Origin of the sequence: Parasphingorhabdus sp. (assembly GCF_036964675.1) — a bacterium.
Lineage (GTDB): Bacteria > Pseudomonadota > Alphaproteobacteria > Sphingomonadales > Sphingomonadaceae > Parasphingorhabdus.
In genome coordinates this window covers 1-40,887 of record NZ_JBALTF010000016.1, presented here as the reverse complement: position 1 = coordinate 40,887, position 40,887 = coordinate 1, and the positions used below count along the sequence as shown (strand labels likewise).

Annotated in this window: 31 protein-coding genes and 2 pseudogenes; 23 read left to right on the top strand and 10 right to left on the bottom strand. The window is 54.0% G+C overall.

The genetic code is table 11. The features are described 5' to 3' along the window. Together V7665_RS04805 and V7665_RS04800 are read left to right on the top strand one after the other, a co-directional pair. A partial coding sequence (locus tag V7665_RS04805) for an SDR family oxidoreductase (RefSeq protein ID WP_335663404.1) occupies positions 1 to 747 on the top strand: 747 nt, incomplete at its 5' end. A 188-nt stretch (positions 748 to 935) separates the two neighbouring features. Continuing rightward, positions 936 to 2,477 carry a nitrilase-related carbon-nitrogen hydrolase gene (locus V7665_RS04800; RefSeq protein WP_335663403.1) on the top strand — a complete coding sequence of 514 codons (1,542 nt, stop codon included), beginning with the start codon at positions 936 to 938 and terminating at the stop codon, positions 2,475 to 2,477. 83 nt (positions 2,478 to 2,560) lie between these two features. Here the strand turns inward: V7665_RS04800 and V7665_RS04795 are convergent, their stop codons facing one another. After that, the gene (locus tag V7665_RS04795) at positions 2,561 to 4,297 is read right to left on the bottom strand and encodes an ABC transporter ATP-binding protein (RefSeq protein ID WP_335663402.1); all 1,737 of its coding nucleotides are present in this window, start codon (positions 4,295 to 4,297) and stop codon (positions 2,561 to 2,563) included. Between the two features lie 346 nt (positions 4,298 to 4,643). Here V7665_RS04795 and V7665_RS13905 point away from each other — a divergent pair, with 346 nt between their 5' ends. Next, entirely contained in the window at positions 4,644 to 4,763 is a 120-nt protein-coding gene (locus V7665_RS13905) for a hypothetical protein (protein WP_442955176.1), read from the top strand. A 39-nt stretch (positions 4,764 to 4,802) separates the two neighbouring features. Continuing rightward, positions 4,803 to 5,648 (top strand): carbamoyltransferase C-terminal domain-containing protein, encoded by an 846-nt coding sequence (locus V7665_RS04790; RefSeq protein ID WP_335663401.1) that lies wholly within the window; start codon positions 4,803 to 4,805, stop codon positions 5,646 to 5,648. A gap of 24 nt (positions 5,649 to 5,672) precedes the next feature. Here V7665_RS04790 and V7665_RS04785 read toward each other — a convergent pair whose 3' ends face one another. Then, on the bottom strand, positions 5,673 to 6,569 hold the full coding sequence (locus V7665_RS04785; protein ID WP_335663400.1) for a LysR family transcriptional regulator: 897 nt from the start codon (positions 6,567 to 6,569) through the stop codon (positions 5,673 to 5,675). 102 nt (positions 6,570 to 6,671) lie between these two features. On the opposite strand from V7665_RS04785, the gene V7665_RS04780 reads away from it, so the two are divergent. The 4 genes from V7665_RS04780 (at position 6,672) to putA (ending at position 12,211) form a co-directional block, all read left to right on the top strand. Continuing rightward, positions 6,672 to 7,169: a lactoylglutathione lyase family protein gene (locus V7665_RS04780; RefSeq protein WP_335663399.1), complete on the top strand. Its 498-nt coding sequence runs from the start codon at positions 6,672 to 6,674 to the stop codon at positions 7,167 to 7,169. A gap of 128 nt (positions 7,170 to 7,297) precedes the next feature. Next, a complete protein-coding gene (locus tag V7665_RS04775; RefSeq protein WP_335663398.1) occupies positions 7,298 to 7,972 on the top strand; it encodes a type 1 glutamine amidotransferase domain-containing protein in 675 nt (224 codons plus the stop codon). Between the two features lie 280 nt (positions 7,973 to 8,252). Next, a complete protein-coding gene (locus V7665_RS04770) occupies positions 8,253 to 8,402 on the top strand; it encodes a zinc-binding dehydrogenase (protein WP_335663397.1) in 150 nt (49 codons plus the stop codon). Between the two features lie 161 nt (positions 8,403 to 8,563). Beyond that, positions 8,564 to 12,211 carry a trifunctional transcriptional regulator/proline dehydrogenase/L-glutamate gamma-semialdehyde dehydrogenase gene (gene putA / locus V7665_RS04765; protein ID WP_335663396.1) on the top strand — a complete coding sequence of 1,216 codons (3,648 nt, stop codon included), beginning with the start codon at positions 8,564 to 8,566 and terminating at the stop codon, positions 12,209 to 12,211. Between the two features lie 44 nt (positions 12,212 to 12,255). Here putA and V7665_RS13900 read toward each other — a convergent pair. Next, a pseudogene (locus tag V7665_RS13900) lies at positions 12,256 to 12,351 on the bottom strand (IS6 family transposase); the annotation flags it as partial. A 228-nt stretch (positions 12,352 to 12,579) separates the two neighbouring features. On the opposite strand from V7665_RS13900, the gene V7665_RS04760 reads away from it, so the two are divergent. From V7665_RS04760 to V7665_RS04710, 11 genes and pseudogenes are all read left to right on the top strand, one after another. Continuing rightward, entirely contained in the window at positions 12,580 to 13,416 is an 837-nt protein-coding gene (locus V7665_RS04760) for a class I SAM-dependent methyltransferase (RefSeq protein WP_335663395.1), read from the top strand. Between the two features lie 180 nt (positions 13,417 to 13,596). After that, complete coding sequence (locus tag V7665_RS04755; protein ID WP_335663394.1) at positions 13,597 to 13,821, top strand: hypothetical protein; 225 nt, start codon at positions 13,597 to 13,599, stop codon at positions 13,819 to 13,821. A 288-nt stretch (positions 13,822 to 14,109) separates the two neighbouring features. Continuing rightward, entirely contained in the window at positions 14,110 to 15,717 is a 1,608-nt protein-coding gene (locus V7665_RS04750) for an amidohydrolase (protein WP_335663393.1), read from the top strand. Between the two features lie 234 nt (positions 15,718 to 15,951). Next, positions 15,952 to 16,044, top strand: a pseudogene (locus tag V7665_RS04745) (IS3 family transposase); the annotation flags it as partial. A gap of 389 nt (positions 16,045 to 16,433) precedes the next feature. Then, positions 16,434 to 17,672: an MFS transporter gene (locus V7665_RS04740; RefSeq protein ID WP_335663392.1), complete on the top strand. Its 1,239-nt coding sequence runs from the start codon at positions 16,434 to 16,436 to the stop codon at positions 17,670 to 17,672. A gap of 401 nt (positions 17,673 to 18,073) precedes the next feature. Further along, positions 18,074 to 20,701, top strand: a complete 2,628-nt coding sequence (locus V7665_RS04735; protein WP_335663391.1) for a TonB-dependent receptor — start codon at positions 18,074 to 18,076, stop codon at positions 20,699 to 20,701. Positions 20,702 to 20,778: 77 nt separating this feature from the next. Further along, the gene (locus V7665_RS04730) at positions 20,779 to 22,776 is read left to right on the top strand and encodes a tetratricopeptide repeat-containing sulfotransferase family protein (protein ID WP_335663390.1); all 1,998 of its coding nucleotides are present in this window, start codon (positions 20,779 to 20,781) and stop codon (positions 22,774 to 22,776) included. Then, positions 22,773 to 24,383 carry a BCCT family transporter gene (locus tag V7665_RS04725; protein ID WP_335663389.1) on the top strand — a complete coding sequence of 537 codons (1,611 nt, stop codon included), beginning with the start codon at positions 22,773 to 22,775 and terminating at the stop codon, positions 24,381 to 24,383. Before V7665_RS04730 ends, V7665_RS04725 begins: the two co-directional genes overlap by 4 nt. Before the next feature lie 390 nt (positions 24,384 to 24,773). Beyond that, positions 24,774 to 26,231, top strand: a complete 1,458-nt coding sequence (locus tag V7665_RS04720; protein WP_335663388.1) for a hypothetical protein — start codon at positions 24,774 to 24,776, stop codon at positions 26,229 to 26,231. Between the two features lie 275 nt (positions 26,232 to 26,506). Further along, a complete protein-coding gene (locus V7665_RS04715) occupies positions 26,507 to 27,133 on the top strand; it encodes a hypothetical protein (RefSeq protein ID WP_335663387.1) in 627 nt (208 codons plus the stop codon). Positions 27,134 to 27,175: 42 nt separating this feature from the next. Beyond that, positions 27,176 to 28,048, top strand: coding sequence for a hypothetical protein (locus tag V7665_RS04710; RefSeq protein WP_335663386.1), 873 nt, complete (start codon positions 27,176 to 27,178; stop codon positions 28,046 to 28,048). Between the two features lie 395 nt (positions 28,049 to 28,443). On the opposite strand, the gene V7665_RS04705 is transcribed toward V7665_RS04710, so the two are convergent. Continuing rightward, positions 28,444 to 28,896, bottom strand: a complete 453-nt coding sequence (locus tag V7665_RS04705) for a hypothetical protein (protein ID WP_335663385.1) — start codon at positions 28,894 to 28,896, stop codon at positions 28,444 to 28,446. A gap of 795 nt (positions 28,897 to 29,691) precedes the next feature. Then, positions 29,692 to 30,435, bottom strand: a complete 744-nt coding sequence (locus tag V7665_RS04700) for an IclR family transcriptional regulator (protein WP_335663384.1) — start codon at positions 30,433 to 30,435, stop codon at positions 29,692 to 29,694. Between the two features lie 169 nt (positions 30,436 to 30,604). On the opposite strand from V7665_RS04700, the gene V7665_RS04695 reads away from it, so the two are divergent. The 3 genes from V7665_RS04695 (at position 30,605) to V7665_RS04685 (ending at position 33,900) form a co-directional block, all read left to right on the top strand. Continuing rightward, positions 30,605 to 31,549 carry a TauD/TfdA dioxygenase family protein gene (locus tag V7665_RS04695; RefSeq protein WP_335663383.1) on the top strand — a complete coding sequence of 315 codons (945 nt, stop codon included), beginning with the start codon at positions 30,605 to 30,607 and terminating at the stop codon, positions 31,547 to 31,549. Further along, complete coding sequence (gene mdlC, locus V7665_RS04690) at positions 31,546 to 33,102, top strand: benzoylformate decarboxylase (RefSeq protein WP_335663382.1); 1,557 nt, start codon at positions 31,546 to 31,548, stop codon at positions 33,100 to 33,102. Before V7665_RS04695 ends, mdlC begins: the two co-directional genes overlap by 4 nt. A gap of 120 nt (positions 33,103 to 33,222) precedes the next feature. Continuing rightward, on the top strand, positions 33,223 to 33,900 hold the full coding sequence (locus tag V7665_RS04685; protein WP_335663381.1) for an alpha/beta fold hydrolase: 678 nt from the start codon (positions 33,223 to 33,225) through the stop codon (positions 33,898 to 33,900). A 45-nt stretch (positions 33,901 to 33,945) separates the two neighbouring features. Here the strand turns inward: V7665_RS04685 and V7665_RS04680 are convergent, their stop codons facing one another. Together V7665_RS04680 and V7665_RS04675 are read right to left on the bottom strand one after the other, a co-directional pair. After that, positions 33,946 to 35,274 carry an MFS transporter gene (locus tag V7665_RS04680; RefSeq protein ID WP_335663380.1) on the bottom strand — a complete coding sequence of 443 codons (1,329 nt, stop codon included), beginning with the start codon at positions 35,272 to 35,274 and terminating at the stop codon, positions 33,946 to 33,948. Positions 35,275 to 35,415: 141 nt separating this feature from the next. Further along, the gene (locus tag V7665_RS04675) at positions 35,416 to 36,984 is read right to left on the bottom strand and encodes an AMP-binding protein (RefSeq protein WP_335663379.1); all 1,569 of its coding nucleotides are present in this window, start codon (positions 36,982 to 36,984) and stop codon (positions 35,416 to 35,418) included. A 155-nt stretch (positions 36,985 to 37,139) separates the two neighbouring features. On the opposite strand from V7665_RS04675, the gene V7665_RS04670 reads away from it, so the two are divergent. Continuing rightward, positions 37,140 to 37,985 (top strand): class I SAM-dependent methyltransferase, encoded by an 846-nt coding sequence (locus V7665_RS04670; protein ID WP_335663378.1) that lies wholly within the window; start codon positions 37,140 to 37,142, stop codon positions 37,983 to 37,985. Between the two features lie 36 nt (positions 37,986 to 38,021). Here the strand turns inward: V7665_RS04670 and V7665_RS04665 are convergent, their stop codons facing one another. The 3 genes from V7665_RS04665 to V7665_RS04655 all read right to left on the bottom strand — a co-directional run. After that, entirely contained in the window at positions 38,022 to 39,140 is a 1,119-nt protein-coding gene (locus tag V7665_RS04665; protein WP_335663377.1) for an aromatic ring-hydroxylating dioxygenase subunit alpha, read from the bottom strand. Positions 39,141 to 39,155: 15 nt separating this feature from the next. Further along, positions 39,156 to 39,695 (bottom strand): 2,4'-dihydroxyacetophenone dioxygenase family protein, encoded by a 540-nt coding sequence (locus V7665_RS04660; RefSeq protein ID WP_335663376.1) that lies wholly within the window; start codon positions 39,693 to 39,695, stop codon positions 39,156 to 39,158. A 123-nt stretch (positions 39,696 to 39,818) separates the two neighbouring features. Continuing rightward, a partial coding sequence (locus V7665_RS04655; protein WP_335663375.1) for a TonB-dependent receptor occupies positions 39,819 to 40,887 on the bottom strand: 1,069 nt, incomplete at its 5' end.

Sequence of the window (40,887 nt, the reverse complement as noted above, 5' to 3'; positions counted from 1 at the left end):
GTGCTGGTGACAGCCGGCAGCAAGGGTATCGGACTGGCAACCGCAATGGGATTTCATGTCTGCGGTGCGAAAGTGGCAATTTGCGGGAGATCGCAGGACAAGCTGGATGCCGCCGCTGCGCAGATGCCGGGATGCCTGGCGCTGACCGGAGATGTTTCCAAGTCACAGGATATCGAACGGGTCATCGAAGCGGTGACGCAAAAATTTGGTGCTATCGACATATTGGTGAACAATGCGGGCGGACCGCCGCCGGGCCTTTTTGTCGATCTGACGGACGAAGACTGGGACAAGGCGATAGAGTTGACGCTAAAATCCGTCATTCGCGCAACCCGGCTGGTGCTGCCGCATATGCGGGCCCAGAAATGGGGCCGGATCATCAATATTTCGTCATCCGGCGTGAAGCAGCCGGTACCCGGCCTTACCCTGTCCAACAGTATCCGGATGGCCGTATTGGGCTGGGCCAAGACGCTCGCCAATCAGGTGGCAGCCGATAATGTGCTGGTGAATACGGTGTGCCCCGGATTTACCCAGACCGATCGCGTCGCGCAGATTCTGGAGCAGCAATCTGCAGCGTCCGGCAAGAGCATCGAAGAGATTGCCGCTGCGCTCGCGGCACAAATTCCGATGCAGCGGATCGGCCAGCCCGAAGAAGTCGCAAATCTTGCGGTGTTTCTGGGGTCCGATGCGGCAAGCTATATCACCGGAACCGCGATTCAGGTGGACGGCGGATCGGTCCAGGGTTTCTAAGAGCGCCATATTCTCCCGACAGCCGATTGATCATCCACCAAGGCGACAGTGTCGGCCGGTCTAAATTGGGCAGGCTTTGCCAGCCAAAGAAGTTCCAGGATCGCCGGACAAGCGAACAAAAGCGCGATTAACAGGCGGCCTTCACAACAATTCTTTCCCACGGGCCAAAAGCCCGCTAATGGGCGCGGATGACCGCAGAAAAAGCAAAGCTCATCATCCGCATGGCGGAACTGGAAGATGCCAGAAAAATCTCCGCCTTGTCGCGCAAAGTCTATGGCAAGGGCGAAGGCTATTCGACCGAGGAAGTCCGCGGGCAGATCAATAATTTCGCCGATGGCCAGCTGGTGGCGGAATATGAGGGCAAGATTGTCGGCCATTGTGCGACCTTCCAGATATCCGAGAAAACCGCTCGCGCGGCGCATAGCTGGTCAGAAATCACCGGCGGCGGCTTTGCCGCCCGGCATGATCCGGCTGGCGAAATTCTCTATGGCATGGAAGTCAGTGTGGACCCGGATTACCGGCGACTGCGCATCGGGCTGCGCTTCTACAAAGTCCGCCGCGAACTTTGCCAGCATCTCGGCCTGAAGGGGATTATCTTTGGCGGCAGACTGCCCGGCTATGCCCGGCGCAAGCGCAAATATCCTGACCCGGCCGATTATCTGGCGGCGGTCGTTGACAAGCAATTTCGTGACCCGGTGATCAACTTTCAGTTGAATCAGGGCTTTGTGCCGCTGGGGATCTTGAAGGACTATATGCCGACCGACAAGCCGTCGGGCGGCCACGCTGTGCATATGTTCTGGGAAAATCCGCTGGCGGTCGAAGCCAAGATTGTGACGCAAACACCGCATGACCGCCTGCCCCAATCGGTACGCGTGGCGACCGTGCAGTTCCAGATGCGCAAGATTGCATCGCAAACCGAATTTGAAGAACAGGTGGAATATTTTGTCGATGTTGCGGCCGATTATGGTGCCGACTTCGTAACATTTCCGGAATTGTTCACACTCCAATTATTGTCTGTGGAAGGCGAAAAGCTGGATCCGGCACAGGCGATTGAAAAAATCGCCGAATATACCGACCGGTTCAAGGAAGTGATGGAGAAGCTGGCGGTTTCCTATCATATCAACATCATCGGTGGCTCCCACCCCACGCGCATGGAAAATGGCGACATTCGCAATGTCTCCTATGTCTTTCTGCGCAATGGCGCGATTTACACGCAGGACAAGCTGCACCCGACGCCGAGCGAAGTGCGCTGGTGGAACATCAAGGGCGGCTTTGGCGCAGAAGCCATTCCAACCGATTGCGGACCAATCGGGGTGATGATTTGCTATGACAGCGAATTTCCGGAAATGGCACGGCATCTGGTCGATCAGGGCGCGATGATCCTGTTTGTACCCTTCTGCACGGATGAACGCCGCGGCTATTTGCGCGTGCGCTACTGCTGCCAGGCGCGCGCCGTGGAGAACCAGTGCTATGTGGTAATGTCGGGCGTGGTCGGCAACTTGCCGAATGTCGAAAATATGGACATTCACTATGCCGAGAGCGCAATATTGACGCCATCCGATTTCCCGTTCGCGCGGGACGGTGTCGCGGCAGATACAGCGCCCAACACCGAAACGATCGCGATTGCCGATCTGTCGATGACAAGCCTGCTGACCAGCCGGCAATCCGGTGCGGCGCAGAATTTGAAAGACCGCCGCTTTGATCTCTATCGCGTGCTGTGGAAAGGCTAGGCTATTCCACCAGCCAGTTGAGGGGGCCAAAACCAAATTGGCAAAAACGGGCAAAAATCTGTCGCGCAGCTTTTGTCCGATTTTTAGTCGTTGGTTTCGATGATATCCGCCCACTTGCCAGCGGCCTTGACGCGCCCGCTTTCCAATATGATCAACTGGTCCGCATTTTCCAGCGTGGGTAGCCGGTGACCGATCACGATGACGGTGATTGCATCGTGCAGCTTGTCAATAGTGTCGCGGATGCGGGCTTCATTTTCCAGATCGAGCGCACTGGTAGCTTCGTCTAGGATGATTAATTCGGGTTTCTGGATCATCGCCCGTGCCAGCGCAATTCGCTGTTTTTCGCCGCCAGACAGACGTTGCCCGGCATCGCCAACAACGGTTTCAAGCTGATCTGGAAGCTTGAAAACGAAATCCGCGGATGCAAATTTCAGCGCCCTCTTCAGCTCGTCATCAGTTGCATTCGCGTCCGCCCACAGAAGATTGTTGCGGATCGTGTCATGAAACAGGAAAACATCCTGCGGCATATAAGCGATGGATTTACGCCAGTTCAGCCGATTTTCATCGGTGAGCAGAATACCGTCAATCTCGATAGTGCCCGCGTCCGGGGTCAGCAGGCCCATGATCAGGTCGGCAAGGGTGGACTTCCCCGAACCCGATGTCCCCATTATTGCCGTGGTTTGCCGACTTGGGATCTCGATATTGATGTCACAGAGCGATGGTATGCCGCGGGTGCTATAACTGAATGAGACGCCTGACAATTTGATCGACTGGTTGAACTGAATTTTGGCGCCCAGAATCGGCGTGAGCGTTTCTTCCCGTGCCGCACCGGCCGCGCGCATCAGGTTTTGATAATTTGTCAGGACGGAATCTGAATGGAGAATATTGTTGATCTGCGACTGGACCTCCCGAATTTGCGGCGAAAGACGAGAGAATATTAGAACCAGAATCAGCAGAGTGGGCAATGAGAGTTCGAATGACGTAACCCCGATATAGAGAAGCATCACCATGAACAGAGCTACCAAGATCTGGAAAATGACGGTCATTGCCGCATTCAAATGGGTGAATTGCAATGACCGTTTGCGCAACAAGCTGCGTATCTCAAGCATCAACTGACTCTGGCGGGCTTCGCTTCTGAGAATCTTGATCAACTTGATCCCGGTCAATCCTTCCTCAACCGTCTGTTGCACCTGCCGGTTCGCATCGCTCAACAGCTTTCCCTGTTCATGGGCAAGGGAATGCTGTCGCCGCATGGCAAAGAAAAGGCCGCCCCCGAGAACCATTGCAGCAAGCGTCAGCGGAAAGGAGAGGCTGAAGGCGACTATGATATAGGCCGCTATCGAAAAGGCTGACACGATGAACCGGACGGAAAACAGCAAAGCGCTTCCCAATCGACCGATTTCGGTTACCAGCAAATTGGACATGTCGGATTTTTTCTGGGTCGTCAGCCATTCCCAGCGCGCTTCGAGCATCGCATCGAAACTTTTCGTGCGAAGGTCGTCCAGCAATTCCAATCGGAAACGTTCGGATACGATTGTTTGGCTATAGCTTATAAGAGCACGAAAAACATTGAGGGCCAGAAAAGTGCTCAACAGCCCGATGAGGGTGATGGGAATACCAACAAAGGACAGCCCGTTTACGATCAGTCCGACGACACCGCCAGCTTCCGCCTGGGATTCCTGCAAGGCTCCAAGAAGCGGGACGAGCAGGACTAGTCCAATTCCTTCGGTAACGCTGGACAGGAACAAAAGGGCAGCGAAAATCAACGAACGCGCTCGCGAAAATCGCCACATCATTTTCAAATAGGTCAAAATCAACATGCTGCTCGTTTAGTGCAAGATCAAATATAGGCAATAGAAGCTGTTTGGTAGAGATGGGTTCGCACTGAATTGAACGGAATTGTTAAAAATCAGCTGTCCGGCTATCGGGCTCGAATTTGAACAGTCTATGATACAATTCGATGGGCACCGACAAAAATAGCATCCAGAAGCGTCAAGTCTTTAAAAGGGCTGAATGGCCTTATCTTGACGAGCCAGCTCAAGCATTTTTTCCCTACTGCGTGAGACTGATAAATATATCCCTTACCATTCAAGACCTGAATGACTTTACTGGATTGATCCGGCGAGACCAGGATATCGGCATCCTTGGATTGCCGCGCATTTTGGATTGGGCAAGGCACGGAAAGTGTCATTGATTGAAATTGTCTGGCGGGATGGAGAGATTACAAAGGTCATGCCTGAAAACCTGCTCGGAGGAGAGGTTATTATTTCCAGGCAAGCACTCTAAACGGGCTTCATGGATCGAAAAGACTGTTGGATATTAAGCTTGCTATGCGGCGACGCTGGCGGCGCGCTTGGTGCGGCGCTGGTCTGTCACCATATGCACTTGCAAAACCCGCGGACGGTCACACCGGGGCAGGACAGCATGTTCGGGGCATATCTTGGCCCTGCCTTCGGCGATCAGGATGCGGCCGCAAGACTGGAAGTCATAGGTGCGAAATTTGAGATCCTGTCGCCGGAAGAGCGGATCGCGCGCACGGCGCAGGCGCTTTCAGAGGGCCAATGCATCGGTTGGATGAATGGCCGCATGGAATTTGGCCCGAGAGCATTGGGCGCCCGCAGCATTTTGGCCGACCCGCGCCGTCCCGAGATGCAGAAACAGCTCAATCTGAAAGTCAAATTCCGTGAATCCTTCCGCCCCATTGCTCCCGCTGTGCTGGCTGAACAGGCTCAGGATTATTTCGATCTGGACGGCGCCAGCCCCTATATGCTGTTTACCGCAGATATTGCCGAAGCCAGACGGCTTCCGCCAGAGGCGCAGAGCGAGAGCGAGAGCGACTTTGGCCTGGAAAAACTATACGCCACACGCTCGGATATCCCAGCGGTGACTCATATTGACTATAGCGCCCGCGTCCAGACCGTAGACGCACAATCCAGTCCGGATTTCCACGCCCTGTTGTCAGCCTTCGATGATTTGACCGGCTGTCCGGTCCTGATTAACACCTCTTTCAATGTGCGCGGCGAGCCGATCGTCTGCACTCCCGAAGATGCCTTCTACTGCTTCATCGGCACGGGTCTGGACATGCTGGTCATCGGCAATCTTGTCCTAACCAAAGATCAGCAGAACAAGTCGCTGTTTAGCGAATATAAAAACAAATTCGGACCTGACTGAAAAGACTAGGCGGGCCGCAGCCATTCATTCTTTCTCGAGATTTTCGGAGACGGATTGAATGAGATTGGCGATGCGCGTGACCCGAGCGGGCAGCGTCCGACCGCGTCGAAATATCATCCACAGATCATGGCGGAGCCTATGGGGGAGCGGAGCGACGTGAAGTTTGTCGTTATCGGGATAGCTGTTCACGCCGCTGCGTGGCAGCAGAGTATAGCCGATGCCATGAGCGACGGGGGAAGGGATCTGGCTGATCTGGTTTACAAAACTGCGGATGCGCAGACGATCCGAGCCGCGGAACTCCTCCGGAAAATTCATCGAAAACAGATCATCGGCATAGGCAAATCCGTCAGGATGCGCGACGAAGCCGAGATTTTCGAGCGCCTGAAAGCTGATCGGCGACGTCATCGCACCATCAGGAACCACAAGGCACAGTTCCTCTTGCCCCAAATGCTCCGCATCGAGCCGCGGATGGCGCGGGTCATGGTCCGCAATACCAAGATCGAAGCGCCCCTCCAGCACACCGGCCAACACTCTGTCCTGTGGCGTTGCCTCAAGCCTTATGGTCAGGTCCGGGGAATCCTGCATCACCGACAGGATTTGGGGGAATATCAGCATGGCGAAGCTGCCGGAACAGGCGATGGTCACCTCGCCAACTGCCGGATCATCGCGCAGAACCGTCTCTTGCAGGCCCCGCTCCTCAGCGCGCCTTGCCCGACCGACGGCAAGAACGGCTTCGCCTGCCGGCGTAGGGCTAAAACTCTTGCCCTGGCGCGAAATCAGCGATTGACCGACTTGCGCCTCTAGCTTCCGCAGATGCTGCGAAACGCCCGGCTGAGTCATGTTCAGCAGTGTCGCGGCCCTGGTAAAGTGACCGGTTTCGCATAGCACGACGAAGCTTTCCAACCATTGAGCATTCAACATATTTCATTACTATATGTTATGACAAAGCATTGAAATGATTATTTCACATAATGACATGATCCGCTTACTTTCATCACCACTGGAAATAAAGGAAATCTCATCATGCTGCCAACACCTCGCGCTTTTTCGCATATCGGCCTATCCGGCCCGGACCTTGATGCTGCGGTAAAATTCTACACCGAGATACTCGGGCTCTACACGATCATGCAACCGACCGATGTCATCGAAGACGAAAGTCCGGTTGGAATCATGTGTACCGATGTTTTCGGTCCGGGATGGAGTAGCTTGCGCATTGCCCACCTCGCGACCGCCGATCGCGTCGGAATCGAGATATTCGAATTTCCGGAAAATTACGCGCCTGACGATAATCTGGATCACAAGCGCCATGGAACCTTCCATTTTTGCATCCAGGATCCCGACGTGGAAGGGCTGATTGAGAAAATTGTCGCTGCTGGCGGAAAGCAACGCATGCCGGTTCGCGAATATTTTCCCGGCAAGAAACCCTACCGGATGTGCTATGTGGAGGATCCGTTTGGCATCGTGTTCGAAATTTATAGCCATAGCTATGAGCTGACCTATTCCGACGGCGCCTATTCCTGACAAATCGGTGCGGTGCGATGTGTGGTCTTGAGCCCGGATACGGACGATATAGAGACCCGACCGCGATCGAACCGCTATAAGTGCGTTGTTTCTAAAAATATGATCACGAAAAAGAAAAGGCAAAAATCATGAATATTCTAATGGTTCTGACATCACACGACCAGCTCGGCGACACCGGCAAGAAGACCGGCTTCTGGCTCGAGGAATTTGCTGCGCCTTATTATGTTTTCAAGGATGCTGGCGCAGATATCACGCTTGCTTCGCCCAAGGGCGGTCAGCCACCGCTCGATCCCTCGAGCGACGCCGACGACGCCCAGACAGACGACACGAGACGTTTCAAGTCCGATGAAGCAGCCCAGAAAATACTCGCCAATACGGCTGTCCTTTCAACCATTTCCGCTGACGGATTTGACGCGATCTTCTATCCCGGCGGCCACGGCCCGCTCTGGGATTTGGCAGAAGATGGCGACAGCACCGCATTGATCGAAACATTTGCCGCAAGTGATCGCCCGGTCGGTGCCGTCTGCCATGCGCCAGCAGTGTTCAAACATCCCAAGAATGCGGACGGCAAACCCCTGGTGTCGGGCAAGCAGGTGACCGGCTTTACCAACACCGAAGAAGAGGGTGTTGGCCTGACCGACGTCGTGCCTTTTCTGGTCGAGGACATGCTGATCAAAAATGGCGGCGAATATCACAAGGGCGACGACTGGGCATCTTTCGTCATTGTCGATGGCAAGCTGGTCACCGGCCAGAACCCCGCGTCATCGGCAGAAGCTGCGCGCAAATTACTCGGCCTGCTGTGAGCCAATAGAAGCGGAGCAATTTGACCGCCTGCGGGCATAGCGACGAAGCGGCTTGGAAACTGCAACCCCTTGTGGGAATTGAATGGGAACGGCTGTGTGGAGAGGGAATGGTCATCCAAGCCACCCGAACGGATAGCTTTCGGTCGTCGAATAGATATGCAAGATAATATGAACGTGCGTCTGCATAAGCGTTCGCCGCGGAAGAGTGGGAGATGCAAAATCGTGGATAGAGAATCACATGAATTGATCAGGCAAGTCGAGTTCCAGGTTGGAGCGGGGAATGGCCTATATTCTTGAGCGGTTGAAAGACGGTCGGTTCAAGCCTCGGATCGACGATCATGTGTTCTCTATGGAAAATGCAGTCGATGCTTATCGGTACATGCTGACGGGCGAACAGGTCGGCAAGATCGTGGTGCAGGTAAGCAAGTGAGCCGGATGCCCGCTTTGCTGTCGACAACGACAAATCGACAATGACCTATTAGGCCTATTAGGGAAGTGCCGCGTCCATCGCTGCTGTTGTGACCTCGTCGCTAATATTGTAGCTCCAGCCAAGAATCACCCCAACAGCCTTTGTTTTTGATCGGACCCGCCGTGCACCAAGTACACCAAAAGACTCCCTTCCGGGATTTCGCGCCAGCCATTTCACCCGTGACGCCTTTGCGCAGTGCGATTACCGCTGCCTATCGGCGTCCCGAGGCCGATTGCGTCCTGCCGCTGCTCGAGAAAGCGCGCGTTTCCGATGCTGAGCGCAAGCTGATTGCGCAGACAGCCCATGATCTGGTTGCAAGCATGCGCAAAAAAGGCCGTGGCGGCGGCATCGAGGGGCTGGTCAAGGAATATTCGCTCTCCAGCCAGGAGGGCATTGCGCTGATGTGCCTGGCGGAAGCTTTGCTGCGGATACCCGACAACGCGACCCGCGATGCCCTGATCAGTGATAAAATAGCAACCGGTGACTGGCGCTCGCACCTTGGTGACGGGCGCTCGGTCTTCGTGAACGCTGCGACATGGGGACTGGTCGTCTCTGGCAAATTTGTCTCGCCCATCAACGAACGCGGGCTTGGCTCGTCGCTGTCGGCTCTGCTGAAACGTTCCGGTGAGCCGGTGATTCGTAGCGGCGTCAACATGGCCATGCAGATGATGGGCGAACAGTTCGTTACCGGCGAATCGATCAACGAAGCGCTCAAACGGGCCGGCAAAAAGGAAGCGGCGGGCTTCACCTACAGCTATGACATGTTGGGCGAAGCGGCGATGACGATGGCCGATGCTGATCATTATTATGATGACTATGAGCATGCCGTTCACGCCATTGGCAAGGCATCCAATGGTCGCGGAGTCTATTCCGGCCCGGGCATTTCCATCAAGCTGTCGGCGCTCCATCCGCGTTATGTCCGTGCGCAAGCCGATCGGGTGATGGAGGAACTGCTGCCACGCGTTCGCTCTCTGGCCCTTCTCGCAAAGCGCTATGACATTGGCTTGAATATCGATGCCGAAGAGGCTGATCGGCTGGAGCTGTCGCTTGATATCGTTGAATCCCTGGCCCTTGATGAAGAACTCGCTGGTTGGCACGGGCTCGGCATTGTCGTTCAAGCCTATGGCAAGCGTTGTCCCTACGTGCTTGACTGGATCATCGATCTGGCGAAGCGGTCCGGCCACCGGATCATGATTCGCCTGGTCAAGGGCGCCTATTGGGACAGCGAGATCAAACGCGCGCAGGTTGACGGCCTTGCCGGCTTCCCGGTATTCACACGCAAGGTGCATACGGATGTCAGTTATATCGCCTGTGCCCGAAAATTGCTCGCGGCGCGCGACGTCGTCTTCCCGCAATTTGCAACGCATAATGCGCAAACGCTTTCGACGATTTATCACTTGGCTGGGGATGAATTCAGCAACGGCGATTATGAGTTTCAATGCCTGCACGGCATGGGTGAAGAGCTTTATGATGAGGTGGTCGGACCGAACAGGCTGAACCGGCCCTGCCGCATTTATGCGCCAGTCGGAACGCATGAGACTTTGCTCGCCTATCTCGTTCGCCGCCTGCTCGAGAACGGCGCCAATTCGTCGTTCGTTAACCGAATCTGGGACGAGCATGTCCCGATCAGCGATCTGGTAGTCGACCCGGTTGAAGAGGTGGAGGAAATTGATCCCGTCGGGTCTCAGCATCCGCTGATCTCGCTGCCGGGAAATCTTTATCCAGACCGGAAAAACTCGCGCGGACTCGATCTCAGCGATGAGACGGTTCTGGCCCAAATTTCGCAACGCCTCCGTGATAGCGCTTCGGTGGAATGGCGTGCGGAACCGATGATTGCCGGGCTCACCATTGCCCGCGAGGCAGAGGATGTGCTCAATCCCGGCGACGAACGAGACGTTGTCGGAAAGGTTATATGGGCAACCCCCGAGGAAGCCGCAGACGCCGTGCGCATGGCAGCCGATGCATTTCCCGACTGGGCGCAATCCGATGTCGAACAACGCGCGCTTGCTCTGGAGAAGGCGGCTGATTTGCTCGACGAGCGCATGGAATCTTTGCTGGGCCTGATCATGCGAGAAGCTGGCAAGTCCTTGCCGAACGCCATTGCTGAAGTGCGCGAGGCCGTCGATTTTCTTCGCTATTATGCGGATCAGGCCCGTGCGACCTTCGATGAGAATGTCGAGCCGCTCGGCCCGGTCGTCTGCATCAGTCCATGGAACTTCCCGCTTGCGATCTTCACTGGTGAAGTTGCGGCTGCCCTTGTTGCCGGCAATACCGTGCTCGCGAAACCTGCCGAAGAAACGCCGCTGATCGCTGCGCAGCTGGTGAGCATATTATATGAGGCGGGTATCCCGGAAGTTGTCCTGCAACTGGTACCAGGCGACGGCTCAATCGGAGCCGCTCTGGTCAGTGCGCCGCAGGTCTGTGGCGTTATTTTCACCGGATCAACCGAAGTTGCCAAACTGATCCAGGCGCAATTGGCGGAACGCACATTGTCGGATGGCTCGCCGCTCAGGTTAATAGCGGAAACCGGCGGACAAAACGCGATGGTGGTCGATTCATCGGCGCTGCCGGAGCAAGTTGTGCGTGATGTCATTGCTTCTGCCTTTGACAGTGCCGGACAGCGCTGTTCGGCTTTGCGCATCCTGTGCGTACAGGAAGATATCGCCGACGAACTCATGTCCATGCTCAAGGGCGCCCTGACCGAACTCAAGATCGGCCCGACGGACGAATTGTGCGTTGATGTCGGCCCCGTCATCACCCCGTCGGCGTGCGAGACGATCACTGCCCATATCGAACATATGCGGGATGCCGGGCGCAAGATAGAGCAGTCACTGCTGGGCGAAGCCACGCAGAACGGAACCTTTGTTGCCCCGACGATCATCGAGATCGACAATATCGGCCAGCTCGGCCGGGAAGTCTTCGGCCCGGTCCTGCATGTGATGCGCTATGCCCGCAAGCAAGTCGGCGAGGTCATGGAGCAGATCAATTCAACCGGCTATGGCCTCACCTTCGGCCTGCACAGCCGTATCGACAAAACCATCGCGGATATCACTGCGCTAGCCCAAGCTGGCAACATCTATGTCAATCGCAATGTCATTGGCGCGATTGTTGGCGTGCAGCCCTTTGGCGGGCGCGACCTTTCGGGCACTGGTCCAAAGGCGGGAGGGCCGCTCTATATCGGTCGCTTGGTCAAAAATGCGCCGCGCAGCACCACCATCGAGCGCGGACCGGTTCTCGATCCCGATTATGAGGAACTTGCCCGGTTCGTGAGGGTGATCGAGGATGCGCCCGCGCCCTATGGCCACAAGGCACCGCGGCTTGATAGCTTCGTCGAACTCCCCGGCCCGGTGGGCGAGAAGAATCTTTATGGCGTCCATCCGCGCGGCCGCATTCTATTGCTTCCAGCGACTGCGGAAGGACTTCGCGACCAATTGCTCGCCATCTTCGCGACCGGCAATTTGCCGTTCCTGCCCGATAATGACGCGACGCATGCGCTTGCTGCCGATCTTCCCGCATCGGTTGCCCAGCGTCTGCAATGGACGGCGAACTGGGAGTTAGAGCACCGTTTTGCGCAAGTTTTGATCGAGGATACGGGCAAGGATATTCGCCCCTGGCTAAAGGCAGTGGCGGCACAAAAAGGTTCGGTCCCGATCGTTCAGCTTGGCATTGGCAAGGGCGGATATCGGACCGACTGGCTGCTCGAGGAGATTGCCATTTCCATCGACACCACCGCTGCGGGGGGCAATGCCAGCCTGATGGCGGTGGTCTAGCGAAGCGCCGTTGGGATGAGAGTTCCGCGGAGAGCTTGCAGCGGGACATTGCGGAAGCGTTGAGCAGATCCTGGAGATTTGAACCGCTGCATCTTTCGCTCCCGCCTTCGTTCCGGTTCGTGCGAATTTTCTGTCCGATTGGCTGCGCGTCTATTGTCGATATGTTGAGCCGTAGGGCCCAGTTCTCGAAATGCTGCGTCACAGGATCGATCCGATATCAATCGGCGGTGTTTCTGCACCGACAGCGGATTGCCTGCTTTCGAAGAGACGACAGATAATAGCTGCTGTCGCCCTGTGAACATCAACTTGCCAAGCTGGTGGTCTCCAAAAAACTATCAATTCCGACAGATATATTTATGGCGTAGCCAATGACAGACGCAAAACCCCATAACCGCGACAAGAACTACAGGATCAAAAGCGACAGCTTGTTTCTGAAGGCCCTGGGCGTTTCGAATGACGCCGGGGATGTGAAGCCCAATATGTATGGGAAATATCGCCAGGTCTGCCGCTTTGTCGAGATTTTCATTGAGCGGATCGAGCGGACACAGGCGGTAAAACAGAAACGGGTCAAGGTTTTGGACATCGGATCGGGCAAGGGTTATCTGACCTTTGCGATGTATGATCAGCTCGCCCAGGCGGGACTCAACCCCAAGATTGACGGTGTTGATACGCGCTCGGATATGGTCGACCTGTGCAATCAAGCAGCGCAAGCATCCGGCTTTGAAAATCTGGCGTTTCACAACCTGAAAGCGGAGGATTTCGTTCAAGGCTATTATGATGCGATCATCGCCTTGCACGCGTGCGACACGGCGACGGATGATGCCTTATTCTATGGAATCAAGTCAAAATCCAAACTGATCGTCTGTGCTCCTTGCTGCCAGCATGAAGTCTTGGTGGACCTGCAGAAGAGCGAGACGGCGAGCCGAAAGTTCATCTCGCACGGCCTGTTTCTGCAAAAACAGGCTGACCTGATCACCGACAACAGCCGTGTGATGCTGCTCAGGTCACAGGGTTATCAGGTTGATGTCATCGATTTCGTCTCTACCGAGCACACGCAAAAGAACACGCTTATTACAGCCATAAAGAACAGCAAGCCGTCTGCCAAATATCTCGAGCAATATGAAGCCTATAAAAAGGCCTTTGGTTTTAACGGGATAAAGCTGGAGGCGCTGATGCGCGAGGCGGGATTGATTCGCTCGGAATAAGGCTGCGCCGTTGCTTTCACACCACTGTTTCGAGCCGGCTGCGCAATGCATCTGGCCGGTAAATATCCGAAACTGACATAGAATTCGGTTAGCCAGAATGACCGCTGTTGGGGCGGCAGAGGTCTGACCGCTTGTGGGAGTAGATCAACCGGTAGCTGCCATTCAGGCCGTTCAGAAGGCTTGGCCGCGCCCAGCCGCTTCTTCCCTGACCAACGCGAAGGCGTTCTCGCGCAAAGCGCAGAATTTCTGGCTGCTCCGGAACAAAATTTGATACCCGAAGACCATCTGCTCTATGAAATTGGTGAAGTCATGGCAAAACCTGCTCTCGGCAGAACATCCAATGTCGATGTAACAATCTATAAATCTTTGGGCAGTGTTGTTCAGTATCCCGCCGCGGCAAGGTGACTTTCGAGATCTCGCGAAGAAACTGAATAGCCCTTGCTCCCTTATCAATGTTCGCCAGCTTTTGGACAAACGGCATATTTGTCTCGATTTGAATAGCTTGCGCACCGTCCGGTTGCAGCTTAGCCTATGACAAAATAATAGTTTGAGGGGATCGCCGTGCCAATCCAGATATCCAAATTGATGCCCGCTTTTTGGGTGATATTGTTTTGCTTGGCCGGTTGCGCAGCGAACGAACCCGCGGCTCCGAGCATTGCGGCGCCGGCCCTGCAAGTCGCAGAAACGATCTATTTGGGTGAAAATATCGTCACCATGGACCCCGATGCCAAAGATATGCAGGCCGTCGCCGTCGCGAACGGCAAAATTATTGCCGTAGGAACACAGGCCGATATCCTTCGTCATCAAGGCGCAACGAGCGAAATTATCGAGTTGGGCAACAAAGCCCTGCTACCCGGCTTTATCGACGCCCATGGCCATTTCACCTTCCAGGCGATGCTGCTTTCAGCGGTGAATCTATCCTCCCCGCCCGTGGGTCAGGTGACAAATATTGAAGACCTCAAAAACACTCTAAAATCCCATATCGCAGCCATGAAAATTCCTGCAGGCCAGTGGGTTGTTGGCTATGGCTATGATGAATCGCTGATGTCCGAAGGGCGGCATCCGACCCGCGCCGATCTCGATGCGGTCTCAACAGATCATCCGATATATTTGCTCCATGTGTCCGGCCATTTGGGCAGCGGCAATTCGCTGGCCTTGCAAGCGGGCGGCATTGGGCTAGATAGCGCTGACCCCGAAGGCGGTGTGATCCGGCGGATGGCCGATGGAAAAACCCCCAATGGTGTGCTTGAGGAGCGGGCACAATTTGCGGTGCAAGCCAAGCTGCCAACTCCAACGCCGCAACAAGCCTTGGCCGGGCTGGCAGCAGCGCAAAAGCTATATGCCAGCTACGGTATCACGACGGTGCAGGATGGGGCGGCTTCCCAGCCTTCGATTGATCTGGTCCGTGCGGCCAATGCTCAGGGCTTGTTGTCGCTTGATATCGTGAGCTATTTATACCTTCAGAAACCCGAACAGATATTGCCGCCAGCCAAAGAATTCGGCCATTATGATGGCCGCTTCAAACTGGGCGGTGTGAAGTTGGTGCTCGATGGATCGCCGCAGGGGAAAACAGCCTATCTCTCGCATCCTTACCATGTCGTTCCGGATGGACAAGAGAAGGACTATCGCGGCTACCCAAATTATCCGACGGACGAAGTCAATGCGATGGTCAGCAAGGTCCTGACCCACAATGTGCCGTTGATCGCCCACGCCAATGGCGATGCAATGGAGGAAATATTGATCGATGCGGTGGCGGCTTCCGATGCCAGGGGCGTCAAAGGGAAAGGCCGTTCGGTGATGATCCACGCACAAACCGTGCGCGAAGACCAATTGGACCGGATGGCGGAGCTTGGCATGATCCCGTCATTTTTCTCCAGCCATGTATTTTTCTGGGGTGATTATCATCGCGACAGTGTTTTGGGACCGGTTCGCGGCGCACGGATCAGCCCGACCAAATCAGCACTCGATCGCAATATGATTTTCACCACCCATAATGATTCACCGATTGTACCGCCGGATATGATCCGGCTTTTATGGGCGACAAGTCAGCGGGAAACGCGATCGGGGAAAATTCTTGGAGCCGAGCAGCGCATTCCGGTTTATGACGCGTTGAAATCGGTGACCGTCAATGCCGCTTACCAGAATTTCGAAGAAGGCATTAAAGGCTCTATTGCAGTCGGAAAGAATGCAGATTTTGTGATTCTGTCGGAAAATCCGCTGAAGTTGCAACCAGTCGATCTGCTCAAACTGAAAGTGATGCAGACCATTTCGCGCGGCAAGACGGTGTTTGTCGCAAAATAGCCCTTGCAGTCACATCCACAGGACACTTCGGCGCTTTCTATTTCATACTGTACCAGGAAGGCAAATATTGCGACCGCCAATGATGTCAGCTTGTCTGCAGCAGCCAATCGAGCCTGATATTTTGAACGACCAAAGTTGCGGGGATAGGTCTCAGTATTTGGGCAATTTTTGTCACCAGCTTTTACGATTTCCAAAACTGAGAGCAGCCATTCAGCGAACCGCCCAACTCGTAACTTCCAATACATCAAAGGGTTCTTCAACACCCGAAGGCGCCACTCATATCTGGGCGGCATAAGCCCCTTGGCTTTCGAAGCTAAGGTGGCATAATGAGAGACAAGCGACCGGAACCAAACCGTTACAAGTCCAAAATGCCGACGCGTTGCCGGGCGGATGTCTTTTACTAACCGTTCCGCACTTGCTTTGGGTTTTGAGGATTTGGCTCTCATCTTCGTTTCTTCGTCACTACGACGAGCCCCAAATACTCCTTAAATCACAACCCCAAATCTGTGCCATAGTTGCTGACGGGGAACAATAGTGCGTATTAAATTGGGAAGCGCTTGCTTGTGAATATTAGCGAGCGCCGACAAGTCTTCTATACAGCCGATCATTATGGACTATTTGTGATTCCCATGTCGCCTTTGCGCGAGCATGGAGTGCATCGGCATTTGATGCATTGCTAGACAGGATGAATGATTGCGAGCAGTGGTCAGGCGATCATGACATCCAGACTCATTCCCCTCAGCGCACTTTTGCTCGGCTCCTTGTTTCTGCTGATCGCCGGCGGAATAAATGGCCTGATTCTGCCGTTACGCGGATCGAATGAAGGTTTTAGCGCCTTTTCACTGGGCTTGCTTGGGACCGGTTGGGCGGGAGGTTATGTGCTTGGCTGCCTGTATACGCCATTACTGGTATCCCGGGTCGGTCATATCCGCGTGTTTGGCACACTCGCCGCCACTGCGGCAATTGCGATCTTATTGTCGGCAATGTTCCCAAATCCATGGGCCTGGATTCCGTTGAGAGCGGTATCGGGTTTCTGTTTTGCCGGAGCGGCGATGATTGTCGAAAGCTGGCTGAATGAAGAAGTTGATTCTTCCATTCGTGGCCGGGTTTTCGGAACCTATACGATGATCAATCTGGTGGGAACAACCGGCGGACAATTGGTCCTGATTGGCGCGGATGTTTCTACGGCCTGGTTCTTCATGCTGGCGGCGATCTTCTATTGCCTGGCGCTGATTCCGACCACGATCAGCTCGAACCGAGCGCCGTCGCCGCTATTCGAAGTCAAACTTAACATTCCGCAGCTTTGGCGCAATTCTCCCGTCGCCGTATTTGCGGTGCTGATGATCGGTATTTCCAACGGTAGTTTTGGCGCATTGGCACCAGTCTATGCGAATAAAATCGGCCTGGATCTGACGACCATAGTGCTGTTTTGCAGCATACCCATTCTGGTTGGTGCAGTTTCCCAATATCCGGTCGGTAGAGCCTCTGATCAGTTTGACCGCAGAAAAGTACTGATTTTTCTGGCGCTGGTCGCGATGGCCGCAGACGGTGCTTTTATTTTCATGCGTCCGGAATCGGGTGCCGCCAATATCCTGATAGGCTCGTTACTGGGAGCGGCGATCTTTGCGATGTATCCGATCGTTGTCGCTCATGCCAATGACCATGCTGATCCAGGTCAATTCATCCAAACAAGCGGCGGGCTGCTGATGATTTTTGGTATCGGTTCGATTGTAGGCCCCTTCATAGCCGGCATCGCTTTGACATTATTCGGTCCAATGGCCCTGTTCTGGACTATTCTCGGGGCGCATGTTCTGATCGTGCTTTTTTCCATCTTGCGGCTGGGTCGGCGAGAACAGGTGGACTCCGAGGATAAGGCAAGTTTTCAAAATATTCCGCTTGCCCGAAACTCGACGCCAGAAACCGAAGTGCTGGCAGACAGGCAGAATCAGACGTGATTGGTCATCGGCTGGTGCCCTGATTGGGCTCATGATCGGTTCGCGCATTTTTTTTTAGCCACGATCTTCATGCCATATCCGCTGTTTTCCTTTGCCAAACCAACGGTAGTTTTGTTGCAGAATCTGTCCTGAAAATAGCCGTTGAATCATGATCTAAGTGATTGAAGCAAAGCAATAACAAATATTGTTCAACATATTTTCAGTTTGGCATTGAGAAATATTGACATTCACATAATGTTCACAACGGTTCACAAAACTGAAACACCTGCTATAGAAACGCGATATTTGAAAGCCGATGTCGCTAGGGACATTTTATTTTTCGGCTTTGCAGTGGGTTCGATAGTTTTTCCAGTCGGACGTGTTTTTCCCTAAAATTTTAATGAAAAACACCAGAGGTTTATTTGATATATTTAAAAACGAGCGCATCGCTCGCGGTCATCGCGGCGCTGGGCTGTGCATCAGCACAAGCTCAGGAAACAGAAAATAAAAATCAGCGGAAGGGCGTTACCGAAATTGTTGTCACCGCGACAAAACGTAGCGCGAATTTGCAAGATGTTCCTATCGCTGTTCAGGCCTTGGGTGAAGAAACACTTGATCAATTAGGCGTCACCGTTTTTGACGACTATCTTCAGCAATTGCCTGGCGTTACGGCTGGCGGCGGCGGGCCTGGTCAAAGTACGATATATATTCGGGGCCTTGCATCGACGACGCCAAATCTGACAACTGCCGGGGTTGCTGGACTTGCACCCAATGTCGCACTTTATCTTGACGAGCAGCCGGTATCACAGCCAGGCCGCAACCTTGATGTTTACGCAGCTGATCTTGAGCGCGTGGAAGTATTATCAGGGCCGCAAGGCACATTGTTCGGTGCAAGCTCGCAAGCGGGCACGGTGCGTTTGATCACCAACAAGCCTGTTCTCGGGCAGTTCCAGGCAAAAGTGAAGTCTGGCCTCGCTTTCACGAAAAGCGGCGATCCGAGCTACAATATCGAAGCCATGCTGAATATTCCGGTTAGCGATCGTTTCGCTATCCGTGCGGTTGGCTATTATGACAACAAGGGCGGCTATATTGACAATGTTGCCGGAACACGCAGCGCCATTGACAGTGCTCGTTTCCGTCCGGCTGGCACGGTGCGCGACAACGGCGTGCCTGTGAGTGGAGCCCGTGACGGCTTGCAAGCGGGTGCTGATCTGAGCGGCGTGAATTTCATTCAGGCGGACAATTCTGCCCTCGCCGAGAAGAATTTCAACGATACCCAATATCTCGGTTTCCGGATCGGTGGTAAATATGAATTTTCAAACGACTGGAGCCTGACCGTTGCCCATGCCCGCCAGGGGCTGGATTCCGACGGCGTTTTCTTTGAAGATCCCACGCTTGGCGATTTGCAAATCGAACGTTTCGAACAGGATGAGATCAAGGATGATTTCAGCAACACTAGCTGGACATTGGAAGGCCGGATTGGCGCACTGGAACTGGTCTATACCGGGGCTTATACCAAGCGCGAAACATCACAGCGGGTCGATTATTCCGACTATCTGTTTGTTGGCCAATATCTGCCTTATTATATCTGCGACGGCTCGGTTTCTTATCCGGGTGCTGCTCCAGCAGGCACATGTCAGGCACCAAATCTGCTCGTAAATTCGCGCACAGAGACCGAAGTGATGACCCATGAGCTGCGTTTCAATACACCGGAAGATTATCCGTTGCGATTGACTGCGGGCGGTTTCTACAGCGATCTGCAATTGTCAGAACGCAATGATTTTACCTATCGTGGCAGCACCGAGATCGATCTGTTCGGGGGTTCTTTCCCACCCAATTTCTCTCAGCCAAATGTCTTCAACACAGATACGGGCGCTTATCCTGCAGGGGTCATATTCCGCAACGATGTGCGTCGTACCGACAAGCAATTGGGCCTATTTGGTGAGGCAACATATGATATTTCGGATCAATTCGCGATCACCCTGGGTGCGCGCTATTATGACGTGGAAGTTGATCTGGAAGGCAGCGCGAATTCGTCTTTCTGCAATTCGAGCGGTGTTGACGAAAATGCCTTTGGCACGAATATCAGCGATCTTTATGATGGCGACGGCAGCTTTACTTTCATTGGCAGTTGCAATGATGGCCTTCGCCAGACGTTTACACAGGGTCAGTCGGTAGCTGATATCCAAGCTGCGGGGTTGAGCCCGGCGCAAGCACAGCAGGTGTTTAACTCGCTTAGTGCTCCGGACAAGGCGGCAACGGATGGCTTTATCTTCAAGGCCAATCTGACATGGACGCCAACCGATGATTTGTTGTTCTATGCAACCTATTCGGAAGGCTTCCGGCCAGGTCTGCTGAACCGTCCTGGCGGCGCGCAAAGTCCAGGCGGCTTTACTGTACCGTTCGCGCTCGAAACCGATGATGTGACAAATTACGAGATCGGCTGGAAAACGTCTCTCTTCGACAATCAATTGCGTTTCAACGGCAGCGCCTTCTTTGTTGATGTGCAGAATTTGCAGACCACTATCTTTGATACCAGCATCACCAATTTGTTCTTTTCGGACAATGCAGCGAATGCAGAGATACGGGGTGTCGAAGCGGATATTACGATCGCACCTTATTCTCTCGACGGTTTGACGGTTAGTGCGGCTTTCTCTATTCTGGATACGGAGATTACCGACGTTCTAACGCCAACCAATGACGTAGTTGCAGGACGCAGTCTCGCCTATGCGCCGAGTTTCCAAGGCAATCTGCGGGCACGCTATGAATGGGAAGCTTTTGGTGATTGGACAGCTCATGTTCAGCCACAGGTTACATATTCGGCATCTTCGGCAACCGACATTATCGAGATCAACCGGATAACGTTGGACAGTTGGACAACATTCGGGCTGTCGGCGGGTGTGACGGACAACACCTGGTCGTTTGAGGTTTTCGGTGAAAACCTGACTGACGAACGCGCTGAGACCAGCGGTAGTTTTGTTTATGACCGTGCACGGATCACTGTAAATCGCCCGCTGACCGTGGGGGCACGCATTTCCTTCGCTTATTGAGCGAAATGAAATGAAAGGGGGAGGCTTGCCGATTGGCCAGCTTCCCCTGCTATTGAAGGATTGCAAGCCGAAACTAGATGTCTGAAACTGGCCTTGATATCGACGAACAGCTAAAACTGGCACGTGCCCAAATGTATGAGGGGCGGTTTGATGCGGCGCTGGCTTCAGCGGAGACCGTCTTGCAAGACGATGCCGAGCATATCGACGCGCTCTATATCAAGTCGGTTTGTGAGCGCTATTTGGGGCGCAATGACAGAGCTCTTGCAAGCGTCGATCAGCTGAAAAGCGTGTCCCCTGATTTTGGCCGCGCTCATCAGGAAGAGGGCCATATTTTCAAGGCAATGGGCGATTTCGAGGGCGCAATGGCTGCCTATCGCAGGGCCTGCCAATGCAATCCCGTATTGCAAGCCAGCTGGAAGGCGCAAGCCGAGATTCTGGAGGGCTGGGGCCGCCGCGATGCTGCCCTGGAGATGCGCGGGCAAGAACAGCGCATCGCCGGTATGCCCAAGCCATTGGTCGCAATATCGCATCTCCTATATGAGGGAAAACTGGTCAAGGCGGAAACAGCCTGTCGGCATTTCCTGCAAAAAAATCCCCACCATGTCGAGGCAATGCGACTGTTGGCTGATATTGGCTCGCGTCTGGGCATATTGGAAGATGCAGATTTTTTGCTGGAAAGCGCGCTTGAATTTGAACCGGACAATATTCAGGTGCGGATTGATTATATTCAAACCCTTCGCAAACGTCAGAAATTTGCCGAGGCTTTGAAACAAAGCGAATTGCTATATCGGCGGGATGTTGAAAATCCGATTTTCCAGTCAATTTACGCAATTGAGTCGATGCAGACCGGCGAATATGAGCAAGCTTTGGAGTTGTTTGAAAAGGTTCTGCAACGGATTCCCGAAGATCCGGTAACGCTGACCTCTCAGGGCCATGCACTGAAAACTTTTGGCCGTCATGAAGAAGCGGTTCTGTCCTATCAAAAAGCTATTGCGACGGATCCCTGCCATGGTGATGCCTATTACGGCTTGGCGAACCTCAAAACCTATCGCTTCAGCGATGATGAACTGCGCCTCATGGAGTCGCAGGAGCAGGCCAATCGGTTGAGCTATCAAAACCGCATTCATATCTGCTTTGCACTGGGCAAGGCCTATGAAGACCGCAAGGATTATGACACATCCTTTGGCCATTACGAGCGCGGCAATGAACTGAAACGCATGCAGTCACGCTATGATGCCGATCAGATGACCATCGAGCTGAATAGCCAGATAACAGCCTGCACCCCCGACCTGTTTGTAAAGCAATCCGGCAAGGGATGCGATGCGCCCGACCCCATTTTCATATTGGGATTGCCGCGCGCCGGCTCGACTTTGCTGGAACAGATATTGGCCTCGCACAGCCAGATTGATGGCACGCTGGAACTGCCGAATATATTATCGCTCGCGCACCGTTTACGGCGTCAGAAACAGGCGAGCAATGACTCGCTATATCCAGATGTTCTGCACGATCTCGATGCCGATCAACTGCGGACCATGGGGCAGGAATTCATCGATGGCACCCGGATTCATCGTCAGGGCGCACCATATTTCATTGATAAAATGCCCAATAATTTCCGGCACATCGGCTTGATCAAGCTCATTCTCCCCAATGCGAAAATTATCGATGCCCGGCGGGAACCGATGGCTTGCTGTTTCTCCGGTTTCAAGCAGCTGTTCGCAGAAGGGCAGGAGTTCACATATGGTTTGCAGGAAATTGGCCAATATTATCGGGACTATGTCCGCTTGATGGAACATTGGGACGCCATGTTGCCTGGCGCGGTCTTGCGCGTGCAGCATGAAGATGTGCTCGATGACCTTGACGGGCAAGTGCGCCGAATGCTCGACTATCTGGGCCTGCCCTTTGAACAAGCCTGCATCGATTTTCACCAAACAGAGAGGGCTGTTCGCACGGCCAGTTCCGAGCAAGTGCGCCAGCCGATCACCAAAGCGAGCGTCGATCTATGGCGCCATTATCAATCACATTTGCAGCCGCTCAACGAGGCGCTGGGAAGCAAAATATTGGAGCCTCAACAGTGAGCGGAACCGAAACTGTCGCAGACGATGTGACCAATATTGACTATGAAACCGATTATGAAGCGGGCCAGGACAATGTGAATACTTTTGGCCTGGAGATGCACAATCCGGTCTTTTTTGTCAGTGCCATTTTGATCATCGCATTCGTGCTCTTGTCATTGATGTTCCCGCATATCTCGAAAACCGGGCTCGAGGCGACCAAGGCCTGGACGCTGCAATATTTTGACTGGTTCTTTGTCATTGCGACAAACTTCGTACTGTTTTTCTGTCTTGCCATCGCAATCTCGCCCTTGGGCAAAATTCGTTTGGGAGGGGCAGACGCCAAGACGGAATTTGGAATGGCCTCCTGGATTGCCATGCTGTTTTCTGCCGGCGTCGGTATTGGCATGCTATTCTATGGTGCAGCCGAACCTATGGCTTATTATACCGATTGGGGCGGAACGCCGCTCAATGTCGAGGCACTAACGCCTGCGGCCGAACGTCTGGCGCTTGGCGCGACCGTGTTTCATTGGGGACTCACGCCCTGGGCGGTCTATGCCGTTATCGGTCTGGCGCTGGCCTTTTTTTCCTTCAACAAAGGGCTGCCGCTAACCATCCGCTCAGCTTTCTACCCGATATTGGGTGATCGGATATGGGGCTGGCCCGGGCATCTGATCGACATTCTTGCGGTGATTGCGACCCTGTTCGGCTTGGCAACATCCTTGGGTTTTGGCGCGCAGCAAGCTGCGACCGGCATTTCTTTTCTGTTCGGCGTTGAAGCCAGTTTGACGTCCCAGCTTTTGCTGATCGTTTTCATCTCAGGATTGGCCATCATTTCGGTGCTCCGCGGCATGGATGGCGGCATAAAGCTGTTGAGCAATATAAATATGGTTCTGGCTGCGTTGCTGCTCGCATTTGTTTTTGTGGCCGGGCCAACGATGCAGATATTCAAGGGCTTTGGTTCGGCCGTCGCAAGCTATGTTGAATATGCCATTCCCCTGAGTGACTGGAACGGTCGCGAAGATAAGATTTGGTTTCATGGCTGGACGATATTTTACTGGGCGTGGTGGATAAGCTGGTCGCCATTTGTCGGCATGTTCATTGCCCGTATTTCCAAGGGACGCACCATCCGTCAATTTCTGGCCGTGGTGCTCATTGTGCCGGTGATCGTCGCGATTATCTGGTTCACAACATTCGGCGTGACGGCGATAGAGCAAGTCAAGGAAGGCGTCGGTCAATTGCCGTCAGGGATCAACGAAGTCCCGTTGGTGCTGTTCCAGATGCTTGAGAATATGCCATTCCCCTATATTGCTTCTTCCCTGGCGATTGTGCTGTTGATCGTATTTTTTGTGACCTCGTCCGATTCCGGTTCCCTGGTGATTGATGCGATAACAGCAGGCGGCAGAACAGATGCACCCGTTGCACAGCGCATTTTCTGGGCGGTGTTACAAGGTTTGGTCGCAGCGGCATTATTGGTCGGCGGCGGTGCTGCCGCACTGGGCACGCTGCAGGCCGGTACGATTGCCAGCGGCTTGCCTTTCACACTCGTGTTGCTGGTCTGCTGCTACAGCCTGTTCAAAGGCTTGATGTCAGAATATCGCCTGTTGAAGGCCGAAAATGCAATTGATTGATGAGAAACGATTGCAACTGGAATCACAATCCCATGGGTCAGGGGGCAGGTCGCTCGTCCACTATCAAAACATCGGTTTGATGTGACAAACGAGGCGTCGAAGGATAACCATTCTTGATGGAAACGAAGGGCAATAATATCGCCATGGGGTTGCTTGCCTGCTGCACTATGATGAAACCAAAGCAATTCTTAATTCACAATCCGGTTCTGCTGGCCTAGGTATCGACGGGGGACATCATGTGGCAAGACGTGATTGATCAATTTTGATGGCTTATTGTCAAAAGCATATGGTGCGGGGCAATAGCTGAGATGAGGTCAAGAACAGTCGAAGTCGTTTAGTTTCGGATGGTCTTATCGGCTAGAGCAGGGGGGCTCTCGGTTCGTCAGGGGCATGAAACAGGAGGAAAATTTGAGCAAGGTTCAAACAGCGCTTGCTGTGACTGCCGTAGGAACGATGGGTGCATTCGCGATCAGTGCGCTGATAATATCCTCCAGTCCAGTTGAAGCCAATGTCGCGATTTCAACGAACACCGGCATTGCTTGCTCCGACTGCCATTCAGACCCTTCGAATCCCAAGATGAGCGCATTGACCAGCATGGGTATCGCCTATAGCGAGTGCCTGTATAGCTCTTTGCCAGGCCAACCCAATTGCAACATCCAGATACAAAGCTGGCAGCGACCGGGAGCCGCGTCGACACCGCAGTCGGTCCCGCTTCCATCTTCGGTATATGGGAACCCTCAGCCGAATGATAATATTTCGCGATTTCAATCGGACTCGAACAGCACTTTCGGAAATGGATTGGGTGGATCGCCCATTGCGGGTCCGTCGCAAACCCCGCCCCAACCGCCGCAAGAACCCGCCGGGGTTGGCAATCCGGAAACTCCGGCTGTTCAGGCAGTAGAAGACATGGCCTATGTGCCGCCCACGCAAACGGAACCACCTTTGCCTCAGTTACCCCCAACCCCGATGCTCTTGCAGCAAGATTATCCGGATTGCCGAGAAGATCACCTGCATCTTCCCGACCCCCACGACAAAGCGAAAAACATCAATGCGTGTACGACGCTGCTGGACAATTATTATAGCGGCGTATTGACCGAATATCGAAAGCGCATGAATCAATATCAGGATGAGATTTCCCGAATTTATACGGATAAAGTGGCCGGAAGGATGGATTATTCTGCCGCCAGTAGAGACCGATTCTACAAGGAGATGCGGCAGGAGCATGCGAATTCAGATCCCGACGGAAAAAATATGGCAGTCTATCGGGCCGCAGAACAACTCTATCATCTGGATCGGAATTATCTGAGCGATCGCTATTGCTACAATACCGGGTGCGGTGGATATCCCGTCCCGGAAAATTACGGTTTCCTGAATATGGAAGGAGGCAGTGGCAAGCCGGGCAAGCTGAATAAAAGTGGCGGGAAAGCGGGCGGCGATAAATCCTGCAAGAAATCCAGGGGGCGCGGTCAATTGCTGGGCGGCATTTTTGGTGGAGTGGTCGGTGCAGTGGTTGGTCTTGACGATGTCGGCGTATTAATTGCCAGCGCTGTAGGTGCGGTTCTTGTCGGCGAGATTGCGTGCAAACTGAGTCAGGATGAACAGGAAAAAGCTGCCGAGGCCACTTTTGCTGTTGTCGAGCAGGAAAGAGTGGGAGCGGTCGCGAATTGGCAAAGTCCGACCCGCGGTGGTGTTTCCGGGTCCTCAACCGTGACGGCACTCAATGCCGAGCCCAATGGCCGCAAATGCCTTACTATCACCGATGTTGCGATTATCGACGGTGAAGAGACGCGTGTATCCAAACAAATGTGCCGTGGCGCCGGTCAATCCAAATATGCGATCATGGCATAGAAGATTTGTACATTTTCCAATTCCTATCCGCTTTAATATATCCAGCGGGGAGAATCAGCGGGGCCATCGATCGAATGGCGAGAAACCTCTCCATCCAACTGTGATAAGTATATTGACTTTTGCCCTCGTGCTTATAGGCTGAAGTCATTGTTAAGTCATGGATATCGATTCATCCGGAGGGGGCTCTCGATGGAATCGATTTGGTTGGCGGTACAAATGCCCCGAATCATAAGACCTTTATTCAAAGGTCGCTAATCGGCTCGGGAGAAACCGAAATGGAATCCGGACATAAATTGGTTACGTCGGTCGTGACGGCTTTTTTCGCAACCGCAGTCGCAATCGCCTATTTCCAACCAGCATCAGTCAACGCCACACCGGCCTATGCGACCGCCACCAATTCCGGATGCGGAACCTGTCATGTGAGCGGAGCCTCGGCAAGCCGGTCAACCGTGAATGCATTCGGACAAAAATATGCCCAATGCGGCTATCAATTGAATTGCGCGCAGGGTCAGCAACCGCCGCAAGTTGTCCAACCGCAGAATCCCTATAGCCCGGCGCCAGGCAATTATGTGCCGCCAAGCACTTCCGGCAATTTTCAACCCGGCAAGATCTGGCTGGTACAATTGCGCGAAGGCAAAGGTAAGTCTGCGGACGTGATCTGGAAGTTTCGCCCCAATACAAATGTTGTTGACGCTACCATGTATATCGACGGACAGCATCTAGAAGATATCTTGACCTATGAAGGCTATCGCAACGGGGCGGTGAGTTTTTTCAGCAGCAAATTGCAGATGCGATATACCGGCATGCCGTCAGCCGACAACACTCACATATTCAACGGAACCGTTGCTGGCGCCAATTTTGGACAAGGCGATAGTTGGACCGCATCGATCTGGGACAGGTAAGCGATGGATCGGAAAATCAACATACAAGAACGGGGTACGGGCATGGAAAAATCAACTGGACCAATGGCAATTGCAATAGCAGGATCATTTCTGGTTCTTGCCGTTGGCGCGAGTTTTCTGGCCCCGGCTCCTGTTGAAGCGAATATCGGGTTCGCTCGGGATTCCGGCCTTTCCTGTTCGGACTGCCACTCTACTCCATCCAATCCCACAAAGCAGGCATTGACGCGCGCGGGTGGGCTCTTCAGAAGCTGCATATATACTCCAAATCCCGGCGTTACGGCGGAGCAATGCAAAAATCAGGCTATTTCTGATTCGCGCAATGCCACATCCACCGGCAATACCGCCGTATACACGCAGCCTGGGATTTCTCCTTATCCTGCGAACCCCGGTTACAGCCAACCCGTCAACCCGGGCTATGTTCAAACACCGCAAGGGGGATATACCGGGGGCGCGCTGCCGGTCACTCCGGCACCAGGGCCTCAAAAGAAAAGCAATGGCGTTCGTGATTTTCTGTTGGGGCTGCTCGGTGCGCCGGCAACCACTAGCCAAAATCCGTCAACAAATTATGCGCCGCCAGCAACAAATTACAATCCGCCAGTGGGAGGCTATGATCCGGGGCAAAGATGGATCATCGTCGAACGACTGGGCAATGGACGGGTATTGGACTCCAATTGGACCAGACGTCCGGGGACCAATTATTTTGATGCGATATTCCTGGACAGCCTGAATGGATCCCGGAGCAACGATGTTGTCATTTTTGAACAGTTTCGCAATGGCCAGATCAATTTTCGGCGCCAGAACACCGGAACGGTTTACCAGGGTAAGCTGACGCCGGATGGCAGGATGGTGCTTGGCGGAACCACCAATAAAAATCCGGCCTATCTGACCTGGACCGGCACGCAATTCGATCGGTGATATTTCTGGTTCGTGAATTGCATCCCGTCTGCGATCCGATCAGACTGGCCTGATGTGCATGACCTTATAGGGCCGCAAAATATGGATGTGGTGAACGAGGCGGCTTGCCGGCATGAAATTCTGGCGGAGTTTGAACTGTATCTGGTTTCGATCACGACAGCGCGTTGACTGGCGCTGACAACGACTGCAGAAAATCGGAAAATCCGGGTGCGGCATATCCCGTGTTGCTGCCATCTGGCGGGCTTTGTCGGTGAATTCTGGCGTGCAGCGTTCTGCCCAAAGAGTCAGGCCCTGACGCCAAATATTGTCGGACTATTCGGAATTTATCAAAAAATTGGGCCGAATCCCATTTTCGGGCCGATCAGCTTTTCAGGATCAAATGGGAATGTCGCAGATCAGTAGCCGAGCGCCTCGATGATCTGATCTCTCTCGCCATCTGTCACCATATTTGCAATTTTGCTTTTGGCTCGCCCGACGTCGCCCAAATTCCACAAATCGGAAATTCTTTCGGCATCATCATAACCATAGCCCGAATCAGCAAATGAACAAGTATTCCCCAATTGTCGGGACTCCGCGAGCAAGGAGGGAATCTGTTCACCATCATCGTAGAGTATCGATGCACCGATGAAGGTTTTGCCATCCCCAGCATCCCAACCATAAACAGCTCCGACAAGTTTCGCATCACAATAGCTATATCCTGACCCCGCAAAGCTAAAGCTCGTCTGATCTTGAGAATAACCATCTTGAGCCAAGGCTGGAGAACTTGCGGCCAATGTAACGATTGAAGTGGATAGAAAGAGGCTTGCGGCAAAACTTTTCTGCCGTATTTTTTTCATATTTTCAAACATCTTATCTCTCCAAAATTAATCTCTGCCGGGCTATCCGGGGGAAGAAGTTCTGTCAAATCTTTGTCGAGTCAGGATGGCCTCGAAATGAATAGTTGTTGTCCTCGCCACGGCAGGCCTGTCGCTGGATCATCGAGATGAATATCGATCTGCGGGTCTTTGGACATTGCAGCATCCAAAAGGCCTGATGCATTGGTCAGACATGCACATGGTCTCTAGCGGCATTGGTTGTGCTGTGCTCTTGCTGCCCAAAGGTGGCGATCGGACAGGCTTGTAAGAAAGTGCGGGGAGCTTCCAGCATGAGTCTGGACATAGTCAAATCCTGCACCGACAGATTGCCCGATGATGTCACCGTTGATTTTACCGGTTTCTGCGAACCGTTTCTCAACCCGTAGTGGGAGAGGTGATCGTCATCATCCCAGCGGAAATTGCGCCCAGCTTCGATATTGCTTATCTTTTTCGACACTTGGCTGAAAAACCCTTCAGCCTAAATGAAGCGGTGCAGTCTTACGGATAGAATAAGGCATCGTGAAACCGCGATGCTGAGCACTGAAACTGATGCCCTGTTGGGTTTATATATGGTCGGCCCCGGAGTTTGGGAAGCCATCGAAAAGCCGGCCAGATTCGCGCCAATTTGCACAAGAACAGAAGGCAAAACTGATGTGGGGCGAGGGGGTCGAGACGCCGATATACTAGCCTCCTTTTACCGAATATTTTTCTGTCTTGCTGGATATTGACCCGCGAACCATATCCACAAGGTCGTCTTTCGAACCGAGAGATTTCTCCCTCATTCCAATGTCAGGCTAGTAGTTTCTGGGCTTGTTCGAGTTCGTATTTTATCTGGCTCTCTTTTCCCTCGGTAAACCGGGCGAGGGGAACCGCGATGCTGAGCGCGCCGACCGTTTTGCCACCCGAAGTGATGGCCCGGGCAATAGCGGTGATACCAATGGTCCACTCTTCCGCAGTTCTGGCAAAACCTTCTTCCTTTATGTGAGAAATCTCTCGCTTCAGTTCAGCGGCATCGACAATTGTCTTCTCGGTAAATTTCTCGAGCGTTGTGTTCGCCAGCCATTTGTCGAGCTTTGCATCGCTCATCTGTGCCAGCAATGCTTTTCCTGCGGCAAAGGCGTGCATCGGCGCGATACGGCCTTCCTCCACGCTATATTGCAGTGCCTGGCTGCTCATCGCACTCACCAGCGCGGCAATCTGGCCGTTTCGTTCGACGAAGAAAGAGCATGTTTCATTGAGTCGGTCGCGGATCGAACGGATGATCGGTGCAATTCTCTCCGGCAGGGCATTCGGCGCATCGCGCAGCTGGAGTCTCGCCAATGCCGGACCCAATATATAGTTGCGACCTTCGCGCCGCAAATAATCGAGATTGACCAGAGTTGATAACAAATAGGACAGGCTGCTGGGCGGTATCGGCTTCAATCGTCCGATATCTTTGGCGTTCATCGGGCGATTGAGCGTGACCAGCAGTTCCAGAATTTCCAGCGCACGCGTTGCCGATTTTACTGCATCACCGGGAGTTTTGTTGCTCATGATCCGCCGGTAATTCATATATATGAAAAAATCAATATATTGTTCAGGACGTTGGTTGATGCTATCCAAAGTCCATTAGGGAGAAGAGTATCGCCGATCTGAAAACATTTCCGAAAAATGTAGACAGGCAGTGCCAGATATTCCCAGTCCAGCCGGAGGATTATGCCATATGACCTGGAATCGCAACACGTCGGTGAAGCCCGCTGGCGGACAGTTTGACAATCATGCCAGGGCGTATGACAATATTACATCCACTCCTCTCGCTGCCGCGATGGGGGCAGAAATTGGCGGGGTTGACTGCACCCAGGCGAGTGACGCGCAAATCGTCGAAATCCAGCAGGCCCTGTTTCATCACAAGATGATCTTCTTCCGTGATCACGGACATATGACCCATGCGGACCATAGCGCCTTCAGCAAACGGTTCGGTGTCTTCGCCGAGGATGCATATTCCGAAGGCGTGCCCGGCTTTCCGGAAGTGCAGCCGGTGATCAAGGAGGCTGATGCTCAGACTGGTTGGGTGTTTGGATCGGGGTGGCATACGGATTCACCCTTTCTACCCGAACCGCCAGCGATCAGCACGCTGCGTTCGGTTGAAATACCGCCATTTGGCGGTGACACCATCTGGGCCAATTGCGCCCTGGCTTATTCGACGTTGAGCGAAACCATGCAGAAGATGCTGGCCGATTTGCGGGTCCATATGTCGATCCGCGATGTACTGGCGGGCGCGCAGGAACATGGTAGCGTCAAGGATGGGGTGCTCGGCCCTCTGGTCGCTCAGAAGAACAAGCCTGTCTCGGAGGACATGCTGAAAAAAATCAACGGCGCAATGCACCCGCTGGTACGTTCGCACGATGTCACCGGAGAAAAATCGCTCTACTGCGACGGCAGCTACGCCGTGGGCATAGAGGGTATGAAGCCGGAAGAATCCGCGCCGTTGCTGCAATTCTTGACAGGCCATATCACCCAGCCGGCTTTCACGTGCCGCTTGCGCTGGGAAGCCGGCATGCTGGTGATGTGGGACAACCGGCTTTCTGTCCATCAGGCGTTCAACGATTATGATGGCTATCGCCGCGAAATGTACAGAACCACCATCGCGGGAGAGAAGCCACAATGACGCTGGTACGGGAAGCCACGATATCCTTGCTGCGGCAGTTGGGCATGACGACAATTTTCGGCAATCCGGGATCGACCGAACTGCCGATGTTTCGCGATTTCCCGGATGATTTTCGTTATGTCCTTGGTCTACAGGAATCTGTGGTTCTCGGGATGGCGGACGGATTTGCGCAGGGGACGCGTAATGCTGCCTTCATCAATTTGCATTCTGCGGCAGGCGTGGGTCATGCTCTCGGCAATTTGTTCACCGCCTGGAAAAACCAGACGCCGCTGGTGGTGACTGCGGGGCAACAGGCCCGTTCGATCCTGCCTTATGATCCATTTCTATTTGCCGGTCGCGCGACGGAATTTCCGCAGCCCTATGTCAAATGGGCGATCGAACCAGCCCGGGCCGAAGATGTGCCGCTGGCAATTTTGCGCGCTTATCATATCGCCATGACTCCGCCCATGGGGCCGGTGTTTATCTCGGTTCCCGTCGATGACTGGGATCGCGAATGTGAAATGCCGGAAGTAACGCAAGTCTCTACCGGCCTCAATGCCGAGCCGGAAATGTTGAGCATCTTGGGTAACAAGCTGGCAGCGTCCAAAAGGCCGGTCTTTGTCGTTGGTGCCGGCATTGGTCGTGATGATGCATGGGAAGAAATTATCCTGCTCGCTGAATTGCATCAGGCGCGTGTGTTTGTTGCTCCGATGGCCGCACGTTGCGGCTTTCCCGAAGACCACCCTCTGTTTGCCGGGTTTCTGGGCGCTTTCCGGGAGCAGATTGTTGCGGCGCTGGACGGCCATGATCTGATATTGGTACTCGGCGCACCGGGCTTTACCTATCATGCGGAAGGCAGCGGACCGCATGTGCCTGATGGCGCTGAGCTGATCCAGATTGGCGATGATCCGCAAGCCGCGAGCTGGCTTCCATCGGGCGTCGCGATGATCGCAAATCTGAAGTCCACCCTGGCGAACCTGATGGAATATGCGCCGGGAGGCTCGCGCGCGATTCCTGCACCGAAAAAGCCATCTGCCCCGCTGGATGGTAAAGGCTTCTCTGCACCCTTTGTGCTTCAGCAGGTCGCCAGGCAGCGGCCTGAAAACTCGATTCTGGTGGAGGAAGCGCCGAGCCACCGTGGCGCCATGCACGATCATTTGCCGATCATTCGCAAGGATGGATTCTATACGACAGCATCGGGCGGGCTCGGCCATGGTTTGCCCGCATCTATCGGCATGGCATTGGCGCGGCCGGACGAGCCGGTGATTGCGCTGCTGGGCGATGGTTCGGCGATGTATGCGATTCAGGGACTATGGTCGGCGGCAGCGCTTGATCTGAATGTCACCTTCATCATCATGAACAATCATCGCTATCAGGCGCTACACAGCTTTGGTGAGGTTTTCGGCATGCAGGAATTGCCGGGCACCGATCTAGGCGGACTGGACTTTGTCGGGCTTGCCGAAGCGCAGGGTGTCAAAGCGAGCCGAGTATCGGATGCGGCGGCGCTGGAGGTTGCACTGGACAAGGCCTTTGAAACAAACGGACCTTCCTTGATTGAGGTGATTGTAGATTGATGAAACAACTGGGCGTCGGGCAGCAGGTCGGACAGGTCATGCAACTGGCTTGTGCAGAGGTCATGGCAGATGCCGGTGCTGCGGAACCGCGCATGCTGATCGCGCTATAGGAGATTCGACATGGCCGTCTATCTGTTCGTTCATGGTGCCTGGGGCGGCGCCAACAACTGGTCGGGGATTATCAAGCGGCTGCGGCTGGCGGGACAGGAATGTCACTATGCATCGCTGACCGGGCTAGGGGAGAAGGCACATCAGGTGCATCCTGGCATTACCTTGTCCGATCACATATCCGACGTGATTGGCGTGATTGATCATTATGATCTCAAGGACATTATTTTGGTCGGGCACAGCTATGGCGGCGTGGTGATTAGCGGCGTCGCTGCCCTGCGGCATGATCATATCCGGACATTGATCTATGTCGATGCGTTCTTGCCGGAAGATGGCGAGGCCCTTTGGGATATCGCCGACGATCCGTCGCGCAAACATTATATCGATGCGCAGCGTGATGCACCGGGGCTGGTCGCACCATTCCCCGGATCACCGCCGCATTTGACGCGCCATCCGCTGCTCACGCTGACCGAACCGGTCCAGCTGAATGACGGGATGAAGAGCATCAAGAAACATACCTATATTTATGCAACGCAGGCGGCACCGACCGTATTCACCAAATTTTACGAACGCGTGAAAGACGACAGCAAATGGCGCACGCATTCGATCAACACCAGCCATGGTGTAATGCAGGATGATCCCGACGGGCTCGCGACCTTATTGCTTGCCGAAGCCAGCGAACAGGCTTGATTGCTTATCGTTCAATCACCCCAAGCTTCGCCCTGACCTAGGGCGTCAGGTCTTTTCATCCTCGGGATTGTTGAGCTTCAGCATCGAGAAGAGCAGCAGGGCAATGAGCGATCCCATAGCCATGATAAGGGACACTTTGAGCAGCCCAAGGCCGGCACCAAAGAGCACGCCCGCCAGATAAGGGGAAAGCGCCGCACCGCCGCGTCCGACACTGAGCGCAAATCCGGTGCCCGTGGCCCGAAGCTGGGTCGGATAGCTTGCGGCAAAAGCCGTATAGAATCCGACGATTGCTGCATTGGTGAACAGGCCCACTGCAATGACGCCGAGGGTCCAGCCGAGCAGCGAGCTGTGACCGAAACCAAATGCCGCGACGAAAACCGCAGAGAAGGCGAGCGCAACTTGCGTTGAACGCTTCACACCGAATTTGTGCATGAACCAGCCGAATGCTGCGCCACCCAATGCGCCGCCAAGATTGGCATAGGCCAATACGCTGGCGCCTTCAGAGCGGGTGAAGCTCTGGCCGGCAAATTGCGGATCGGAGATGATGCTCGGTGCCAGTTTCAGAATATAATAGAAGGTCAGTGCGTGGAAGGAATAGCCAACCGCGAGAATGAAGGTTGTCCGGATCATTGCCGGACTGAACAGATCCATGATTCTTGCCTTGACCGCACCGGGTGCTAGTGCGGGCAAAGCGTCAATGGTCTGATGTCCGTAGCGTGCGAGTATCTTGTTGATACGGCTTAGCGCATTTTCCGGTCTTTTCTGGTTCAGGAATGCCGGGGTTTCGGGGACGAACAAAAGAACCATCGGAATCATGATGGCGGTCATGATGCCGCCAAACATGAAAACCGATCGCCAATCACGGGTTTGGAGCAAGTCGGATGCAACAAGTCCGCCGAAAAAAGCACCCAGAGGATAGCCGATCACCATCAGGGCCATGGCAACGCTGCGTGATTTCTTGCTGGAAAGCTCTGCCGTAACCGCATTGATCGACGCCAGCATCCCACCGATGCCAAGGCCGGTCAAAAATCGCCAGGCAGACAAGGCCTGCGGGCTGTCCGCTGTGGTCGCGAGAAACATCCCCGAAGCCATCAGCGTCAGGCAGAATAATATTGTCGGTCGCCTGCCATATTTGTCTGCGGCACCACCGAGCAAAAGCGAACCAAAGCCCATGCCAACCAGTTCCATCGACAGCACCGCGCCGAGGCCATCGGGACCAAGACCCCATTCGGCCTTGATACCAGGACCGGCGAAGGCGCTGGACAAAACGTCAAATCCATCGAGCGCATTCAACATGATCATCAGCGCTATGGCGACCCATTGCATGAAATGCATATTGCCATCGTCGATAATCTCGCGTGGATTTGCGGACATGCAGGATTCCCCTCAGCGGTTTATTATTATTTATAGTCAGGCTTGCGGCTCAACAATATTGGTTGTGCCACCTTGGACGGCCACCAGCAAGCACCGTTGTTCAGTGCGTTCGGTGAGGCATATTCAATTCACCATTTTGGTTCAATTCACCATTCTGGCATTCTCGCCCCAATAGGGGATACGCAGCGCTTTCTTGTCCATCTTGCCAGCGGCCGTGCGCGGTATTGAATCGACAAACTCGACCGATTTCGGTGCTTTCACGCCGCCCAGGCGGGCTTTGGTGTGGGCGATAATCTCTGCCTCGGTCACGCCATTTGCGACGACGGTTGCATGGACCTGTTCACCCCATTTTTCATGCGGGATTCCGAACACGGCACATTCGCGAACCTGCGGCAATTCGGTGATCACGGCTTCAACTTCGGTGGTGAAGACGTTGAACCCTCCCGACACCACCATGTCCTTCTTGCGGTCAACGATATAGAGAAAACCATCCTCATCAAATCGTCCGACGTCGCCGGTATGATGCCATCCGAACTGCCGTACTTCTGCGGTCTCTTCGGGCTTTTCAAAATAGCTGTCCGAAACCAGCACGCCGCGGACAACGATTTCTCCCGATTCGCCGATCGGCATGAAATTGCCATCATCATCCATCAGCCGAACCTTGATGGAACGTGTGATCTGGCCGCAGCTCGCGAGCCGCTCGGGATGGTCTCCGGCTGCTGCTGCGGCAACCACTTCGGGCGGCAGCCAGGCGACGATCATCGGGCATTCGACCTGGCCATAAGACTGGCACATGCATGGGCCGAAAATTTCAACCGCGCGCTTGAGTTTTTCTGGAGAACAAGGGGAGCCAACCAGAATGAAGATTCTCAGCGAACTATAATCATGCTGCTCTATTTCGGGTGAAGCCAGCAATTGATAAAGCGCGGTTGGTGGCAGGTACATGTGCGAGATGTTGTGGCTCTCGATGGTCTGCAAAACCCGTTCCGCGTCGAAGCCAGGCAAGATCACCTGGGTTGCGCCAAAGGAGAGAGTCGACAAGGCTATCGGGCCTGCGGCATGGGTGATTGGTGCCGAAACAAGCGCAACGGGATCGTCGGTTCGCCCGCCCATGGCATCGGCTGCGGTTTCGATCATCGTGCCCCAGCCCAGATTGGTGACATTGGCACCCTTTGAGGGGCCGGTTGTGCCGCCGGTCGGGAAGATTCCAACCAGATCGAACATATTGCCGAAAGCGTCGGTTTCCGGTTCGCTGAAATCCGCTTCGGTCGTATCTCCGATAAAATCGATCAACGATGGATCGCCGCCGCACGGCTTGTCGATGCACACGAAATTCTGCAGACCGGGGCAGAGGGCTTTCAGCTCTTCCACTTCATGGGCGAGGCTGGAATGGTAGAACATCCAGTCACAGCGGACATAGTTGAGATAGCCGGCATTGGCATCAATGGCGTTGCGCGTATTGACTGGAATCCATTTGCCATTGGCACGCCAGATTGCCAGCAGGACGATCAGGATCATCCCGCTATTGGGGCCATAGAGCGCGCCAAGGCCCTGATTTTGAAATCCATGCGCCTGCATTGCAGCGGCAATGCGTTCGGACTCGGATTTGACTTCGGCAAAACTCCAGTTCTGCCCGGTCTCTGTATCGACGATGCAGGTCCTTTGCGGATCGCGGTCATGTCCCCGGTCGAAATAGTCAATTGCGAGCATAGCAGCCAAACCCCATCTGTAATGTCCCGTCTAGAACGGTGAGAGAGTATCATTGACAATGCGGTAAATTGCCCATCTGACTCCTCTCCTTTATAGTATGCAATGCATACGATTAGAGCTATGAAAAGGTCAAGCAAAAGGATGGGGGGATCAAAATGACCGAACAACATTATGAGGATTGGACCGGCGAGGTTGGCGACCGGTGGCTGGCTCATGCGGAAATCTTTGAATCGATGATAAGTCCTGCGGGACAGGCCCTTATGGACTCTGCGGCCTTTGGTAGTGGAGAAACGGTTGTCGATATCGGCTGCGGTTGCGGTGCGACCAGTTTTGAAATTGCGCAGGCGGTTGGAGCGGACGGTAAAGTCCTGGGCTTTGACATTGCCCCACAGTTGGTCCGTGAGGCCGAAAAACGGGCCGAGCGGAACCATATCGGAAACGTCAGCTTTGCTGTCGGGAACGCTGAGACGGATAGCGTCGCGGGACTTCCCTATGATCGCCTGTTTTCAAGATTTGGGATCATGTTCTTTGACGACAGTGTAGCCGCTTTTGCAAATATGCGCAGCTGGCTCTCGCCGGGCGGAAAGCTGAATTTTGCCTGCTGGGCAGGGCCAGAAGAAAATCCCTGGATGGGAATCATCGGACAGATTGTCGGTCAGCATATCGATATGCCGGAAGGGAATCCTGACGATCCCGATCCATTTCGCTTTGCTGACCAGGAACTGGTTCGCGGCATTCTCGACAAAGCCGGTTACGCAAATATCAAGTGCACCAGCTGGCAGGGTGAATCATTATTGGGCGGATATGGCGCAACCCCAGAGAGTGCCGTTGATTTTGTCATGGACGGACTGGACATGAAAAAAGCCATCATGGCGCAGAACCCGGGTGCCCTGGAAGATGTACGATCCGAGCTGCTCAAAGCGGTTCGACCCTATCATCAGGATAATGCCATTCGCATGGGCGCGGGCGTCTGGCTGGTCAGTGCCGTAAACCCGGATTGACGATCAGGCGGCAGAACCGAACCGCCAATCCATTTGTTACACAACCGGGATAACGGGCTGTGCGCTGCCTTTGCTCTTGACCAACAATTCTGCCAGCGGCGAGGCTCCCAGTTCTGGACGGGTGCCGCTTTCCTCGTCGCGGATAAGGCGACTCAACGATCTGCGGGCACGGGCTCCGGCAACATCGGCCGGGATCGCAACAGGCTTCAGATCATTGATGTGCCGGTCGCCAAGGACGGCTTGCTGCGCCTCGATCATTGGTTTGTCCTGTCCGCTGAAGGCATAGTCGATCGAAGCCTGCCAGAATTTCTCGACCTCGGGATCACCAACGCCGTGATTGCGGACAACGGTCCAGTAATAGAGCGTGCGGGTCGGGCTGACCGGTGTGAGATGATGGCCGGTATAGACCCAAACGCCCTCTTCGCGCGGTTTGCCGACCGGGGTGATCCCGACGTCCAGCAGCAGATGTGCGGGCGCGTCCCAGCGCATGTACAGCCAATGATCAACGTGAGCTGTCAGGTCGAGACCCAATTGGCTCTGCATCAACTGTCCCCAGACGGGGGATGCCACGCCATCCGGACACCAGCGGTTTGCCCAAACGGTAGAGCCGGACTCGATCGTTTCCAATTTGCTGATCGTGATCGCTTCGCTCGACAAAGTGCCCTCGTGCAGGAAATCGGCATGGGTCAGATCGAGCAGATTGTCGGTGATCAATTCATAATTGGCCTGCAGATCCATCACGCCGCCAATGGTTTCGAAACCGGGCGCAGTGTAACAGCTGAAATCTGGTATCAACGCCGGATCAGCGGCGTCCTTGTCGCCGGTCCATAGCCAGATCATTTGATTCTGTTCAATGACCGGATAGCTGTGCACTTTCATGGCAGGCGAAATCACGCCGCCATGGTGCGGGTTCAAAACGCATTTTCCGCTCTCGCCATATACCATGCCGTGATAGCCGCATTGGACGGTATCACCGATGCGCTTGCCCATATGCAGCGGCGCAAACCGGTGCGGGCATAAATTGCCCATCGCCACCGGATCGCCATTTTCCTTGCGGTATAGCAGGACAGGTAGCTCGCAAATGGTGCGGGTGATCAGATCCTGTCCAAGCTCATTTGACCAAGCCGCGACATACCAGGCGTTTTTGAGATACATTATTGTTTCCCCAACTCAGATATAGAGTTTCTCGTTGATCGGAATGCCCTGTTCCTTGCAGTAGTTTTCATAATGTTCGATGAACCACCAGACGTCTGAGGTTTGAACGAAATTGGCATTCTCGTCGTAAAATTCGATCGGTCCCTGCATCCAGCCGAACAGCTTCACGCCATCTGGGTTATCGGTGACCAGCGTATGGCTTTCGCCCGGTACTTCCAGGATCAGTCCGCCGGGGCTCGCGACCCAGTCATATTCGAGATAGCGCACGCTGCCTTCGAGACAGACCATCATGATGGTGCCGCGATGCAGATGGGTGCCGACAACTCCTGGTCCCTTGATCCATAATATATTCGAGAAAATACCCTGCCGGACGTCAAAGGCGAGATGCTTGATCGCCGCATTGTCGCCAAACGGCACCCACGGGCTGTCGACGTCGCTTTCTGCGTCAATGTAGCGTCCGCCAGGACTCAGTCGTTCGACCAGCGCTCTATGGGCAAAGGGGACATCGACAATCTCACGTTTTGTCGAAGGTGGCGCTTTCATCGTTGTTGTCATTTGCTCGCTCCTCAAGTTTTATTGTTCGTCCGTCATGCCTGCCATTCTATCTGCAGCGTGAAAAAAAGGAGCGAAAACATGATGTCCCCGCTCCCTCATTTTCGACCACGATTCGGCAGTCGCCTAGAATTTGCGCTTTACAGTCAAAGCCCATGTGCGGGGCATGCCAGGTGCGCCGGAGATGGAACCGGGGCTGGCGAACTGCTCGTAAAGCGATGTGAAATAATATTTGTTGAAAATATTCTTCACTTCAGCCGAGATCGACCAATCATCATCAGGTGATTTCCAGGTCAGACGGCCATTGCCAAGGAAATATGCGTCGATTTTGTTGGTCGCATACACGGTTGAGAGTGGTCCGCCGCCGCCCAGTGCCGCGACACCGGGGACAGCCGGGTTGGTGGTCACGGGTGTCGGAGGTGTGAAGGCGGTGGATACGGCGATGCTGTCATAGTTGACCGCTTCGGTAAAGACTGACGACTGGTAAGAACCATCGAAGCGAGCAGAGAGGACTCCGTCGAACACATCCTGAATGTCATATTGGAGACCGAAGCTCCATTTCCATTTCGGTGTGTAGGGCGTGACCATGTCCAGAGTCACTGCTGTCGGACCGGTGATTGTCTTATATTGGAAATCGAGATAGCTCAAAGCACCGTCAATGGTGAAATTATCCAATGGCTTGATCAATGTTTCCACTTCAAAGCCCTTGACCTTCGCAGCGCCGACATTGTTGGGCTGGAGACAAGGCGCGGTCGGGCAGGCCGACAATGTCAGGATGATATCCTTGTAGTCATTGTAGAAGGCCGAAACATTTAACCGGAACCGGTTGTCAAGCAAGTCGGCTTTGAAACCGGCTTCGTAGGAAATGAGCGTTTCGGGTTTGAAGGCGTTGATCTGGCCAATATTGAACGGCCGTGGATTGATGCCGCCAGAACGATAGCCCGTTGCCACCTGAGCATAGAACATGAACTCTGGTGAAAAGCGATAATCCGCTGCGATGCGCCAGTCAAAACGGTTACCCTTGGCAGAGGCGGGAACATTGTTCAGACTGAACAACAGGCAGTTTGGTGAATTGCCGACGGCCGTCGGTCCAGGAGTACCCGGAGGGGTTTGGCCAAGGAAAAATTCGCAAGGAGTCGATGGCACGGTTCCATCGGGGTTGCGACGGAAGAAAACATAGCTTTTCTTGTCCCAG

Bases quoted from the DNA above. Each gene is read 5' to 3' on its own strand.
- V7665_RS04800 (WP_335663403.1), top strand. From the start codon at position 936: ATGACCGCAGAAAAAGCAAAGCTCATCATCCGCATGGCGGAACTGGAA.
- V7665_RS04785 (WP_335663400.1), bottom strand. From the start codon at position 6,569: ATGTTGAATGCTCAATGGTTGGAAAGCTTCGTCGTGCTATGCGAAACC.
- V7665_RS04705 (WP_335663385.1), bottom strand. From the start codon at position 28,896: ATGTTTGAAAATATGAAAAAAATACGGCAGAAAAGTTTTGCCGCAAGC.
- V7665_RS04740 (WP_335663392.1), top strand. From the start codon at position 16,434: ATGACATCCAGACTCATTCCCCTCAGCGCACTTTTGCTCGGCTCCTTG.
- V7665_RS04760 (WP_335663395.1), top strand. From the start codon at position 12,580: ATGACAGACGCAAAACCCCATAACCGCGACAAGAACTACAGGATCAAA.
- V7665_RS04685 (WP_335663381.1), top strand. From the start codon at position 33,223: ATGGCCGTCTATCTGTTCGTTCATGGTGCCTGGGGCGGCGCCAACAAC.
- V7665_RS04695 (WP_335663383.1), top strand. From the start codon at position 30,605: ATGACCTGGAATCGCAACACGTCGGTGAAGCCCGCTGGCGGACAGTTT.
- V7665_RS04660 (WP_335663376.1), bottom strand. From the start codon at position 39,695: ATGACAACAACGATGAAAGCGCCACCTTCGACAAAACGTGAGATTGTC.
- V7665_RS04680 (WP_335663380.1), bottom strand. From the start codon at position 35,274: ATGTCCGCAAATCCACGCGAGATTATCGACGATGGCAATATGCATTTC.
- V7665_RS04715 (WP_335663387.1), top strand. From the start codon at position 26,507: ATGGAATCCGGACATAAATTGGTTACGTCGGTCGTGACGGCTTTTTTC.
- V7665_RS04720 (WP_335663388.1), top strand. From the start codon at position 24,774: ATGAAACAGGAGGAAAATTTGAGCAAGGTTCAAACAGCGCTTGCTGTG.
- mdlC (WP_335663382.1), top strand. From the start codon at position 31,546: ATGACGCTGGTACGGGAAGCCACGATATCCTTGCTGCGGCAGTTGGGC.
- V7665_RS04795 (WP_335663402.1), bottom strand. From the start codon at position 4,297: ATGTTGATTTTGACCTATTTGAAAATGATGTGGCGATTTTCGCGAGCG.
- V7665_RS04775 (WP_335663398.1), top strand. From the start codon at position 7,298: ATGAATATTCTAATGGTTCTGACATCACACGACCAGCTCGGCGACACC.
- V7665_RS04700 (WP_335663384.1), bottom strand. From the start codon at position 30,435: ATGAGCAACAAAACTCCCGGTGATGCAGTAAAATCGGCAACGCGTGCG.
- V7665_RS04670 (WP_335663378.1), top strand. From the start codon at position 37,140: ATGACCGAACAACATTATGAGGATTGGACCGGCGAGGTTGGCGACCGG.
- V7665_RS04780 (WP_335663399.1), top strand. From the start codon at position 6,672: ATGCTGCCAACACCTCGCGCTTTTTCGCATATCGGCCTATCCGGCCCG.
- V7665_RS04770 (WP_335663397.1), top strand. From the start codon at position 8,253: ATGGCCTATATTCTTGAGCGGTTGAAAGACGGTCGGTTCAAGCCTCGG.
- V7665_RS04730 (WP_335663390.1), top strand. From the start codon at position 20,779: ATGTCTGAAACTGGCCTTGATATCGACGAACAGCTAAAACTGGCACGT.
- V7665_RS04665 (WP_335663377.1), bottom strand. From the start codon at position 39,140: ATGTATCTCAAAAACGCCTGGTATGTCGCGGCTTGGTCAAATGAGCTT.
- V7665_RS04710 (WP_335663386.1), top strand. From the start codon at position 27,176: ATGGAAAAATCAACTGGACCAATGGCAATTGCAATAGCAGGATCATTT.
- V7665_RS04675 (WP_335663379.1), bottom strand. From the start codon at position 36,984: ATGCTCGCAATTGACTATTTCGACCGGGGACATGACCGCGATCCGCAA.